This is a genomic window from Mucilaginibacter sp. UR6-1 (assembly GCF_020880975.1).
Lineage (GTDB): Bacteria > Bacteroidota > Bacteroidia > Sphingobacteriales > Sphingobacteriaceae > Mucilaginibacter.
On sequence record NZ_JAJIWP010000001.1, the window covers coordinates 1038085 to 1095755 of the forward strand.

At 44.8% G+C, this 57671-nt stretch carries 35 protein-coding genes (2 of these 35 only partly in view); 21 read left to right on the forward strand and 14 right to left on the reverse strand.

All coding sequences use genetic code 11. From position 1 onward, the window contains the following. The 9 genes from LJ707_RS04490 to LJ707_RS04530 all read left to right on the forward strand — a co-directional run. Positions 1–387, forward strand: the 3' portion of a protein-coding gene (locus LJ707_RS04490) for an RNA polymerase sigma factor (protein ID WP_228949597.1). 192 nt of this gene lie to the left of the window's left edge; the window shows 387 of its 579 coding nt (coding positions 193–579); its start codon lies off the left edge, out of view; its stop codon occupies positions 385–387. A gap of 137 nt (positions 388–524) precedes the next feature. Continuing rightward, complete coding sequence (locus LJ707_RS04495; protein WP_228949598.1) at positions 525–1688, forward strand: FecR family protein; 1164 nt, start codon at positions 525–527, stop codon at positions 1686–1688. A gap of 195 nt (positions 1689–1883) precedes the next feature. Continuing rightward, positions 1884–5309, forward strand: a complete 3426-nt coding sequence (locus LJ707_RS04500; protein ID WP_228949599.1) for a SusC/RagA family TonB-linked outer membrane protein — start codon at positions 1884–1886, stop codon at positions 5307–5309. A gap of 11 nt (positions 5310–5320) precedes the next feature. Next, positions 5321–6793 (forward strand): RagB/SusD family nutrient uptake outer membrane protein, encoded by a 1473-nt coding sequence (locus LJ707_RS04505; protein ID WP_228949600.1) that lies wholly within the window; start codon positions 5321–5323, stop codon positions 6791–6793. 10 nt (positions 6794–6803) lie between these two features. After that, a complete protein-coding gene (locus LJ707_RS04510) occupies positions 6804–7643 on the forward strand; it encodes a DUF4843 domain-containing protein (protein ID WP_228949601.1) in 840 nt (279 codons plus the stop codon). Positions 7644–7667: 24 nt separating this feature from the next. After that, complete coding sequence (locus LJ707_RS04515; protein ID WP_228949602.1) at positions 7668–9083, forward strand: PKD-like family lipoprotein; 1416 nt, start codon at positions 7668–7670, stop codon at positions 9081–9083. Between the two features lie 13 nt (positions 9084–9096). Further along, on the forward strand, positions 9097–10011 hold the full coding sequence (locus LJ707_RS04520; RefSeq protein WP_228949603.1) for a hypothetical protein: 915 nt from the start codon (positions 9097–9099) through the stop codon (positions 10009–10011). Between the two features lie 44 nt (positions 10012–10055). Then, complete coding sequence (locus LJ707_RS04525) at positions 10056–11192, forward strand: TlpA disulfide reductase family protein (RefSeq protein WP_228949604.1); 1137 nt, start codon at positions 10056–10058, stop codon at positions 11190–11192. A 74-nt stretch (positions 11193–11266) separates the two neighbouring features. After that, the gene (locus tag LJ707_RS04530) at positions 11267–12928 is read left to right on the forward strand and encodes a trypsin-like peptidase domain-containing protein (RefSeq protein ID WP_228949605.1); all 1662 of its coding nucleotides are present in this window, start codon (positions 11267–11269) and stop codon (positions 12926–12928) included. 23 nt (positions 12929–12951) lie between these two features. Here the strand turns inward: LJ707_RS04530 and topB are convergent, their stop codons facing one another. Then, positions 12952–14769 (reverse strand): DNA topoisomerase III, encoded by a 1818-nt coding sequence (gene topB / locus LJ707_RS04535; protein ID WP_228949606.1) that lies wholly within the window; start codon positions 14767–14769, stop codon positions 12952–12954. A gap of 262 nt (positions 14770–15031) precedes the next feature. Here topB and LJ707_RS04540 point away from each other — a divergent pair, with 262 nt between their 5' ends. Together LJ707_RS04540 and LJ707_RS04545 are read left to right on the forward strand one after the other, a co-directional pair. Next, the gene (locus tag LJ707_RS04540) at positions 15032–17527 is read left to right on the forward strand and encodes a TonB-dependent receptor (protein WP_228949607.1); all 2496 of its coding nucleotides are present in this window, start codon (positions 15032–15034) and stop codon (positions 17525–17527) included. 27 nt (positions 17528–17554) lie between these two features. After that, entirely contained in the window at positions 17555–18883 is a 1329-nt protein-coding gene (locus LJ707_RS04545; protein WP_228949608.1) for a PepSY domain-containing protein, read from the forward strand. A 72-nt stretch (positions 18884–18955) separates the two neighbouring features. Here the strand turns inward: LJ707_RS04545 and LJ707_RS04550 are convergent, their stop codons facing one another. The 3 genes from LJ707_RS04550 to LJ707_RS04560 all read right to left on the reverse strand — a co-directional run bounded on the left by LJ707_RS04550 (position 18956) and on the right by LJ707_RS04560 (position 21931). Continuing rightward, the gene (locus LJ707_RS04550) at positions 18956–19849 is read right to left on the reverse strand and encodes an AraC family transcriptional regulator (protein WP_228949609.1); all 894 of its coding nucleotides are present in this window, start codon (positions 19847–19849) and stop codon (positions 18956–18958) included. A gap of 83 nt (positions 19850–19932) precedes the next feature. After that, entirely contained in the window at positions 19933–20757 is an 825-nt protein-coding gene (locus tag LJ707_RS04555; RefSeq protein ID WP_228949610.1) for an SDR family NAD(P)-dependent oxidoreductase, read from the reverse strand. 217 nt (positions 20758–20974) lie between these two features. After that, complete coding sequence (locus LJ707_RS04560) at positions 20975–21931, reverse strand: manganese catalase family protein (protein WP_228949611.1); 957 nt, start codon at positions 21929–21931, stop codon at positions 20975–20977. Between the two features lie 252 nt (positions 21932–22183). Here LJ707_RS04560 and LJ707_RS04565 point away from each other — a divergent pair, with 252 nt between their 5' ends. Next, complete coding sequence (locus LJ707_RS04565) at positions 22184–24169, forward strand: HRDC domain-containing protein (protein WP_228949612.1); 1986 nt, start codon at positions 22184–22186, stop codon at positions 24167–24169. A gap of 11 nt (positions 24170–24180) precedes the next feature. Here the strand turns inward: LJ707_RS04565 and LJ707_RS04570 are convergent, their stop codons facing one another. Then, positions 24181–24444 (reverse strand): hypothetical protein, encoded by a 264-nt coding sequence (locus LJ707_RS04570; protein WP_228949613.1) that lies wholly within the window; start codon positions 24442–24444, stop codon positions 24181–24183. A gap of 150 nt (positions 24445–24594) precedes the next feature. On the opposite strand from LJ707_RS04570, the gene LJ707_RS04575 reads away from it, so the two are divergent. Both LJ707_RS04575 and LJ707_RS04580 read left to right on the forward strand, forming a co-directional pair. After that, positions 24595–26415 (forward strand): glycoside hydrolase family 2 protein, encoded by a 1821-nt coding sequence (locus LJ707_RS04575; protein WP_228949614.1) that lies wholly within the window; start codon positions 24595–24597, stop codon positions 26413–26415. Between the two features lie 100 nt (positions 26416–26515). After that, the gene (locus LJ707_RS04580) at positions 26516–27313 is read left to right on the forward strand and encodes a DUF1080 domain-containing protein (RefSeq protein WP_228949615.1); all 798 of its coding nucleotides are present in this window, start codon (positions 26516–26518) and stop codon (positions 27311–27313) included. 66 nt (positions 27314–27379) lie between these two features. Here the strand turns inward: LJ707_RS04580 and LJ707_RS04585 are convergent, their stop codons facing one another. Genes LJ707_RS04585 through LJ707_RS04600 form a run of 4 tightly spaced genes read right to left on the reverse strand, consistent with a single transcriptional unit; the run spans position 27380 to position 34241 of the window. Next, positions 27380–28534: a glycoside hydrolase family 130 protein gene (locus LJ707_RS04585; RefSeq protein ID WP_228949616.1), complete on the reverse strand. Its 1155-nt coding sequence runs from the start codon at positions 28532–28534 to the stop codon at positions 27380–27382. A gap of 20 nt (positions 28535–28554) precedes the next feature. Then, complete coding sequence (locus tag LJ707_RS04590; protein WP_228949617.1) at positions 28555–29610, reverse strand: LamG domain-containing protein; 1056 nt, start codon at positions 29608–29610, stop codon at positions 28555–28557. A gap of 11 nt (positions 29611–29621) precedes the next feature. Then, positions 29622–31124 (reverse strand): RagB/SusD family nutrient uptake outer membrane protein, encoded by a 1503-nt coding sequence (locus LJ707_RS04595; protein ID WP_228949618.1) that lies wholly within the window; start codon positions 31122–31124, stop codon positions 29622–29624. A gap of 18 nt (positions 31125–31142) precedes the next feature. Further along, positions 31143–34241 (reverse strand): TonB-dependent receptor, encoded by a 3099-nt coding sequence (locus tag LJ707_RS04600; RefSeq protein WP_228949619.1) that lies wholly within the window; start codon positions 34239–34241, stop codon positions 31143–31145. 288 nt (positions 34242–34529) lie between these two features. On the opposite strand from LJ707_RS04600, the gene LJ707_RS04605 reads away from it, so the two are divergent. The 7 genes from LJ707_RS04605 (at position 34530) to LJ707_RS04635 (ending at position 47607) form a co-directional block, all read left to right on the forward strand. Beyond that, a complete protein-coding gene (locus LJ707_RS04605) occupies positions 34530–35555 on the forward strand; it encodes a LacI family DNA-binding transcriptional regulator (protein WP_228949620.1) in 1026 nt (341 codons plus the stop codon). 141 nt (positions 35556–35696) lie between these two features. Then, positions 35697–38462, forward strand: coding sequence for a substrate-binding domain-containing protein (locus tag LJ707_RS04610; protein WP_228949621.1), 2766 nt, complete (start codon positions 35697–35699; stop codon positions 38460–38462). Between the two features lie 355 nt (positions 38463–38817). Then, positions 38818–40143, forward strand: a complete 1326-nt coding sequence (locus LJ707_RS04615) for a sugar porter family MFS transporter (RefSeq protein WP_228949622.1) — start codon at positions 38818–38820, stop codon at positions 40141–40143. A gap of 9 nt (positions 40144–40152) precedes the next feature. Next, the gene (locus LJ707_RS04620; protein ID WP_228949623.1) at positions 40153–41055 is read left to right on the forward strand and encodes a carbohydrate kinase; all 903 of its coding nucleotides are present in this window, start codon (positions 40153–40155) and stop codon (positions 41053–41055) included. Positions 41056–41079: 24 nt separating this feature from the next. Then, on the forward strand, positions 41080–44163 hold the full coding sequence (locus LJ707_RS04625; protein ID WP_228949624.1) for a TonB-dependent receptor: 3084 nt from the start codon (positions 41080–41082) through the stop codon (positions 44161–44163). A gap of 16 nt (positions 44164–44179) precedes the next feature. Then, complete coding sequence (locus LJ707_RS04630) at positions 44180–45895, forward strand: RagB/SusD family nutrient uptake outer membrane protein (protein ID WP_228949625.1); 1716 nt, start codon at positions 44180–44182, stop codon at positions 45893–45895. Between the two features lie 62 nt (positions 45896–45957). Then, positions 45958–47607 (forward strand): glycoside hydrolase family 32 protein, encoded by a 1650-nt coding sequence (locus tag LJ707_RS04635; RefSeq protein WP_228949626.1) that lies wholly within the window; start codon positions 45958–45960, stop codon positions 47605–47607. A 106-nt stretch (positions 47608–47713) separates the two neighbouring features. On the opposite strand, the gene LJ707_RS04640 is transcribed toward LJ707_RS04635, so the two are convergent. From LJ707_RS04640 to LJ707_RS04660, 5 genes are all read right to left on the reverse strand, one after another. Then, positions 47714–50959, reverse strand: a complete 3246-nt coding sequence (locus LJ707_RS04640; protein ID WP_228949627.1) for a GH92 family glycosyl hydrolase — start codon at positions 50957–50959, stop codon at positions 47714–47716. 5 nt (positions 50960–50964) lie between these two features. Then, the gene (locus tag LJ707_RS04645; RefSeq protein ID WP_228949628.1) at positions 50965–52095 is read right to left on the reverse strand and encodes an acyltransferase family protein; all 1131 of its coding nucleotides are present in this window, start codon (positions 52093–52095) and stop codon (positions 50965–50967) included. A gap of 22 nt (positions 52096–52117) precedes the next feature. Further along, a complete protein-coding gene (locus LJ707_RS04650) occupies positions 52118–54313 on the reverse strand; it encodes an alpha-N-acetylglucosaminidase (RefSeq protein WP_228949629.1) in 2196 nt (731 codons plus the stop codon). Between the two features lie 88 nt (positions 54314–54401). Then, positions 54402–55880 (reverse strand): RagB/SusD family nutrient uptake outer membrane protein, encoded by a 1479-nt coding sequence (locus tag LJ707_RS04655; protein WP_228949630.1) that lies wholly within the window; start codon positions 55878–55880, stop codon positions 54402–54404. A 5-nt stretch (positions 55881–55885) separates the two neighbouring features. After that, positions 55886–57671, reverse strand: the 3' portion of a protein-coding gene (locus tag LJ707_RS04660; RefSeq protein WP_228949631.1) for a TonB-dependent receptor. The gene runs 1484 nt beyond the window's last position; 1786 of the gene's 3270 nt are visible here — the last part of the coding sequence; the start codon falls outside the window, past its right edge; the stop codon is at positions 55886–55888.

The window sequence follows — 57671 nt, forward strand, 5'->3', positions numbered from 1 at the left end:
AGGGCCAGCAAAGCACCTATTGATAATTTGCCTGCTTATTTGGCTGTCGCGGCGCGCAACGGTGTATTTAAGCATATGGAAAAACAAAGCCGCTTTGCCGACCTGCCCGACGCACCTGTACACATTGAAGGCATTGATAAAGCTGACGAACGGTTGCTTTTCAGCGAATTTCATAAAGCCTTTTACCAATTAATAGAAACTTTACCTACGCAACAGCGTATCATCTTCAAAATGCGCTTTGAAGATGACCTCACGAGTGCAGAAATTGCGGAAGCACTGCAAATTTCACCTAAAACTGTGCGCAATCAAATAGGGAAAGCTCTTACCACTATTAAATCATCATTACTTGTTATTCAGTTAATGGTATATTTTTATCAGCAGCGTTAAAATAACATCAGCCATACTCTTTATTTTTACAATTACATCAAGTAATGTTATCTCACTTTGAATTTTTTGTAAAAAAATTCAAAACTGCGTGGGCTATTTTCAAATTTTCGACTCATATCATTATAAAATCATTTTTAATGAACGATCTGGAAAAACGATACTTTACTGATCTGCTCAAAAAATACCGCACAGGTAAGGCAACCGAGGAGGAAACAAACTTTTTGATAGCCTACTATAACGTATTTGAGATAAGTGAAGATATTGTTGATGACAACAACGATGAAGATTACATCCCGGTTAAGCAACTTATTAAAAACAGGGTTGATAAACAAATAGGCTTTAAGGATAAAAACCATTTTAAATCGGTATGGTTGAGGTATGCCGCCGCGGCTGTTATTTTAATCGGTATAACAGTTGGCGGCTATGCCTTGCTGCAAAACAAAGCTCAAAAACAAATTGCCGGTGTTGTACACGATGCGGCCCCCGGTAGTAACAAAGCAGTACTTACTCTGGCCAACGGGCAGCGTATAGTACTTGATGATAGCGGCAAGGGCGAAATTGCCAAACAACCCGGCATCAGCATAACAAAAACTGCCGACGGGCAAATTGTTTACCAGGTAACCAACGCACAGGCAAACGCTGGCGAACAAGCTGTACAAAACACCTTCAGTACCCCAAAGGGCGGCCAATACAATATTATACTGCCCGATGGAACGCGTGTATTTTTAAACGCGGCATCAACCCTTACATATCCATCATATTTTTCGGGGAGTGAGCGGTTAGTGAGTCTTACCGGCGAAGCTTACTTTGAAGTTGCAAAAAATAAGAGTATGCCTTTCAGGGTTCGTTCTCAAGGTCAAACTGTTGAAGTATTAGGCACGCACTTTAATATAAACGCTTATGCTGATGAGCAAAGCATCAAAACCACTTTGCTTGAGGGTGCCGTAAAGGTTTTAAACAATACTTCATCAGTAACAATTACGCCGGGGCAGCAGGCTGTAGTTACCGGCAATACCATTACACGGCATGATGTTGATACCGGCGAGGAAACAGCCTGGAAAGATGGCGTGTTCGCATTTGAAGATGCTGATCTGCGATCGGTAATGCGGCAAATATCACGTTGGTACGATGTAGATGTAGTTTATGATGATAATTTGCCTGATGATAAATTTTACGGCGAAATATCACGCAACAGCAAACTATCAGAAGTATTTAAGATACTGGAACTTAACAATTTTAAATTCAGGATAAACGGCAAAACGGTAACCGTATCGTACGCCGGTAAAGGCCTGGCAAACTAAACCCTATACTAATTTAGCTAACTGATTTTTAACCCTTAACAATTACTGAATGATTAAACTGCTACGTAAGCGACAATAACTCCCCCGACATGACATAAAAAAAGCCGGAAGCCTCTCACCGCTCCCGGCTATAAAAAGGTCAGCAGCAATAGTTTACGCAATGCTGCTTTTATTAACCCAATTCTATTCAAAAGTATGAAATTAAAATTTCTTTACAACGCCGTATTGCCCATACGGCGGGTAAAGTACAAACTATTATTAGTGATGAAACTCACTACAATATTGCTGCTTATTGGAACTTTACACCTGTCGGCGGCATCGTATTCGCAAACGGTTAGCATTTCGAGGCAAAACGCCACGCTCGAAACCGTATTTAAGGATATTAAAAAACAAACCGGCTATTTGTTTTTCTATAACGGAAAAATAAATACCAAAAGCCCGCGGCTTAATGTTGACCTTAAAAATGTAACACTTGATGAGGCACTGAATTTTTGCCTGTCGCGCTATAACCTTACTTATACTATAGTAGATAAAACCATAGTGGTGCGCAACAAAGCGCCCGAGGCCGGTGAAACAGTTGCAACCGCACCTAAAGCAAAGTTTCAGCTATCAGGCAAGGTAATTGCCGCTGATAGTAAAGAGGCTTTACCGGGTGTTAACATCGCGGTTAAAGGGAACAGCGCCGCATGGGCGCAAACCAATAACAAAGGCGAATTTAAATTAATGGTTGATGCAGGCGATGTATTAACCTTCAGCTTTATTGGCTTTAAAACCAAAGAAGTAACCGTTACCGATGGTAAACCGATAACCGTATCGCTCGAAACACAGGTAAACACCGTAAGCGATGTGGTTGTAACCGGCTATCAAACCTTAAAAAAGGATACTTACACCGGTAACGCCATCACCATTACCGGCGACGATCTGCGCAAGTTCAATTCACAGAACATTTTAAAGGGTGTGGCGGCGTCTGATCCTTCATTCAGGATACTGGAAAACAATTTGGCCGGATCAAACCCGAACAATTTGCCGAGGATAAACATTCGCGGCGCTACGGCACTGCCATCAATAACTGACCAGATAGACCGCAACAACCTTTCAAGCACTTATAACCTGCCAACTTTTATTTTAGATGGGTTTGAAGTTTCGCTGCAAAAGGTGACCGACCTTGACATTAACCGCATTGAAAGCGTAACCCTGTTAAAGGATGCCGCAGCTACGGCCATATACGGATCGCGCGCTGCCAATGGTGTAATGGTAATTACTACCAAAGCACCTGTACCGGGCAGATTACAATTGACCTATAATTATGAGCTTAACGCTACCGCCCCCGACCTGAGCGGCTATCATGTACTTAACGCATCCGAAAAACTGCACTACGAAGAGCTCGCGGGTTTATATGTAAGCGGCGGCATCTCCGGCGGATCGCAGGATGAACTGACCAATCAATACTACAATAAACTTAAAAACGTGGTGAGTGGCGTTGATACTTATTGGCTATCGCAACCTTTACGTAATACTTATGGCCAAAAGCACGGCATTTACGCACAGGGCGGCGACTCCACCTTCAGGTACGGTGTTGACCTTCGCTATCAAACCAATCCGGGTGTAATGAAGGGTTCAAACCGCGACCGTTACAGTGGCGGCATGAGCTTCACTTACAACCCTTCAAAAAAACTGATATTCCGTAATGACCTGACCATAACACAGGTAAATGCCCAAAATTCAAAATACGGCGACTTTTCAACCTACGTATACATGAACCCTTACTACCCTATTTATGGTGATAACGGGCAAATGATACGTGAACTGGCTAACTGGAACGTGAATACAGGCGGGCAAGGGGCCGATCAGTATCAAAACCGTCCGGTTTATAACCCATTGTTTGAATCTACTTTGGGCAATTTTGATAAATCGTCTTACCTTGAGATCATCGATGCCATGTCGGTAGACTGGTTCATCAGCAAATCACTCCGTTTAAAGGGTTTGGTTAGCCTTAACAAAACAAAAAGTACCGCCGACAAATTTGCTTCGCCGCTTAATAACGAGTTTTATGAGCAACCGATCAGCGAAATAAAAGATCGCGGCAGATACAACTATTCAAGCAATGATCTGCTGGGTATTGATGGTAACGTAAGGTTGTTATACAACAAGCTGATGGGCGACCACGCCATAAACTTTAACCTGGGTGTAAACGTAACATCTGATGATTATGACAACAAGAGCTTTGAGGCCCGCGGCTTTACAAACGACAGGTTTACTAACATAGGTTTTGCGCGTACGTACACACCTAACTCGGCGCCGTTCGGCAGCATATCAACCAGCAGGCTTATCGGCTCGTTCGCATCGTTAAATTACTCGTACAAAAACAAATACCTGCTTGATGCCAGCTACCGCCTGGATGGCTCATCCGCCTTTGGTAGCGAGCGACGTTTCGCCCCTTTCTGGAGCGCCGGCTTAGGCTGGAACATACACCGCGAAAGCTTTTTAGAAGGCAGCGTTATATCACGGTTAAAAGTTACCGGTAGCGCCGGTATGACAGGTTCGGTTGAGTTTCCGCCGTACCTTTCAAAATCCATATACAGCTACCAAAGCTCAAATTGGTACTCAACAGGCATAGGTGCCATTGTTAACGGTTACGGCAATGAAGGCCTTGAATGGCAACGTACCAATGAATACCAGGCACGCCTTGAGTTAGGGCTATTTAACGACAAGCTGGTAATTACACCGATATATTACTACAAGCTTACCAAAGGCTTATTAACCGATATTAACCTTGCACCATCAACCGGTTTTAGCACTTATAAAGAGAACCTGGGCAACATGGCTAACGAGGGCTACGAGGTGTATTTAACCATGAACGCCTATAAAACCAAGGATTGGAATGTGAACGTGGTAGGTAACCTTGCGCACAATACCAACAAGATTGTAAAAATTGCCAACTCGTTAAAGGCCTATAACCAGTCTATTGACGATTTTCAGCAAAACCCGGCTAACAAGCTGCAAGGCACGCCATTGCTGCGTTACAACGAAGGGCAATCACTCAATACCATTTACGCTGTAAAATCATTAGGTATTGACCCGGAGAACGGCAAGGAGATCTATGTAAAAAAGGATGGCTCGCTTACCTATATTTATGATGTTAAGGACACCCAGCCTGTAGCCAACGCTACGCCAACCGTATCGGGCAATTTTGGCGGCAACATTACATACAAGCAATTTCAATTAAGCTTTAGCCTGTATTATACGCTTGGCGGGCAGATATATAACCAAACATTGGTTGACCGTGTAGAGAATGCCGATCCACGCTTTAATGTTGACCGCCGCGCGCTTGAACAGCGCTGGGTTAAACCGGGCGATGTTACGTTTTACAAAAACATTGCCGACCATAGCGTAACCCAGGCATCATCCCGCTTTATACAAAAGGAAAATCGTATCGAGCTGCAATCGGTATATCTATCATACGATATGAAGAAGGAGGTTGCCCGCAAAATAGGCATGCAAACTTTGCGCCCGTCCATCACCATGAATGATATTTTCCGGGCATCATCTATCGAGATTGAACGTGGTATAAGCTACCCTTTTGCACGTAACATCACATTTGCATTACTGGCCACATTTTAAATGATGAGTAAATGAAAAAATTGATCTATATACTAACCCTGCTCGCCCTTACATCGTGCAACAAATTCCTGGATGTAAAGCCGGAATCGCAAATTGATAAGGACGAGCTTTTTACCACCGAAGAAGGTTATAAGGAAGCGCTGAACGGCGTGTATACCTTTTGCTCGTCGCAATCATTATACGGCGAAAACCTTACATACGGCAACCTTGACATACTGGCGCAAAACTATGAGTTTACTGACCTTAGCTTACGCCGTATAGCCAATTTTGATTATGAATATCCGGCTATGGTTGGATTTCGTAACACGGTGTGGGCTAACACCTACCGCGCCATTGCCAACTGTAACTATATCCTTGAAAATATTGATGCCCGCAGATCACTTTTCAGCGGTAACAACTACCAGTTAATTAAGGGCGAAACACTGTTGCTGCGCGCTTACCTGCATTTTGATATGCTGCGCCTGTTCGCGCCATCGTATAAAAGCAACCCGGCAGCCAGGGGTATACCTTATGTAACAAAGGTATCAACCCAAAGCACGCCCTTTTCAACCGTTGCTGAATCTGTTGACAAGGTAATAGCTGAACTTAACGAAGCTAAGGCTTTGCTTAAAGATGTTGACCCGATCGTATCGGGCTACCAGGTAGGTTACCCATCTGATCTGGGCTCGCCCGAGGTTAATAACCCTGATCTTTTTATGCAAAACAGGCGGCACCGCATGAATTATTTTACCGCCTGCGGTGAACTGGCCCGTGCATATTTGTATAAAAACGATATGGCAAATGCCCTTGTTAACACACGTATCATTATCAATTCAAACCGTTTCCCGTGGACTGCTGAGGCAGACTTTTTTGAACAGGATGTTACCAAACGCGACCGTATATTTTACAAAGAACTCATAAGCGCATGGTATGTAAACGATAATAAAGGTATAAGGGACAGGCTTATCGATATTTTCTCAGACAAGAACCCTACCTACGCGCCTACCTCGGCATTGATAGATGACATATACGAGCGCGCGCAATCAGGCGCTGATGACTGGCGGTACAAGCAATGGTATTTCAGAACAACCATCGAATCGGGCAGCTCTGAGCGTTCGTTACTTCAAAAATATATTTCGAACACTACGCCTACGCCAAACAGGCACCCGCTGGTAATGCCAACATTGCGCCTGAGCGAAATTTATTACATAGCCGCAGAGGCAAGCTTTGATACTAACCCTACCGAAGCTGTAGAATATTTTAATGCCTTACGCCGCCACAGGGGTATTGGCGAAGCGGTTAGCGCGCAAATTACCAAGGAAGATTTTATAAGTAAACTGGTGGTTGATGCCCGTAAGGAGTTTTATGGAGAAAGCCAGATATTTTATATGTATAAACGCCTTAACCGCGCAGTTAAGGTATCGGCAACGATAAACATCCCACCGTCTGACAGGATATTCGTGCTGCCACTACCTACCGATGAGGAAGCTTACCGCAATAACTAATTTAACGATGATGAAAAAGAACTTACTGTTAATATTATTTGCCTGCGTTGCGTTTGTTGCCTGTAAAAAGGACGAAAAATTAACTTACAATTCGCCTGATAATATATATCTGAATTATAAATCTACCGATCCGGATACGATCACCTACTCCTTTGCCTACGTGCAGGGGGTTGACCGGGATACGGTGTGGATACCTGTAATTATATCAGGCCAGCGCGTAAACCATGATCGCCGCTTTGTACTTAATGTTGTTGATACCGCTACAACAGCAGTACCATCATTACATTACGAACCACTTAAAGACGCCTATACCATGCCTGCCGATTCGGGTATGATACATGTGCCGGTTATCATTAAAAATACAGATAAGGAGTTGGAGAACAAATCGGTTACGCTTACGGTACGAGTATCCGGCGGGCAGGATTTTGGCACTAACCTGCCCGATACCATCCGCAAAAAAACCATCATGTTCTCGAACAGGCTGGAGCGGCCGCAATGGTGGAACTTTTGGGAAGGTGAGCTTAAAACCTATAGTCGCACTAAGCACCAGCTATTCCTGATCACATCGGGCACCCGTGATATGGTTGACCTTAGCACACCCGATTTTTACCTGTATATACCACGCTGCCTTTACTATATCGAAAATACACGCACATTTTTAAAGTATCCTTTTGATTGGATAAGGCAGCATCCGGATGCCGGGTATGTACTCACCAAAAGAAACGATAGCAGCGGCGATTATGATTTTTACAGCGTTAACGCGCCTGATAAAAAGTTCCTGCTCAAATACTTCAGCAGTGTGGATCAATATAAATTTATTGATGAGAACAACAAGGAAATAACCATGTAATCAACCCCTTACTGATCAGTAACCATGAAATTTAAATACATTATATATACACTTGCCCTAACAGTACTTGCTGCCTGCAAAAAGGATTTGGGTAATTATAATTACTCGCCCCCTTCAGAGCCGATACTGGTTAATTTTACCGACCGCACGTTCGATGCGCTGGTGGGTGATTCGCTGATACTGCAACCTTACGTAGAGCTGGACAAAGCCGATCTCTACAAAGACCTGATATTTGACTGGGAGATATTTGTTGACGAGGAAGCACGAAGCGACAAATACACCGGTTATCCGCTTAAAATAGTTTATAACCTAAGCCCTAAAACGCGTACGGCAAAGCTTACCGTTACTGATAAGCGCAACCAGATGAAATACTTTTTCCCCTTTAAAATTGCGGGCAATACCCAATTCACTAAAGGGATGACCGTATTGAGCGTTGATGCGGGCGTGACTAAACTATCATTTGTAAAGCCTGATAGCGTAAGCATACTAAGCAACCTTTACTATTCGCTGCATAACGAAAACCTGCCCGCCAATCCTGTACAATTATTCGCCAAACCGTATGCTTACCAACCCGGCACTGCTGAAGATTATTGGGTGATTGCAAAAGACGGCGAAAAAAGCAGCGTTATTATTGATGGCAATACCATGCTGCGTAAGCGGTATTTCCCGGAGCAGTTTTTTAGTCCGCCGGCAAATATAGTTACCGAGCGTTTTGAGGCCTCAAAAGGTTTTGCAACCGGTATAATTAATGGTAAATTATACCTGAGCGTTACCACTACAGCGCCTTTCGCGCCGGATTGGGGTAAGTTTGCCAGTCCGCAATCAGGAGATTATACACTATCGCCATACTTTGGCAACACCAATAATTTTTACTTCGGGTTTGATACCAAAACCAAGGCATTTGTATCATTTAGCAGTACGGGCAGCTACTCGGGCACCGAATACCAGGTAAGCGGCAGCGCTTTTAACCCTAAAAGTATCGGCATGAGCAATTTGCTTTTTATGCAACCTGTACCGGGTACAACTTATGCCTTCTTTAAAGATGACGCGGGCGAAGTGTATGAGCTGTCGTTCAGTATCGATATGGATAATTACTTTTCAAGCCGTATCATAAAACCATACACAAAAAAAGTTTTCAAGGGCTCAGCATTGGTTAATGCTGATACCAAGTGGCAACGTTCAGGCACGGATGTGTTTTACTTCAGCTCAAACGATAAGATATACCGCTATAATCCGCTAAACGAGGAGTTAAGGCTACTGGATGCCAACCTGTCGGGCAAAAAGATCAGTATGCTTAAACTAAGTGGCAATACCCTTACCGCAGGTATTGATGGCGCGCTGGTGTTTTTGGATGTAAGCGTTGGCAGCAACGGCAAGCATATTAAAACCATTGAGGGCATACCCGGTGCACCGGTTGATTTTGTTTCAAAAAACCTTTAAACCTAAACGTAACATGAAATTTATAAAGCATATAGCTACATCCTTTGCCATTATTATGGTTATTGGCGCGGCATCATGTAAAAAATCTGCAGTTAATAGTGAACCTAAACCTGACCCTGAAGGTGCTCCTCCAAAAACTTGGAAGGAGCACTGGGGGTATCACCACCAATTGCTTAACCGTGTTTATTTTGATGACCACTTGGCCGTTTATTATGATAACCTGATGGATCCGTCGGTAACCTGGCTTAACAAGGCCATGTCAGACTCGTGGGCTTATGTAAAAAAGACCTATGGCGATTTTGGGCCCGATCAGCGTTTGTTTGTAATTTGCCATCGTACTGTTGATACCACCAATAATTTAGGAGGCGGTCACCCTGCATCATGGCATGACGATACACATGATAACCGTAACGTGATAGACAATGGCCTTGGTAGCTGGACCTACCCTACCGGCGAGCAGATAGGCCTGCCCATACACGAGATTGGCCATATAGTAGCCAATGCATCGCACGGGCGCAGCCATGAGGACGGTAACCTTTGGGGTGACAGCAAATTCGCGGAGATATTTGTTTATGATGTACTCTTGAACATTGGCCGCCAGGATGAAGCATCAAGGGTATATTATGACCTGCAGAATGTAACGGATGATTTTCCGCGTGCGGGCAGCCATTGGTTTAAAAACTGGTTCTACCCTATCTACAGCAAGTATGGCAAAGGACAGGTGCTGAGCAAATATTTCGAGTTAAAGGGCAAATATGAAACACAGAACCGTGATATTAACTGGGGCGAATTTGTACATTTTTGGAGCGGTGCCGCGGGCGTTAACCTTAAAGAGCAGGCAACCATAGCTTTTGGCTGGCCTGATGAATGGGAACAACAGTTTAAAAAAGCGCAAAAGGACTTTCCGGAAGTAAAATACCCTTACTGATCAATTAAAATTAAACATCTAAACAGACATTATATCCTTAAAAAATGAAAAAAATATTACTGATAGCTGCCCTGCTGCCTGCCATCGCATCGGCACAAAGCACAAAGTTTTCCATTACCGGTAAAATAGGCAACCTGAACAAGCCTGCCAAGGTTTACTTTGATTATATGGACAGCAGCGGCAGCGGGCATGAGGATTCGGCCGCGGTTGTAAACGGGCAGTTCACCTTTACAGGCCCGCTTACGGGCATTGGCAATACCCGTATGTCGCTTGATCATACCGGCGAGGGTAAACCCCACTCCATTTACGCGCCGGGTGCCGATGTTATTTATTTTTATTTTGGTAAAGAGAACATCGTGATCAGCTCGAAAGACTCATTAAGCAATGCCAAATTTACCGGTTCAAAAACCTATGATGAGTTTCAGGCTTACAATAAACAAATTGGCGGTACCATTATGGACCTGACCAAAGCGGCCAACCTTGCCTTTTCAAAAGCCACACCTGAGCAACAAAAGGACAGCATTTTTATGGCAGGGCTTAACGCCAGTTTCAGGAAGAATATTGACACCCGTTCTGAAAAACAATATCAATTCGCAAAAAACAATCCTAAATCTTACTTCGCGCTGGTTGGCCTGTCAGAGTCGGCCGGTACCAAGGTTGATGTGAAAAAAATTCAGCCGGTATTTGCTTCCCTCGATCCTAAATTAAAACAAACGGATATGGGCAAGGAATTACTGCAGCGCATTGAGGCCGCCGGGTTAACCTCTATTGGCTCAGCAGCACCAGCATTCACACAAAATGATGCAAATGGCAAGCCGGTATCGCTGGCTGACTTTAAAGGCAAAGTAGTGTTAGTTGAGTTTTGGGCAAGCTGGTGTGTACCCTGCCGTGCCGAAAACCCTAACCTTGTTGAGCAATATAAATTATACAAAGACAAGGGTTTTGAGATACTATCAGTATCGTTAGATAATAATAAAGCGGCCTGGCTTGCCGCTATTGAAAAGGACGGACTGCCATGGACACAGGTATCTGACCTGAAGGGCTGGAACAATGCCGTTGGCCGTTTATACGGTGTAAGGGCCGTACCGCAAAGCTTTTTGGTTGACCGTGATGGCAAGGTAATAGGCAACACCCTGCGCGGCGAAACGCTTAATAAAAAGCTGGCCGAATTAATGAACTAAGCACCAATTAGAATATACTATACCTGCACCACCCGTTAATGGATAACGCCATATGGGTGGTGCTTTTTTATGTTATGAAGAAGATAATAATCGCTTGTTACTTATTGTTGCTTTCGGTAACGGTATCGGCACAAAAGGTGGATGTAAAAAAACTGGAAAGCACATTGCAAAAAGCCATCAGCAGCGCATACCTGCCCAGTGTACGCATGTGGGGGTATGATACCGCCGCCCGCCAGCAAATGAGCGCCCAGTTTAGCGGCGTGGTGGTAAGTGCCGGCGGCTATATATTAACGGCCGCGCACGTAACCATACCCGGTAAAACTTACAAGGTAATGTTTGCCGATGGCAGGGAAGCTATAGCCATGGCCCTTGGTAAAATTGAGTTAGCTACTGACCGTGCCATACCGGATGTGGCCCTGATGCAGATAATTACTCCCGGCAAGTGGCCTTACGCGCCCATGGCCACATCATCGGCCATTAAAGTGAATGAACCATGCCTGAGCATTGCCTACCCCGAAACACTGAACCAACCCAAACCGACCATACGTTTTGGCAGGATAACCGTGGTAAAGAATGACCGGGGATTTATTCAATCTACCTGCAAAATGGAACCGGGAGACTCCGGCGGGCCATTGTTTGATTATTTGGGCAGGGTAATAGGTATACACAGCGCCATTAATACCGATGAGGATACCAACTACGAAATACCTGTTGACCTTTACCATAAATATTGGCAGGCATTGCAAAAACAGCAGATTTACACCACTATGCCCGCCGATAGCCAGGCAATAGCTAAGGATGAGATTAAGGATATACTCACCATACCCGGCCTGGCCAATATGCAGGTAACAGCAACTGATCTCACAAAAAAACTTAAGCTTGAGCAGTATTTAGTGAATATTATTAGTGTTGTTGATACCCCCGATACAAGAATTTACGGGACACTTGTAAACGTTAATAATGGAGTATATATAATCAGTAAAAGTTCAATGGTGGGTGATAAACCGGTAGCCATGTTAAATGGTAAAGCTATCCCGGTAAAAGTGATTGCCCGCGACAGGCAAAATGATGTTGTACTGCTGCAAATAAATGGCACTACACCTAAAGGTTTAAAGTTACCCACAACCGATGCCAACCCGCCTGCAATAGGGCGTATATTGGTAACCCCTTTGCAAAACAAACAAGGTATGGTAAGTATAAGCGGCAGTACCGATATTACATTACCAAGGTTTTGGAGCCTGGGCTATCTTGGTGCGGCCGTAGGTTATAATGGCGCTACGCCTGAGCTTACTTTTGTACAACCCAACTCACCCGCCGCTAAAAGCGACCTACAGGTTGAAGATCAGGTATTGATGATAAACAATACTGAAATAAAAAAGAACGAAGATTTTGGCCCGGTAATGCAACAGTACTGGCCGGGCGACACCTTAAACTTCAAAATTTTACGCAAGGGTCAACAGTATAACAAAACAGTTGTTTTAGGCAAAAAACAACCCGGCATGGCAAAGCACCCGGCCGAAATGTTTAAAGGCGGCAAAAGTGGCCGCAGAGATGGATTTAGCCAGGTGTTCACCCATGATGCTGCTTTACTACCTGAGCAATGCGGAAGCCCCGTGTTTGATGCGCAGGGAAACTTTGCAGGTATCAACATAGCCAGGTTTAGCCGCACTACTACCCTGGCATTGCCGGTAAAAATTATTCAGGACTTTTTAGCCCGCGCCATACCTGTAAAGTAAAAACGATAAATATAACCGGCGATCTACCGGGCAGGTATGCCAGCCTTCAGCAGTTCGCCGGTTATTTGCCTTGTGTAGGCATTAATTTCTTCACGAAAGGCCGTAACCGAGGCACCACCACGTATTTCCTCAAGCCGTTTTTCCCAGGTACCTGTAAGTTCGGCCTGTGCTATACGGCGGTGCTTTACCACCTCGTAAACAGACAGCCCAGTAGATGTAGGCACAAGGTTCTTTTTTTCCCGGATAATATATTGCCGTTTAATTAGCGTTTCAATAATGGCAGCACGTGTGGCCGGGGTACCTAAACCGCTATCTTTCATGGCTTCGCGTAATTCTTCATCATCAATATCTTTGCCCGCTGTTTCAAGCGCCTTTAGTAAACTGGCTTCGTTATACAAGGGTTTGGGCTTGGTTTGCTTATCTAACACGGCTTTTTGCAATATGGGCAGGTTTTCGCCTGGTTTTACTTTTGGCAGCGTAGCGTTCTCTTCATCCTTCTTATCTTCATCCTTATCATTAAAAACCGCACGCCAACCGGCAGTGTTTATCACCGTACCGCTTGCCGTAAACCTTTCGCCGCTTTGTATTATTATTTTGGTGATCTCTTTGATACAATCCTGGTGAAATGCCTCCAGCATACGGCCTGCTACCATATTATATACCGCTTGCTGGTCGGGTGTTAAATTACGGGGTGTTTCGCCGGTAGGCAGTATAGCATGGTGGTCAGTAACCTTTTTGGCGTTAACACTACGCTTGCTCAGTTTGGCGCCGGTTAACAACGTGGCCTGTTTACCAAATCCATCATGGTCCTGAAACCTGGCTATCAAGTCGGGCACACCGGCAAATACATCATCACCAATATACCTGCTACCTGTACGCGGATAAGTTACCAGCTTGCCCTCGTACAAATTTTGCAGTATACTGAGTGTTTGATCGGCGGTAAAGCCTTTGCATTTGTTAGCCTCCTGCTGTAAACTGCTCAGGTCATGCAGCAAAGGCGGCGGTTCTTTACGCGGCCTGGCTTCTACGCTTAACACATTACCGCCGTTTGTAAAGCCGGAAGCCACATCCTGTACTGTGTTCAAGGCCTCCTGCGCCTCCTCTTTTGTTTTAAAGCGTTTTTCGGATATGGCACGAAAGCTTATTCCATCCTTATCAGGCTGTATGGCCAGTTGGTAATACAACTCAGGTACAAAATTTTTATTTTCGAGATAGCGGGCACATATCATGGCTAAGGTAGGCGTTTGCACACGCCCAAGTGATAATACTGCCCGGTTACCCGAAGCCAGGCTGAGCGCCTGCGTGGCGTTCATACCCACCAGCCAGTCAGATTGTGAGCGGCAATGTGCCGAATAAAAAAGCGTATCATAATCAGTACCGGGTTTAAGGTTACGAAAACCCTCTTTTATGGCAGCATCAGTTTGTGATGATATCCAAAGCCTTTTAAATGGCTTTTTACATTTGAGGTGATAATAGATATATCTAAAAATAAGCTCACCCTCACGCCCTGCATCGGTGGCTACAATTATCTCTGCTGCCTCATCAAAAAGCTTTTTTATCACATCCAGTTGTTTCTTCACCGCCGGATCATCAACCATACCCTCCTTGCTTTTTACCTTACGTATTGATAGCTTAAACTTTTGCGGCAGCATGGGCAGGTTTTGTACGTTCCACCCGTAATAGCCATACTCCTGCGGTGGGGCAAGCTGCAGTAAGTGCCCAAATGCCCAGGTAAAGGTGTACCCCTTCCCTTCAATATATCCCTCCCGCTTGGTATTAGCACCAAATACCCTCGCAATTTCTCGGGCTACTGATGGTTTTTCTGCAATGATGACTTTCATAGATCCGGCCGAAACTACTTAAATGCTTCCGTTGCGGCAGAGCATGTTGAAAAACTATCTTATAAATTATATGCTTTAAAATTGACAATTATAATTTATGCTGATGGCGAGATTAATCGTTTTATAACGCTTTTTCGCAATAAATGCATCCTTATTTGTATTTATTCTAAATAAATATAACTTTGCAAAAAAATGCCACACGGTTTCGGACCCGTGTGGCTAACCGGACAAACCGGCTCACCTTTAATGTGGATTAAAAGTAATGCAAGTTAAAAAATTTTTGCTTTGGGGAGCACTCTGCTCCAACGCGTTCATTGTTAACGCCGCCCCGCGAAATGTAGTATCGGGACCTGTTTTTAAAGCCTATGAAAAAACTTTATATCTGAAATCAAAAGCCGACGAAGAGCAGCATGGCTCAGTTCGCGGCCGTGTAACTACTGCCGATGGTAATGTGGCCATGGCCGTTACCGTATCATTAAAAGGCACCAAATATGGCACCATTACTAATGAGGATGGCGAATACCAGCTTAAACGTGTGCCGGTTGGTGAGTATACACTTGTAGTATCGGGCATTGGGTTAATTACTAAAGAAAAACCAATCCAGGTAACTAAGGGCACCATCATCGTCGACTTTTCATTACAGGAAAACCTGGCACAGTTAGACGAAGTGCAGATAAATACCCGTAAAAACAAATTTAAAACTGATAAGGTATCCCCTTCACTCAGGTTGCAATCTCCGTTGATCGAGGTACCTCAAAATATACAGGTAGTTAACAGCCAGTTACTGGCCGATCAGTTAACCTTTGATATTGTTGATGGTGTAACCCGCAATGTAAGCGGTGCTACCCGCACCGGCCACTGGGATGCACAATATGCCAACATTTTTATGCGTGGCACCAACATACCGGCTTTTCGTAACGGCATGAACCAGAAAATGCCCTGGGGGCCGCTGGCTGATGATGCCGCCACAATTGACCGTATTGAGTTTGTTAAAGGCCCCTCAGGCTTTATGATGGCCAATGGCGAACCGGGTGGTATTTACAATGTTGTAACCAAAAAGCCAACAGGCCAAAACCGCAGCTCGGTAACCCTTAGCGGTGGCGGTTACAATCTGGGCCGTGCAGCAATTGACCTGGATGGAAAATTATCTAAAGATGGTAAATTATTGTTCCGTTTAAACCTGGCGGCACAAACCAAAGGCAGCTACAATAAATATAACTATACCGACAAATACATAATTGCACCGGTAATAAGCTACCAGGTTGACAGCAATACGTTGATCACGGCTGAATACACCACACAACATGTTGAAGCACAGGCCCTGGGTACTTACGGATTTTCGCCTAAAGGTTTTGGCGATACTGATCCAAGCTTTTTTATTGGCGACCCTGCGCTTGACCCTAACAAGCTGAATGACCATAATGTTACCTTTTACCTGAACCACAGGCTAAACAGCAAATGGAAACTGAACGGGCAGGTGGCCTATGTAAGATACGGCTTAGAAGGTGGTACACCATGGCCATCAACCATTGCGCCTAACGGCGATATGCGCAGGTACCTGAACATAAGCGAAGAGCTGGCCATCAACAAAAACGCGCAGCTAAGCATTATGGGCGATATTGTTGCCGGGCCGGTAATTCACCGTATATTAACCGGTGTTGATATGGGTAACCTTAAAACCTGGGGCGATTTTTCGAGTGTACAACAGCCTGATCTTCAATTAGCAGGTAATGCTACCTTTAACATATACAACCCAACTTATGGTATACCATTTGCCAATATACCATTCTTTGATCGTTCACGAAGCATTCAAACCCGTTCAGGATCAAACACCTATGCTACTAACTTAACTTATACCGGCGCTTATTTGCAGGATGAGATACGTATGCTGGATGAAAAACTACGCCTTACCCTTGCAGGCCGTTTTACCCACGCGGTAACTGTTGGTAAAACCAACAAGACGCAAATATCTAACGATGTATTTAGTCCGCGTGCTGGTTTAAGCTATTCAATAACCAATGATTTCAGCGCTTATACGTTATATGACCAAAGCTTTCTTCCGGTAGCCGGTCAGGACTTTTTTGGCGAAGCATTTAAACCTATCAGAGGCAATAACATTGAAGTGGGCTTGAAAAAAGACTGGTTTAAAGGCCGCTGGAATACTACTGTGGCTGCATACCGTATCACTAAAAAAAATGTACTTACCGCCGACTTAGACCCTACCCATATAGCGGCTAACCCGAATGCACAGGTACAATTAGGCCAAATTGAATCAAAGGGTATTGAGCTTGATATTACCGGCGAGATCGTTCAGAACCTGAACCTGGTATTAAACTATGCTTATACTGATGCAACCGTAAATAAAGATAACAATGCGGCGCTTGTAGGCAATCCTGTTCCTAACTCGGCCAAACACATCACTAACGGCTGGCTGTCATACCGTTTCCGTAAACAAGGTTCTATCTTGAAAGGATTTGGTGTAAGTGGTGGCTACCAAATTCAGTTAGACAGAAATTCAGGCTCAACATCAATACCGTTACGACTGCCTAACTACTACCGTTTTGATGCCGGTGTATCTTACGAGAAAGGCCGTATCACAGTATCAGGATTGGTAAATAACCTGTTCGACCGCCGTTTACTTACCCAAGGCTCATATACTAAACTTGCTACAGAAACTCCAACATCGGTATCATACTACACTTACATATACGAGGTACCAAGAACCGGCAGATTAAGCATCACTTACAGGTTTAAATAACATCAGATAAAGCATAACATCAGCATAATGACATCAATTAACAAAGCATCAGCAAAAGGCAAACAAAAGGATTCGCGTTTTAAGCGGATCAATAACTGGCTGCATTTATGGCTTGGCCTTATTTCAGGTGTCATTGTGCTGATTGTTTGTATTACCGGGTGCATTTGGGTTTTTAACGAGGAAATTACCGGGCTGCTTGAACCCGAAACCAATATTGAATGGCAAAATAAACCGGTGCTGAAACCATCACAGTTAGCAGCGATAGCTACAAAGCAAAACCCCGATAAGGTGGCATCGTACGCTAATTATCAGCAGGGCCGTGCCATTAACCTTACCTTGCGCCCGGCAGATGCCAAAGCGTTTGATCGCCGCAGTGGTTATACGCTTTTAAAGATCAATCCCTATACCGGCAAGGTAATCTCACAGGAAGAGCACAAACCGGGTGAGGCAGATTTTTTCAGAACGATATTGAACGGGCACCGCTTTTTGTGGCTGCCATCAGAAATCGGCCGCCCGATTGTTAATTATGGTACGCTGGTTTTTGTTATACTGCTAATTACAGGATTAATTTGGTGGTACCCTAAAAAATGGAATAAATCAACCCGCGAGAAAAGTTTTACCATAAAATGGGGTGCATCATTTAAACGGGTTAACCTTGACCTGCATAACGTATTAGGATTTTATTCTCTGCTGTTTTTAGCAGCCATTGCGCTTACAGGTATGGTATACGGCATAAAATGGTATAGCGAAAGCTTATATTGGGTAACAACAGGCGGCGAAACACTGGCTGAATTCAGGAGGCTTGAGTCGGACTCATTGCAAAAAGGTAAAGGTTACGCAGCCGATAAGGTGATGGACATGGCCTGGAACAAGGTGATTACCAGGCATCCTAAATCAATGGGATTTTATTACAGCTACCCGGATACCGCTAATGCTAAAGCTGCCATTTATATTACCGTATATCCAAACAAAGGGCAGTTTTACAACAGCCAGGGATATACATTTGACCAGCATACGCTGAAGGAAATAAAACGGACAGACGCTTATTCGGTACCTTATGATCAGGCATCATTCGGGCAAAAGCTACGTAAAATGAATTATGACATTCACGTAGGCAGTATATTAGGTTTTCCGGGCAAGGTACTTGCTTTTTTGGCAGCGCTTATTGGCGCAAGCCTGCCTGTTACAGGCTTTTTGGTGTGGTATGGCCGCAAATTCAAAAAGAAAAGCAAACGCGGCAATCAAAAAAGCGATACGTTGGGTACAGACATACCTAAACGCAGCACTATAAAAAAGTATCCTGTTATTACAGACAAACAACCAGTATTAACAGCCAATATTACCGCTAAACCATAGGTGGATCAACCTTACAGCAAAAAGTCCTGGCAAATACTTGTCAGGACTTTTTTTTGCGGATACTATTCCAGATCAGTTTAACTGAAGGTTTTTTCTGTACTCCAGCGGCTTCATTCCGGTTTGTTTTTTAAACAAGCGGGTGAAATAGGAAGTATTTTCAAAACCAAGGTGGTAAGCCACCTCTGCAACTCCCCTGTCTGCTGTTTTTAATAGGTTCTTTGCTTCAGATATTATAGAAAGGTGGATCAGTTCCAGGGCGGTTTTACCGGTTTCCTGCTTGAGCAGATCACTCAGGTAACGCGATGATATGAACAACTGATCGGCCATGTAATGTACCGATGGAAGTCCTTTTTGCTGCAAGCCGCCCTGCTTCATATAAAGCTGTAAAGCGTTATTGAATTTAGTTACCATTTTGCCCGACATATCCGTACGGTTTATAAACTGCCGTTTGTAAAAACGCTGCGAATACATCAGGATGGATGCAACATGGCCGAGCATGATATCACGGCTGTATTCATCCTGGTTGGTTTCATACTCGGCTATGATCTTTTCACGCAGTTCCCATATCGTTGCTTCCTCCCTTGGTGATAAGTGCAGCGCCTCGTTAACCTCGTAATCAAAAAAACCATATTTCTGGATGGTATTGAACAGTTCGTGCCCGTTCAAATAATCCTCATGGATGAATATCATAAAGCCGGCATCCTCAAACTCCAACCCGCGCATCTGGATGATCTGGCGGGGTTTCATAAAATACATGGAGCCGTTGGTATTATCATAAGGTGTACGCCCATACATTATAACGCCGGCTTTAAGCTTTTTAAAAGCTATTACATAAGCATCAGCGGTAAACTCACGATCGCCCAGCGGACAAGACTGCTGGCAGCTAACCAAACTGAACATCGGATTTTCGGGCACTGGCCAGCCATTACCCTCATGCAGTTCGGTCAAAGTTTTAAAATGTTTCATTTATAGTAAATTTAAACAAATAAAGCCATAAAAACAGGTGACGGCGCTTTGCTAATTTTTTATTACAATGGTTTAATAATTGATCAATATCCGTGAGCGTTTATGCTCACCTCTTTCCACTGTTCTACATCCTTGAGGCGTTGTGTATACACCTGTACAATACCATTATATGCTATTTTGCCAAGCAATAATCTTTGCGGAGGGTTGGCGCTATCAACCACTTGTAAAATAGGTTGTATAGTAGCCTCGGGCTTACCCCAGGTGTCAGGGTTATCACCGGCTTCGGCAAAGGCGGCACGCACGGGTGCATAATCTTCAATCTCGGCACTTGTTTGTGTGGCTGATGCACCGGCCCAGTCAGTAGCGTAACCATTTGGCTCTATCAATGTGGTTTTAATACCCAGGTGGGCAACCTCTGATGATATGGTTTCTATCAAACCTTCCACGGCAAATTTTGAGGCATTATACAAGCCCAGTAAAGGCAAGGTGGTTAAGCCCAAAAAGCTTGAAACCTGTATTATGTGACCGCTTTTTTGTTTACGCATTACGGGTAATATAGCCTGTGCCACCCAAAGTGATCCAAAAAAGTTAGTTTCCATTTGCTCCCTGGCCTGTGCTTCAGATGTTTCTTCGGTTGTACCAAAAAGGCCGAAACCTGCGTTGTTGATAAGCACATCAATACGCCCAAAGTGTTGTTCTGCTTCGTTTACAACACTAAATACTTCCTGGCGGTTATTTACGTCAAGTTTTAACGGCAGTATATTATCGCCGTATGCGGTTACTAAATCATTTAATAAGGTAATGTTGCGTGCGGTAGCAGCTACTTTATCGCCGCGTTTTAAAAAGGCCTCAGCCCATAATTTTCCAAATCCTTTTGAAGCTCCGGTAATGAAAATGATCTTGCTCATGTCTGTATATATTTTTGTTGTTTTAACTTATTGACAATACAAATGTAGATGAGCCCGAGCCGGAGAAATAGCCCGTTTGAGCGGAAGAATAGCACAGAACAACGAAACACTACATAACCCAAAGTGGTATAAAAAAAACCGTGGCATCATTACGCCGCGGCTACAAAAAAAGTGTCGCTAAAATAGTTGTAGCGACACTTTAAAAATTACAACCTGCTTATTTTGACTTGCGCGGATTTGGGCCCGCCTTGTCTGTCATATCTTTTACTGTTTTTTCTTTAAATTCAGTAAATGCGTCTGCCAGTTGCTGCAATTCAGGATCAAGGCCGGGCGCAAATTCTTCCGGTCTTTCAGGTGCACCCGGATTTGGGTATGAATTTTTAGGCTCTTTCAATGTAACCAGTTCGGTACCATCATTAGCCGGAGCGCTGCCACGGAATATCTTGTCCATTTCTGAACCATCCAGCCTGAAGTGATATTGCTCGCGGTTAATACCGGCATCTATCAGTTTTTTTACTTCCGGATATTGAGATGCATCAAACTTAGGTATAGGCAATGCCTTGGCCCAGTCTATACCCAATGTTTCCAGCGCTTTTGCAAAGGCCATTTCATGAGCCTCGTCACGCGCGATCAGGAAAGCTACCGTAGCCCTGAGCGTTTTGTTTTCGGACATTTGGTATATACGGCATTTTTGCAGCCTGCCTGTTGATTCTAATACCAGGTTATCCATCAGATCGAGCACCAGGTTACCGTGATTATGTACATATGATCCACTCCACGGGTTACCGGCAGCGTCAACCGGCAAAGCACCTTGTGCCCCTACAATAAAATGATGCGGATTTTTTTGCTCTTTGGCCATGTCCATTGTGGCTTTACCGCCTTCTCCAGGTGTATCAAATTTATTGCCGTGATATTCGGGCGCGCCATCCAGTAAACGCGATATAGTTTTGGTGATTAGCTCAACGTGGCTGATCTCCTCAATGCCCACGCCCTGTATCAGATCGAGGTATGGTATACCATTACCTCGAAAATTAAAACTTTGAAACAGGTACTGCATCATGGTACGCATTTCGCCAAACTGGCCACCAAGACCCTCCTGTAGCGCATTAGCGGCCGATGGATCCGGTTGATCATCAACAATTGGATTTATCAGATTTTGAACATGGTAAAACATAGGATCTCTTGATTAATTACCACGTTTAATTACGTAAAATATCAACCAATCCCGTAATGTTTTGTTTTAATAATTAATTAAATATTTTCTATAAAATTAATTAATTGTATTTAAATTATACACACAGAAAATAATACTCATCTGATAATAGTATTTACACAATTGGTTAATTAAGTACCTGTTTACATTATAAAATCCCTTTATTCACAACATTTGTTTTGGTAGCCGTTCGGTGATACCTTTGCCAGGCTGATGAATAATCCATTACTTGAGCTGGCGCAAGCCTATACCGATAATACCAATACCATCGTTTTTTTAACCGGTAAGGCCGGAACCGGCAAAACCACCTTTTTACGGCAGCTTAAGCAGCACAGCCAAAAAAGGATGGTTATTGTTGCGCCCACAGGTGTTGCCGCCATTAACGCGGGCGGCATGACCATCCATTCGCTTTTTCAACTGCCCTTTGGGCCGCTTTTACCCGGCAATGAAGGCCCGGAACTGCATTACAATCCTGAAAAGCGCGAACTGCTGCAAAATTTGGAACTCCTTGTAATTGATGAGATCAGCATGGTGCGGCCGGATGTGCTCGATCAGCTTGATGCCATTTTGCGCAGCCTGCGGGGTAACACCCATGCCTTTGGCGGGGTACAGCTTTTACTCATCGGCGATCTTGCCCAGCTTAGCCCCATCATTCGTGACGAGGAATGGGCGCTGCTACGGCCTTATTATGCAACCCCTTATTTTTTCAGCAGCCAGGTAATGCAGCGCAGCGCGTATGTACGTATCGAGCTTGAAACGGTATACCGGCAAAGCGACCCGGTATTTGTAGCTATTCTTAACGGAATGCGCGACCAATCTCTTACCCCCGAACAGCTTGCACAATTGAACGAGCGTTATGTGCCCAACTTTGTACCTGCCCGGGATGAAGCATTTATTACGCTTACAACGCATAATAAAATAGCCCAGCAAATAAACAGCGAACGGCTGGATGCACTTAGCGAAGAGGCAATGGAATATAAAGCTACCATCCGTGGAGAATTCCCGGCGGATGCTTATCCTACCGAGATAAGCCTGCAGCTCAAGGTTGGTGCGCAGGTTATGTTCGTAAAAAACGATTCGTCGGCAGAAAAGCGATATTACAATGGCAAGATAGGCACTGTGGTTAACCTGGAAGCTGACACAGTACATGTGCTAACCCCTGAAGGCCTGAAGATAGCGGTACAGGCGCTGGAATGGTCAAACGTAAAATACCAGATGGATGGCGAGCAGGTTGCCGAAAGCAATGCCGGTAGCTTTGCACAGGTACCCCTGCGCCTTGCCTGGGCCATCACTATTCATAAAAGCCAGGGGCTAACATTTGAGCAGGCTGTAATTGATGTAAGCGGCGCTTTCGCGCATGGGCAGGCTTATGTGGCACTTAGCCGTTGCCGTTCGCTGCAAGGCCTGGTATTACGGCATCCTGTAAGTAATCAAAACATCATTGGTGACCCACAGGTTCGCCGCTTTAACCAGGAAGCGGTTAAACACCGCCCGGATCAGGCTATGCTGCATCAGCATCAAACCGCATATCGTAATTACCTGTTAAGTGAACTATTTAATCTTAGCGCATTACAGGAATTTAGCAACAAACTGGAAAGCCTGCTCCCCGATCTTGAAAAAGACATTCTATCTGTCGCCATAAAAATGCAGGCTCACCTGGCTACTTATACTGATGATCGCGTACAAAAAGCGGCAGATTATTTTCACAATAAGCTCGAAGGTATAATTAACGCTTTACATAGCCAGCTTGGTAGCTTTATAGGTAACTCCAAAGAGCTGGCAGGCCGTGCCGATAAATTGCTGCGCTGGCTTATATCACGTATCAGCTTTTTAGATACTTTTAGGAAAGCGCCGTTTAACACACAGGCATTTTTAGAGCTGCGCCGTAAACCACAGCCTGCGTTAAGCCACTCCTATCTAAAAACACTTAATGCAAAACCAAACGAAGAATTATTGGACAGCTTATTAGCATGGCGCAACCAAACCGCAAAAGCAGAGGGCGTACTTGCAAGTATGCTGTTTAGTGAACAAGCACTCGCTGCTGTTGCTGCCAAACTACCCGGTACACTTAAAAGCTTAAGCGGAATAAAAGGCATAGGCTCCGAAAAAACCAAGCGTTATGGTGCCGCCATACTCACCCTTATACGCGCCTTTGAGCATCAAAACTCAGGAATTGCCGATCAGGCCAGTTTGTTCTGAATTAATTATTGCTATATATCATCACTGGTATACTGACGTTGAATTGCTCCGGCTATCTGTTTTTGATCATCACTATTTAGGTTGCCGGTGTAACTCCATTGCTTAAAATCCTTATCGAAAGTAATAGTTCCTAATTCTTCAATACCCTCATTTAATTTGAAAGTGTTAAGTAACCCGGTATCGCTTTCATTCGAGCCTAAAGTTTCTTGTATCACCATCACCTGGCGCTGTGTGCCATCCCCGTTATCAAGGCCGATAAAATATGCTGAATCCATATAATCACTACAATTGCTCAAGGGTTATAGTTTCATTACACAACTGTTTAATATTAAAATGATGCCATGTAAGGCTTTTTGTTTCCATATATCGCTTTTTGATAAATAACTGTATATTTTAGTGGCAGCCAATACTATTTATTTTAAACTATGAGAAACTTGAAAAACCTATACATTGCATTATTTACAGTATTAACTTATACCACCGCCTTTGCACAAACCCCACTGTTACCTACAAAATGGACAAACGCTGCCATACAGAGCGATGTGCCCCTGGCTGAGTACCCCAGGCCGCAATTGCAACGCGATGAATGGCTGTGCCTGAATGGCAAATGGGATTATCTTGGAGGTAAGGATGCACCACCTGCACTGCATGCTAAACAGCCCGTATCATTTAATTCCTCAAAAGAAAAAATCAGGGTACCCTACTGCCCCGAGGCTTACTTATCGGGCATTAACCGTAAGCAGGAGATCAATATGTGGTATCGCAGAACGATAGAGATACCTGCAAAATGGTCGGGCAAGCAGGTGCTTATACATTTTGACGCGGTTGACCATGATGCTACTTTGTTTGTTAACGATAAAAAAGTGGGTGAACATGCCGGCGGATACGATTCATTTAGCTTTGATATCACCCCATTCCTGAAAAAGGGGCTTAACACGCTTGTTGTTGCCGCGCACGACCCTAATGATGGCCGCACGCCATCCGGAAAAAACGGCCCGCGCGGCGATTACGCCTTTACATCCGGCATATGGCAAACAGTTTGGCTCGAACCGGTTAATAAAACGCATATCGCATCTATCCGTTTAATACCTGACCTGGCAGGCAAAAAGCTCAAAGTACTTGTTAACAGTACTGCTGGCGGTAAGGTAAAAGCGGTAGCCCTTAATGGTAAAAAAGCGGTAAACCAGGTTAACGGCATTGCAGGCACATACTTTGATCTGCCTATTGAAAACCCGCTTACCTGGTCGCCGGATGAGCCTTTTCTATATGATCTTCAGCTTACCCTATACAACGCCAATGGGGCTGTTACCGATGAAGTAAAGAGCTACTTTGGCATGCGCGATGTTAAGCTTGGCAAAGTAAATGGCGTGGTAAGGCCGCTGTTAAACAACAAGTTTGTTATGCAGGTGGGTTTGCTTGACCAGGGTTACTGGCCTGATGGTGTGCTAACGGCGCCCACAGAAGAAGCGTTGAAATTTGATGTAGAGTTCACCAAAAAAGCGGGCTATAACCTTATTCGCAAACACATGAAAACCGAACCCCAGCGCTTTTATTATTGGGCTGATAAACTGGGGCTGCTGGTTTGGCAGGATATGCCGGCCATCTGGTACCAAAATGAGGATACAACGGTAGCACATAAAACATTCCGTAAAGAATGGAAGGCAATTATGGATGATCACTTTAATTCGCCGTCCATCATTACATGGGTACCTTTTAATGAAAACTGGGGCGCGTTTGATGTAAAAAGCATTACCAACTGGACCAAACAGTATGATCCGTCGCGCCTGGTAAATGGCAATTCGGGCTTTAATAATAACCCCGGTTATCAAAAGGCCTACGGCGACCCGGGTAACGGTGATTTTGTGGATACGCATATTTATGTTGGCCCCTATGATGCCTCGGTACCTGATGATAAACGGGCGGCATCATTGGGCGAGTTTGGGGGCATAGGCCTGTTTACACGCGGGCATATGTGGCCGGTAGAAAATAATGCTTATGATTACGCGGCTACAACCCAGGCGCTAACCGACAGGTATGTACTGCTAATGCAGCAGGTAACACAGCTAATGCTATATAAAGGGCTCAGCGTGGCAATTTATACGCAAACAACCGATGTTGAGCATGAAGTTAACGGCGTGTTGACCTATGACAGGGCTGTAGAAAAAATGCAGACAGACAGAATTAAGGAGGCCAATCAGGCTGTAATAGCTGATGGCGATCAACTTAACCACAAAGGCGGTAAGTGATTTTATACTAATGCCAGATCATTCTGATACAAACTACTATATTTAAGTTTATAAATATTGCAGATACTAAACGTACCCCTTTAATAATTCAACTAATTACATGAAGAAGATATACTATGCAGCCGTATTATGTAGTGCTATTTTTTGGGGATGCTCGGGTAGCACTAAAATAACGGGCAGCGATCACGGCTGGAAAACTTTATTTAACGGTAAGGACATTGATGACTGGATAGTTAAGATACACCACCACGATGTTAACGTAAATTATGGCAATACCTTTAGGGTTGAAGATGGTATAATCAAAATAAGGTACGACCAGTATGGCGACTTTAATGATCAGTTTGGCCACCTGTATTATAAAACACCTTTTTCACACTATCACCTGCGATTTGAATACCGTTTTGTTGGCAAGCTGCAAAAAGGCGCGCCTGATTATACCTTACTTAACAGCGGTGTGATGTTTCACTCGCAGGACCCCAGAACTATCCTGAAAGAACAGGACTGGCCAATATCAATTGAAATGCAGTTGTTAGGCGGCTTGGGAGATGGAAAATCACGACCGACCGGTAACATGTGTTCGCCGGGCACTGATGTGGTTTATAAAGGAGCCGTATCCCAGGATCATTGCATCAGCTCAAGCTCAAAAACTTATGACGGCGATCAGTGGGTTAAGGGCGAGCTGATAGTAAATGGCAATAAGCAAATAACGCATATCATCAACGGCGATACTGTGTTGCAATATTCACACCCTACCATTGGCGGCGGCGTTGCCACCGGATTCAACCCTAAATTTAAGCAAGATGGCAAGGCATTAACTGATGGCTTTATTGCCCTGCAAAGCGAAGGCCAGCCTGTTGATTTCAGGAATATAGAAATAAAGGAATTACCCGCCCAATAATAGTGTGTACAATAACAAGGTTCCATAAATGCCCCGTATTAACTATACGGGGCATTTGTAATTTAACTATTCTATCGGATCAGGCAATGATGGTTTAACCGGATCATAAACTGCTACGCATACCCGCGAATCTGCCGCACCGTAATAGAGGTACCATTTCCTTTTAAAATACACCAGCCCTTCCAGAAACACAGTACCCGCGGGGTACTGACCGCTTTTTTCAAACGAAGCCATGGGGCGCATAAACGGCACGTCCAACCTTTCCTTAAAATTTAAAGGATCATTTTTATCAAATAAAGCCTGACCGGCGCAGTAGCTATTCAGCGTAAAGCGGGAATCTCCATCGCCGTTACTTTTGTTTTTGCCATTATAAAGCAGCACAATGCCCTTATCTGTTAATACAGCAGGCGGGCCGCATTCCGTAAGTTCACTATCAAAGTAGCCTTTACGTGGCGAAAAAAGTGCTTTTAGTGTTCCATCACTGTTAACTACTGGTGTCCAGTCAACAAGGTTGGTAGAGGTAGCTGCATATACACTCAATTCGCCCCAATACATCCAGTACTTGCCTTTTATTTTGGCAACTACCTGTTTACCATTAACCAGTTTGGTAATTATTGATGCTGACTTATGCGGTATGTTTACAAATTTACCTTTATAGGCATCCTCAAATATAGGCCCGTGCTTAGTCCACTTTTTCAGATCTTTTGAGGTTGCTACGCCAAGCCTCGGCGTATGCCGGTTCCATTGCGTATAAAACACAACGTATGTACCGTTTGCCGTTACTGCAACCCGCGGATCTTCGCAGCCGCCCGGCCATTCATACTTCTTTTGGCTGTCATTAGCCGGATAAAATACCGGCACTTTGCTGCGTTTAAAATGCAAGCCATCGGTACTGGCCGCATAACCAAGGCGCGAAGTACGGTACCCGATACCTACACCTGATTTATCTTCGGAACGATAGAGTACCACGATCTTTCCGTTGTGTACCGCAGCCCCCGGGTTAAAGGTATCGTTAGACTCCCACCCTACCTGTTTCTTTAAAACAGGATCGAAAAACCGGGTAGTGGTGTCCGGCGAAATGATGGGGTTTGTATTTTCGGGCCGGGCAAAGCCGCCCAAAGCCCAATCAGGCAATCGGCTTACGGTTTGCTGTGCAAAAGCACAGCTACCGGCCAGCAATAATAAAATAGCGACGTTTAATTTTATAAGATTGTTTTTCATTTACTAAATAATTTTAGATGTTAATCAGGTTTTTCCATGGTATAAACGGATAACACTTCAGCATCTGACAAGGCTTTGTTATAAAAACGTATATCATCCAGATCACCTTTGAAATATGCCGGCCCCCAATAGTAAAACGGACTGCTCTGATCGTTAAAATTTAAGATGCCTTTAGGCAGGCTTTGACCTATTACCAAGTTAACCGGCGTAGTAAGCGTTACCGGTGTACCGGTTACCTGTGCTGTTTTTACCAGTTTATCGTTAACATAAAACTTCATGGTGCCGTTGGTGTAGGATACTGTAGCAAACGTCCAAACATCCTGTGGTATAACGCCCGGGTTACTATCTACATCTTTATAACCGTTATCGGCGTGTATGGTCAGAAACAGGAAGTTGTTTCCTTGCAACTGAAATTTAAATCCGTTGTAAGTATTTAACGAGAATATATAGTTATCATTAAAAGTCACCCTTCTCCTGATCCATAAGCTGATAGTAAACGCTTTTGGATTAAGATCAGCCGTGTACGGCACCTCAACATAGGCGCCATTATCAAACTCAAGGGCACTGTTTGGCTCGTTAAAACGGTCGGCAATCAATTTCGGCAGTGTTTTACCATCAACCGGAGCTGTGCCCGGCCCAATAATACCGGTCATTAACGTACCATCATGGCCATTACCTGATATATCATCGGCATTGCCGGTAAAACGCCATTGCGCTATCAGGTTTTCGGCCGATACATCCTGTATAAGGCGCGACTGAAAGGCTGTCATGGCGCGGTTAAGGTTAGCCGCCGCGTTATCTATCTCACGTTGTGTATAGGTACCGGCATTTTTAACCGCCGTTGCCATATCTATCGATTTTTTAAATTCGGCTTTTGAGCCAACGGCATAGTTGCCTGCCATTTTACCTTCAACCGCACTGTTGTAAAGTTCGGTAGCTGATGCTATAACTTCGGTAACGGTATTTACATTGCCGGGTGTACTATCCTGCTTTTCATCCTTTTTACAGCCTGATATAGTTACCAGCGCAGCCAATATCCAAATGGCTAAACTTAGTTTGTTTTTTAATGCTCTCATGGCTTTTCAATTTATCTGCCTAATAATTTATTGGTTTGACGCTCGCTTTCAGGTATCGGGAAAAACTTATGCTGCTCATAATTAAAGTTAGAAACATCCCTTAAAGCGTTGGTAGCATAAGCACTGCCATAGCGTATTATGTCAAAGAAACGACCGAATTCGAGCGCGAGTTCTGAACGGCGTTCACGGCGGATGACAGCCCTTAGATCCGACTGATCCGTAGTGGTAACATCAGGAAGCAAACCAGCCGGTATAGTGGTACTGCCCAAAGTGCTATCAAACAAATAGCTTTCGCGGGCACGTTTACGCACCTTGTTTAACGGCACCAATGCCTGCGCACTTTTTCCGGATTCATTTAACGCTTCTGCCTTGATCAGCAGCACATCGGCAAAACGCAGCACCTCGGTGTTAAGGTCGGCATCGCCTTTTGTAGCTACAGGAATTTCGGATAGCGGCTGGATTTGCTTTTTGGTAAGGTATCCGGTAGCTGTCCAGCTTGGGTCAAACGTCGAATCAAAATATGGATGCCCTTCTCTGGCCACAGTATAATCCAACCGCGGATCAGCAACGCCATCCGGAGAGCGCTCAAAATTATCTACCAAACTTTGTGTTGGCTGAAAAAAGCCATAACCATTTAGCGCGCCGCGCGGTGCAAAAGCCTGGTTTAAGCCATTGCCCTGCTTTGGGCTCAAACCGGCAACATGTTGTACAGCGAAGATCACCTCGGTATTATTCTCTGTTTTAGCGTTAAAATTGTCGGTAAATTTTGGTGTTAACTGGTAGCCAAGTGCCTCAACCTGCTCGGCAGCGGTTACTGCCGCGTCATACTTCTTTTCAAACAGGTAAGTTTTGGCTAATAATGCCAGCGCTGCCCCCTTGGTTGCACGGCCCAGATCGGCACCTGTCCAACTGTTTGGCAAAGCCTGCGCGGCCTCCTGGCAATCCTTCTCTATCTGGGCAAATATTTGTGCCTGAGCAACGGCAGGTGCCTGCAAATTATCTGCTGTAGCAACCTCTAATCTTAACGGAATATCGCCGTAGCTGTTGGTAAGTATAAAGTAGTAATAGGCCCTTAAAAATTTGGCCTGCCCCACTATGGTCGCTTTGTCGGCATCGGGTACCGCCGCGTTATCAGCGGTAAGCCCCTGTATAACAAAGTTCGCTTTTGATACCCCATCATAATAACGGCTCCAAACACCCTCAACCGCGGCGTTGCTGGTTAAGATATTAAAGTTGTTGATGTTATCAATATCAGCCTGATCACCTGCCAAACCACCTTTCACGGCATCGTCTGACGCGACATCGCCCAAAACCCATAACTGGTTTGCAAATGCATCGCCAAAGTTTAACGGCACATAGGCCGCGTTCACGGCAGCCTTAGCGTTACCTACTGAATTAAAATATTTACCGGCCTCGTACGTGCCCAAAATAGGCTGATCGAGCGCTTTATTGCACCCTGCGGCAGGCAACAATAACCCACCCGCCAAGGCTATATATATGTATTTTTTAAACATGACTATGTTTGTTATTGGTTAAAAATTAGCGTTTATACCCACTGTAAAGGTGCGTGCTGACGGATAAGTACCCCAATCAATACCCACTGCCCTTACACCATCGCCCTGTGAATTGCTGTTGGTATATATTTCCGGGTCGATACCAGTGTATTTGGTGATCGTAAATACGTTTTGCGCGCTTACGAACAGCCTTACAGATGATAACCTGATGCTTTTCAGCACACGATCATTAAAGGAGTAGCCTAACTGCACATTTTTTAAACGCAGGTATGAGCCGCTCTCTAAAAACCGGGTTGAGGGGCGCTTGTTATTGGTAGCGCCATCCCAGGACAGTCGGGGAAATTCATTGGTTGAACCTTCGCCGTTCCAGCTTTGTGTAGCTATACGCTCGGTAATATTAAAAGCGCGGTAAAAGCCTTCAATATCAGTATTCACCTGGTTGTACAGCTTGTTGCCTTGTACCCCCTGAAAAAATAAACTTACATCAAAACCACTGTATGACAGATTTGCCGTTAAGCCGTAAGTAAACTTAGGTATCGGGCTGCCTGCATAAGTACGGTCATACTCATCTATCACCCCATCAGGTGTGCCATCGGGCCCACTAACATCTTTAAACTTTACATCGCCCGGCTTAATGCCCGGGCCCTGGTAAGCGTGGGTAAATACCTCCTGCTCGTTTTGAAAAATGCCATCCTGCTCTAACAGATAAAATGAACCTACCGGATGCCCGACAGCGGTGCGCGTAGCATAATAATTATTATCAATACGGCCACCAACCAGCGGCGAACCACCTGCCAGCGAGGTTACCTCGTTTTTATTGATGGTAAAGTTACCTATCAGCTCATACTTAAACTTTTTCTTAACCGGGCTACGGTAGTTAAGCTCAAACTCAAAACCCTGGTTGCGCATTTTGCCCGCGTTAACAAAGGCACTTGCAGCACCGCCCGCGCTGGTGGGTTGTGCCGGTTGCAAAAGCATACCCGAGGTATTTTTGATATAATAATCGGCCGTAATATTTAAGGCGTCCTCAAATAACCCTAAATCAAGGCCAACATCGGTTTGCGTGCTGGTTTCCCAACGTACGTTGGGATTGCCTAATGTATTTATGGAATAGCCCGCATTACTGGTGCCGTTAAACGGATAATAACCCGATGTATTAACCAGGGTAGCATAACTAAAGTTACCTATCTCCTGGTTGCCCAACTGGCCAATACCGGCCCTTAATTTTAAGGCACTTATTGGCCCGGCATTTTTCATAAATTCTTCCTGATCTATACGCCAGCCTAATGATCCGCCATAGAAATTTCCGTAGCGGTTTGATGGGTCAAGTCTTGACGATCCATCACGACGGAAATTAAATGTAGCCAGGTACTTATTGTTATAGGTATAGTTTACCCTTCCAAATAATGATGCTAATGCCCAGTGTGTTTGGTTACCACCATTTTGCTGTATACCAAGGCCATTGTCCAGATACTGGAAAGTTTCGCCCTGATCAGTAAACAGGGTGCGCGAAGCACCCATTACCCGTGTATCACTTTTAACCAGCTCGGTACCGGCTAAAAAGTTAAATACGTGCTTATCAAGTGTAAGATCATATGTAGCAGTATTTGTCCAGTTATAATCAAACTGGTTGGTATTTGATTGTGCCAAACTGTTGGGTGTATTCAAAAAGCGATCGACACCCCAGGTGGCAAAAAATTGTTTGTAATCGGTTATCAGGAAATTGGTACCGAAGTCAGTGCGAAGTTTCAGATTTTTAACCGGCCTAACTTCCAAAAAAACATTCCCTAATACCGAGTAATCATAAAAATTACGGTTATAGTTATCAGCAAAACCAACCGGGTTAAGGCCATCGCCAAAAAACTCCGGATTTTCAGGTATATCAACAAACTGGCCATCGGCACGGTAAACCGGTGTGGCCGGTGTACGAAAGAGCGCATATCGTAAAACGCTTGCACCCGGATTACCCGCGCCAAAACCATCGCCCGAAGTACCCACTTGCCGGTTTTTAGAATAACCCAGGTTTATGTTAGTACCCACCGTTACATAGTTTGATAAGGTGCTGTTGATACTGGTACGCAGGTTAAGGCGATCAAACGATGAGTTTTTGATCAGGCCTTTTTGCGTAAAATAATTGGCTGATACAATATAGGTAGTGTTATCGCTGCCACCGCTTATTGATGCCTGTACGTTACTTATAGGTGCCGGCCTCAGTACTTCCTTTTGCCAGTCAACATCAGGCAGGCCGCCATCAATAATACTTTGCGGAATGGGAGTTCGGCCATCTGCCGCGGCCGCGGTATTGTAAGCTGCAACATACTGGCTGGTATTAGCCATTTTAATTAAATGCTGCGAAGTTTGCACCCCTGTATAGGCATTAACATTTACTTTTGGCTTGCCGCTTTTACCCTTTTTGGTGGTAACTATCACCACACCATTTGATGCCCTTGCCCCATAAATGGCGGCTGATGATGCATCCTTTAGTACGCTTATGGATTCAATATCATTGGGTGAGATCTGGTTAATACCATCCTTGGTAGGTATACCATCAATAACATACAATGGGCTGTTATCATTAATAGTACCTATACCACGTATACGTACGTTGATACCATCACCCGGCGCACCGGTAGATTGGGTAACGGTTACACCCGCGGCTTTACCCTGCAATATCTGATCGGCACCACCTACAGGCAAATTGGCAATATCGCTGCTTTTAATGCTTGATACCGCCCCTGTAAGGTCGGCCTTTTTTTGCGTGGCATAGCCTACAACCAATACCTCAGTAAGCGCGCTGCTTGTTGGTTGCAGCTTTACGGTTAAGGCCTGGGCTGTAGTAGCCGTAATGGTTTGTGTAGTGTAACCAATACTTTTAACCTCGAGCACGGCCCCGGCCGTAACAGACAGCCTGAACTTTCCGTCAATATCAGTAGCAACACCTGTGGTGGTGCCCTTAACCTGTACGGTTGCACCAACCAGGGTTTCGTTAGTATTGGCATCGGTTACTGTACCTGTAACCAATACATTTTGTGCGTAACCGGGCAGGTATACGCATAGCAGCAGGAACATGCTACATAATGCCGCCCTCCAGCTAAGAGTTTTTGTAAAATTCATCATAATAGGTAAATAATTTTTGTTGGTTTAAAATGGCATGTTGTTATACCGCCTGATTGCAGATACATAGAAGAACATCTTTTTCATAGGCAAAAATGTTAAAGCGTAAATAATTGATAATGAAATAAAAGCAATACGATTACCTGACGAATGATAGATCAGGCAAAAGATTGGTTTACGTTGGTTAATCAAACCTAAGAATACTAAACGGGTTTAGCAAATTATTTTTTATATTTTGATAGCTACTACATTATATTTGTAACCAATGCTCAACTATCAACCTACGGTGTTATGAGGAAAAAAATATCTATGGATGATATTGCCAGGGACCTTAATATCTCTAAATCAACCATTTCATTTATTATAAATGGCAAGGCAAAGGAGATGCGTATCAGCGAAACCCTCACCAGCCGGGTACTTGACTATGTAAAGGAAAAAAATTACAACCGCAATACGCTGGCCCAAAGCCTTCGCACCGGAAAATCAAATATTATAGGATTAATTGTAGAGGATATAGCCGATGCTTTTTTTTCGAGCGTAGCACGGCTTATTGAGGAGCGTGCTTATAAAAAAGGATACAAGATAATTTACTGCAGCACGGAGGACGATCCTGCAAAAACAGCCGAGCTGATCAATATGTTTAAAAGCCGCCATGTGGATGGCTATATAATTACCGCACCCAAAGGCATTGATAACGAAGTTGCTTTGCTGTTAAACGAAGAAACACCCTTTGTACTTTTTGACCGCTATTTGCCTGAAATACCTACAGATTATGTGGGCATAGATAATTTTTGGGGCGCAAAAATAGCCGTTGAACACCTTGCCAGTCAGGGTTTTAAACATATTGCATTTGTTACGTTGGATTCAGAACAAACGCAGATGACCGACCGGTTAAACGGTTACAACACCGCTATCATCGATGCTTCCCTCCTGCCCCATGTGCTTAAAATACCCTTTTCATTAACGCCGGCTCAGGTAGTGCAGCGAATAAGGAAATTCATTAAAGATGAACCACATACCGATGCTATACTATTTGCAACTAATTACCTGGCCTTGCAGGGTTTTGAGGCACTGCATAAATTAAAGCTGCGTATTCCGGAAGATGTGGCCGTGATCGGGTTTGACGACCATGCTTTTTTTAAGGTGTTTAACCCGCCTGTTACCGCGGTTGCACAACCAATGAAGGCCCTTTCTGAAAAACTGATCAGCGTGCTGTTTAAACGCATGAACGATGAAGACCGTAAACGCACAAAGCACTTTCGTGAAATACTTAAACCGGAACTGATCATACGGGAATCATCTAAAAAACCGGCTTAAACAGCTCACGCTACACGATCGTGTATTTGCACCGGGCGCTGAAAATGATGGCTTAGTGATTTTTACAACATTTTGTTTAATTTAGTACCTATACCCGGCCTGCCCTTATGCAAGCGCCAATTATAACCTGCAACTATACGCATGAAAAACATCTGTAAAACTCTGTTATCTACGGCTTTGCTATTGCCCTTTATTTTGCTTTCGGGATGCCGGAAAAGCAAGGAGCATTCGGTATACCGTATAGGTTTTTCGCAGTGTGTTGGTACTGATCTTTGGCGCAAAACCATGCTCGATGAAATGAAGATAGAGCTATCGCTGCATCCGGGTACAAAGTTTATATATACCGACGCGCAAAACAGCAGCAGCAAGCAGATAGCCCAGGTACGGAGAATGCTTCGGGAGGGCATTGACCTGCTGATCATCTCTCCCAATGAAGCCCAACCACTTACCGAAATTGTTGAGGAGGTTTATAACAAAGGCATACCTGTCATCATTATCGATCGCAAAACATCATCGGCACTGTATACCGCCTATGTTGGCGCCGATAATTACCAATTGGGTAAAATGGCCGGTGAGTATATTGGCTCTACTTTAAAAGGCAAGGCTTCTGTTTTAGAAGTGATGGGGCTGCCCGGCTCATCGCCCGCTATTGAACGCGACAGGGGTTTTACGGACGGGTTAAAGCAATTTCCGGATGTACATATCGCCACAAAGGTGTACGGCGACTGGCTAAAACCTAACACGCACAGGCAACTGGCCCACATAAAAGACGAGCTACCGGCTATTGATGCCGTTTTTGCCCATAATGATGTTATGGCATCGGGCGTGAGTGAATCGTTACAAGCGCTGCAAACCGCATCGGCAGCACGTATTGTAGGGGTCGACGCGTTGCCCGGTCAGGGTGGCGGCCTGCAAATGATAGCCGGTAAAGTAATTGATGCCAGCGTACTGTACCCTACCGGTGGTAAAGAAGCTATTGCTACCGCTTTTAAGATACTTAACAAAGAACCTTTCTCGCGCGAGAACATCCTTAAATCGCTGGTGATAGACTCGGCCAACGTACAACTAATGAATTTGCAGTGGGATAAGGTGCAAAGCCAGCAAAAGGATATTGAGCACCAGCAATTACTGATAGCTGAGCAGCAAAACATCTACAACAACCAGCAAATAGTACTTGATATTATTGTTATCGCTCTTGTACTTACCGTAATATTCGGGGGTCTGGCCTTTTATTCGCTTAATGAGAACCGCAAGATCAACAAAAGCCTGAATGCCAAAAACGAGGAGATACTACTTCAGCGTAACCAATTGCTCGAAATGTCGGCCAAAGCTGAGGTGGCAACCGAAGCTAAGCTCAACTTCTTTACCAACGTATCGCATGAATTTCGTACGCCGTTGACGCTGATATTATCGCCCTTGCAGGATATGATGAACAACCAGAAACTGATGGCCATGGAAGGCAAGAGTATGCACCTGATACACCAGAACAGCCACCGCCTGCTGCGCATGGTTAACCAGATAATTGATTATCGAAAGATAGAGTACGACAAGCAAACCATCAAAACCGCCGAAGGTAACCTGGTTGCCTTTGTACGCGATGTAGTTGATAACTTTAGGATGCACGCGCAAAAGCAGCATATATCGCTCACCATCTCATCGGCCGAGAGTGATATAAAATGCTGGTTTGATGCCGCCATGCTCGAAAAGGTGTTTTTTAACCTGCTGGCCAACGCCATAAAATTTACCGGCGAAAAAGGGCGCATCAGGGTAAAAATAATCCGGCTTGATGATCTTGTAGAAGTTGAGGTACAGGATACTGGCATAGGTATGAGCACCGAAGAACTGAAACTGGTTTTTGATCATTTTTACCAGAGCGACCATATACCTTTAAATGGTTCGGGAATTGGCCTTTCGTTGTCAAAGGAGATCGTTGCGCTGCATCATGGCCACATTAACGTAACCAGCGAAAAATGGCATGGCAGCACATTTACCGTAAGTTTGCCATTAGGTAACGCACATTTAACTGATGATGAACGATCAGTACTGCCGGGCAATTGGGCCGGTATGGAAACACGATCGGCTATTTATAATGCCGACATTAAGGATACGGTAAAGGTTTTGGATAAAAGCCCGTTTGAGGAGCCAAAGCATCACTCCATACTTATAGTTGAAGATAATGCTGAACTACTGGACTATCTGGCCGATAAATTTTCGGAAAGCTATGAGGTGTTTACGGCCACCAGCGGCACCGATGCCATAACCAAGGCCTATGAACTGGTGCCTGATCTGATACTTTCTGATGTTGTTCTGCCCGAAATATCGGGCAAAACGCTTTGTGAAAAACTAAAATCGGATGTGCGCACATCGCATATACCTATAATACTACTTACCGCGCAGGGCAGCATGGAGCAGCAAATATCGGGCATCAATGCCATGGCCGATCTGTACATCACCAAACCATTTAACATAGAGCATTTACAAGCCAGCGTAAATAACCTGCTGCATAACCGCCGCTTACTTAAAAACAGGTTCACCAGCGATATTATGCCGCTTGAGCGCGCATCAGGCCCGAAACAGATAGACAAGAAGTTTCTGAATGATTTTGCCGGCATTGTGGAGCAGAACTTGTCTAACGATAAATTCAATGTTGATGATATATGCAAGGTGATAGGCGTATCGCGAATACAATTGTACCGTAAGGTTAAGGCCTTGCTGGGGTGCAGCATTACCGATTATATTTTAAACCGTCGACTAAAAAAAGCCACCTACCTGCTGCTAAATGAGGACATGACCATTGCCGAGATAACTTATGCCGTAGGCTTTTCAAACCCCAACTACTTCGCTACGGTATTTAAAGGCAAATACAACTGTACTCCAAGCGAGTACAAACGTAAAACACAGGTTTAATAACTGCTGAGTAAAACATGATCAGGGCCAGCTTGTACTGCCTTATTACTGTTTACTGTAATAACATAGTTGTACTGATCTTTTGTCGCTATTTTAAAAAAGCATCATAATTATCATTCCCGCACGCTAAGTGGTGTAATAAACACACTGTTTTTACTATGTAACCAAACCAAACATACATAGTAACAAAAATATAGATTGGCTTTGACCACTACCCGCCATAAAGCAACAAAACATTAACTATCAGCAACTTAAAAATTGTTAAATTTTTTATGGTTTTTGATATAGGATTGCAGCCCTACCCCTGCACTGTAATATAATTTGCGGCAGTAACCAATATTAAAACCATTCTTTTATGAACAAAAATTCTGTGCTGGCCTGGTCAATGGTCGTGGCGCTTGGCGGCTTCTTGTTTGGATTTGACACAGCCGTAATTTCAGGTGCCGAAAAGGCTATTCAAAAATTTTGGGAGCTTAGCGTATTTGAGCATGGCCTTACCATATCCATTGCCCTGATAGGCACAGTGATCGGCTCGTTGTTAGGTGCAAAACCATCGGACATGTTTGGCCGAAAAAATACGCTTTACTTTGTGGCTGCCGCCTACCTGCTATCATCATTAGGTACCGCGTTCGCCAATAACTGGACCGTTTTCCTGGTATTCAGGTTTCTGGGCGGGCTGGGCGTAGGCATATCATCAGTAACAGCCCCTATATATATTTCAGAAGTATCACCTGCCGACAGGCGGGGCAAACTGGTGGGGCTTTTCCAGTTTAACGTAGTGCTGGGTATCCTGCTTTCTTACCTCTCTAATTACCTCATAAGCCAAACAGGTGAGGATAGCTGGCGATTAATGCTTGGCGTACAGGCCATACCGTCATTATTATTCCTTATCCTGATCAGGTTTATTCCTGAAAGCCCGCGCTGGTTAATTCTGCACAGAAATGACCTGAGCGGGGCAAAATCGATTTTGGATATTATTGATCCCCTGAACAGCGAAAAGGAACTCCAAACTATACAGGCATCAGCCCAATCGAATACCGGCAAACAGGAAAGTTTATTTTCTGGGCATTACCGTACACCTATCTTATTAGCTGGCCTGTTCGCCTTTTTTAACCAAGTATCGGGCATCAACGCCATAATATATTACGCGCCGCGGATATTTGAAATGGCCGGGCTTGGCGCGCATACCTCGCTTCTATCAACCGTGGGCATAGGCGTTATCAACTTTGTGTTTACGCTGGCAGCTATTAATGTTATTGATAAAGTTGGCCGCCGTACGCTGATGCTGATCGGCTCTATCGGGCTCATCAGTTCGCTATTATTGGTTGCATTCTCGTTCAATAACGCTGCGCAAAGTGGCTTTTCCATCCCGGTGTATATCATGATATTCATCGCTTTCTTCGCCTTTTCGCAGGGGGCGGTCATCTGGGTATTTATCTCAGAGATCTTCCCTAATTCGGTACGCGCTAAAGGGCAAACCCTGGGCAGTTCAACCCACTGGGTAATGGCAGCGGCAATAGCCTTTTGCTTCCCCTATTTTGCCGAAAAACTGGGCGGCCAAACCACCTTCCTGTTCTTTGCTGTCATGATGGTGTGCCAGCTCATTTTTGTATGGAAGTTTATGCCCGAAACCAAGGGCCGCAGCCTTGAGCAAATTGAAACCAATCTTATCATCCATTAATTCAAAGCCATGTTACATCAACAAAATTTAGCTGTTTGTTACGGCGAAGTATTATGGGATATTTTACCCGATGGCCCCCAAGCCGGTGGCGCGCCGCTTAACGTTTGCTACCATTTAAATAAATTAGGATTACCAGCCGGAATAGTGAGCCGTATTGGAAATGATGAAAACGGCAGTGACCTAATAGCGCTGATCAGATCTGCCGGTATAGCTACCAACCTGATACAAACCGACAGCTTTTACAAAACCGGCGAAGTAATAGCCGAAATAAACGGTACCGAAGAGGTTAAATACACAATAGTTTCGCCTGTAGCGTGGGACTATATTGACTACCAGCAAGAACAAACAGAGGCGTTGGACGCTGCACGTTACCTGGTTTACGGCACCTTGGCCTCACGTAATTCTGCCTCGCGCGATACGCTTTTCAGGCTACTTGAAACGGATGCGATAAAAGTGTTTGATGTTAACCTACGGCCGCCGCACTTTACACCTACTTTGCTTCATGATTTGCTTTTAGCAACCGATATATTAAAATGTAACCAGGAAGAGATCAACATTATTTGCGAGCTGTTTGGTGCGCCGAATGACAACCACAGCCAGATACTTTTCCTGATAGAAAAGTTTGGATTAAAAGAAGTAATACTTACCCGCGGGCGCAACGGAGCGCTTTATTTTAATGGCGATGACGTTTTTAAGGCACATCCGCCGGTTATAAAAATGGCCGATACCATTGGCAGCGGTGATGCTTTCCTGGCAGCTTTTATTTACAATCACTATCATCAAAAACAGCCGCAAACCATTATTGACAATGCCGTAGCCATGGGCGCCTTTGTAGCCTCAAAAAAAGGCGGCTGCCCCGTTTATCAGCCTATTGAATTGTATGAGTTTTTGAATTACCACCTACAGTTATAAACCACAACCCAATTAAAACCAAACATGAGAAAACTATTACTTTTTTGCTGCCTGCTAACAGCACTGGCGCAAAGCGGGCTGGCGCAAACGCCAACCATTACCGGTACCGTTACCGATCAAAATTCGGCACCGCTTGAGGGTGTTACCGTTACGGTTATTGAAACACAAAAGGCCATGATTACTGATGCCAAGGGTAACTTTAGCTTGCAGGCAACCATAGGCCAAACACTGAATTTTAGCTACATGGGCGCGCAAAGTGTTACCCGCAAACTAAGCAGTACCGCCAAACTTACCGTGGCTATGGAGATAAGCAACACCAACCTGAACGAGGTGGTGGTTACCGGCTACCAAAAGGAACGAAAGAAGGATCTTACAGGCGCGGTATCTGTAGTAAACACAAAGGACATTAAGGATATACCTTTGGGCAACCCGGTAAAGGCATTACAAGGCAGGGTTGCCGGTGTTAACATTACTACCGATGGTAACCCCGGCGGCGGCGCAACGGTGCGCATACGTGGCATAGGTACGCTGGGCAACAATGACCCTTTGTATGTTATTGATGGTGTGCCCACTACCCGTGGTTTGCAGGAGCTTAATCCGGATGATGTGGAATCGATACAGGTACTGAAGGATGCCTCATCAGCCTCTATTTATGGTTCGCGGGCGGCAAATGGCGTAATCATTGTAACTACCAAGCGGGCTAAAAGCGGCCAGAGCCGTATCACCTTCAATGGCTCATCATCATGGCAGTTTTATAACTCTAAACTTGATGTGCTGAACACTAATGACAGAGGCCGGGCTTACTGGCAAGCCGCTGTTAATGACAGGCAAAACCCTAACCTTAACTCAACCTATCAGTACGACTGGAATAACAACTTTGATAACCCGGTACTGAACAGTGTGATATTGCCTGAATTTTTAGACGCAGCAAAAACCATGCGCCCGGCTGATACCCGCTGGTTTGATGAAATATCGCAAACATCACACATACAACAATATAACCTGGATGTATCAAACGGGACTGAAAAAAGCAACTCGCTGTTTTCAGTAAGTTATTATGACAATAAAGGTATCATCAAAGAAACCCGCAATCAAAAAATTACTGCCAGGTTCAACGCTGATTACAGCCTGTTTGGCGGGCGCTTAAAAATTGGCGAGAACTTTTCGGGTTCATACATACGTAACCCCATGCTACCGCTGGGTGATATAACTATTTTGTCGCTCATTGATTTTTCTATCATCCCGGTGCGTACTATTGATGGCGGCTGGGGAGGCCCATCTGCAGGTATGGCCGACAGGCAAAACCCGGTAAGACTTATTGAGGATAACAAACAGAACATCAACCACCTGGGCCGTATATTCGGTAACGCTTATGCCGATCTGGCTATACTGCCTAACCTTACACTATCAACCAATTACGGTATTGATTACGCTACCAATTTCAATCGCACGCTGCGCAAATCATACGTTTCAGGCTATTTGGTCGACCCATCAAATGCCGTTGCCAGTAACAGTTCGTACGATGGCAACCTGATCTGGAAAAACCAACTGACTTACAACCTTGCCTTTAACAAACACAAGATTGACATCCTTGCCGCGCATGAACAGATCAAAATCATGAACCGCAATTTGGGAGGCAGCAGGCAAGGTTACGCGCTCGAGAACATGAACTATGCCTATCTGAATGCCGGCTCAACCAACATAGCCAACTACGGCGGTGGATCAGGCAATTCACTGCTTTCTGTGTTCGGCCGCGTAAATTACTCATATAACGACAGGTATATCGCTTCAGTAACACTTCGTCGCGATGGTTCATCACGTTTTGGCAGCAACAACAGGTACGGCACCTTCCCAGCGGCATCATTGGGCTGGCGTGTGAGCGAGGAAGCATTCATAAAGGATCATTTCTCTTTTATTTCTGACCTGAAACTGCGTTACGGCTGGGGCCGCACCGGTAACCAGGAGATTGATAATTACGCCAATTACTCGTTATACACTCCTATATACGGCACCAACCCAACCGGTAACTTTGATGGTGGTACCGCTTATGATATTGGCGGTAATGGCACAGGCCAGCTACCATCGGGCTTTGTGCTGGTACAAACCGGCAACCCCGACATCAGGTGGGAAGAAAAAACAGAGAACAACTATGGTATCGACTTTGGTTTGTTCAACAACAGCATCACCGGTTCAATTGACTACTTTACCAAAAACACTACAGATATATTAATAAAGCCTGCTTATTTAGCTGTTAAAGGCAATGGCGGCGACCGTTTTGCCAACGGCGCATCAGTATACAATAAGGGTTTTGAAATGGTGCTCAACTACTCCTCATCATTCAATGATTGGAAGGTTGACCTTTCGGGTAATTTCTCAACCTATCGTAACCGTATAACCAAGCTACCGTCAGAGGTGCTGACCTCATACCCTGGCAACGGTACCGACAAAACCATTCTGGGCCGTTCAGTAAACTCTATGTTTGGTTATGTGGCTGATGGTATATTTCAAAACCAGGCCGAGGTTGATGGCTCGCCCGAGCAGCCGGGCAAAGGCATAGGCCGTATCCGTTACAAAGATCTGAATGGCGATAACATCATTAACGATCGCGACCGCGACTACATTGGACGCGGCGACCCCGATTTTCTTTATGGTTTCAATGCCAACATCAGCTACAAAAGTTTCGATCTGTCGTTCTTTTTACAAGGCGTTCAGGGTAATGATGTGAACAACACCTACAAAAACCTGACTGATTTTTCATCGCTTGCTCCCGGCGCTAACTGGGGCTCGCGCGTGTTGCAGGCATGGACGCCGCAAAACACATCATCAACCATACCCGCCCTTACTACTGTTGACAGGAATAACGAGGGTCGCTTTTCAACCTATTTTATCGAGAGCGGATCGTACCTTAAACTACGTAACATTCAGTTAGGCTATAACCTGAAGAACCTTTTAACTAAATACAAGGTACAGAACGCCCGCCTGTTTTTACAGGCCAGCAACCTTGTTACCATCAAATCGTCATCATACACAGCTCCTGACCCGGAAAACCCGGGCAACGGTTTCCCGATACCGGTTATAACTACAGTTGGGCTTAACGTTACTTTTTAACCAATTATAACACAACATGAAAAGATATATATTACCTGCACTGATGGTTTGCCTGCTGGCAACATCATGCAAAAAATTTTTAGACGAGCAGCCGCAGGGCACTGTATCCGGTAATGACCTGAACACGCCTGAAAACGTAGACAAGATGCTTATATCCGCCTATTCAGCTTTAGGTAATGATGCCTTTACGGCGCCTTACAGCAACCTATGGTCATACGGCAGTGTGCGAAGCGGCGATGCTTACAAAGGTGGCGATGGCCCCGGCGACGTGGGCGATTTTCACGCTTACGAAACCTTCGCCCTTAATCGTGTTGATCTGGGTGCTTCGGATGTTACCTGGTTCAGGCTATACGTTGGCGTTGGTCGCGCTAACGACGCGCTAACACGGATAAATGCCATGACAGAGGCAGACTATCCTAACAAAACGGCCCGCCAGGCCGAGGCTCGCTTTTTGCGCGGTCATTTTTATTTTTTGTTAAAGATCTTATATAAACATGTACCCTATATTGACGAAACCATTGATCGCGCAGCTTATGATACGGTATCAAACCGAGGCTATTCAAGCGATGCCTTATGGACCAAGATAGCCGGCGATTTCAGGTTCGCGGCCGAAAACCTGCCGACAACGCAGGCCGAAGTTGGGCGCCCTAATCAATACGCGGCCAAAGCATATCTGGCTAAAACCCTATTGTACCAGGCCTATACCCAGGATGAAAACAATAACGTTACCGGTAAAGACCAGGCAAAACTAACCGAGGTTAACGCGCTATGCGACGAAGTGATCGCAGGCCCATATTCCCTGTTCCCTGACTATGCGCAAAACTTTTTAACGCAATATGAGAACGGCTCCGAATCGGTGTTCGCCATACAATACTCCCTTGATGACAATACCCCGTTTGGCCGTATTGATAACGGGCATTCGCTAAACTACCCCATGAATAAGGAGTATGGCTGCTGCGGTTTCCATGTGCCAAGCTATAACCTTATCAATGCCTTTGTTACCAATAGCCAGGGACTGCCTGATTTTAGCACCTTTAACAATAACGAGATAGCTAAAGAAGGTGATTATGAATCGCATTCGTTTGACCCTCGGCTTGACCATACCGCTGCCATACCGGGGCACCCTTACAAGTATCGTCCATCATTCATCTACCAAACATCATGGTCGCGCGCGCCGCAAATTTACGGGCCCATGCTGAGCTTGAAAGAAACGGTATTGTTTGATGATCCATCGTTCAAGCGCTTCCCTCCTTTTATGTCGAGCTCAAAAAACTGGGCGATCATCAGGTTTGCTGATGTGATGCTGATGAAAGCTGAGGCGCTTATTGAACTGGGCCGCGAACAGGAAGCCCTGCCGCTGATCAACGCTATCCGCACCAGGGCCAAAAACAGTACCGGCCGTTTAAAAATGAGCGATGGTACATCTACCTCAAATTACCTGATCAACACCTATCAGCCCGGCGTAAACTGCACCTGGACCAATGATTACGCGCGCCAGGCCCTGCGTTATGAGCGCCGCATGGAGTTTGCTATGGAGGGTTACCGCTTTTTTGACCTGGTACGCTGGGGTATTGCGGCTGAATACATGAATACGTACTTTGCCAAAGAAAAAGGTCGTGTTACACATTTAAACGATGCCTCATTTAAAAAGAACCGTGACGAATATTTGCCTGTACCTCTAAACCAGATCAACTTTAGTAAAGGGCTTTACAAACAAAATACCGGATGGTAAACCAATACAGGGTAATTGATGCTTACCCTGCAATTATAACTTGTTAATATAAATACTGAACCATGAATACTACTTTTAAAGCAATGCTTACCTGTTGCCTTGCCGCTTACAGCGCTTTGCAGGTACAGGCGGCTGATCTGCCTATTAAAATTACCAAGCGATATTTAAACTTCCCCATATCGCAGGCACAACAAAGAGGAAACATGAAATTCTCTATCGGAGGTAAAAAGGAGCGTGAGTTTAAGATACGCCTGGCCAATGGCGAGCCTGAATACTGGGTGTTTTGCGATATGACGCAATATAAAGGCAAAACCATTACCATTAGTTATGATGGTGACGACGCAGGCCTGTCGAAAATTTACCAGGATGATAAGATAGCCGGGCAGGATTCAATGTATCATGAAAAAAACCGCCCGCAATTTCACTTTACTACCCGCCGTGGCTGGATAAACGACCCTAACGGATTGATATTTTATGAAGGCGAATACCACCTGTTTTACCAGCATAATCCATTTGAAAAGGAATGGGAAAACATGTCATGGGGGCATGCGGTAAGTAAGGATATGATACATTGGCAGGAATTGCCGGTAGCGCTTCATCCGGATGATATGGGCACGATGTTCTCAGGCTCGGCAGTAATTGATTACAACAACACCGCCGGTTTTAACAAAGGCAAAACCCCAGCCATGATAGCTACCTATACCGTTGACGGGCATGGCAAACAAGTACAATGCATGGCTTACAGCCTTGATAAAGGCCGTACCTGGACAAAGTACAAGGGCAATCCGCTGATTGATTCAAAAGAGAAATGGAACAGCCAGGATACGCGTGACCCGCGTGTATTTTGGTATGCACCGGGCAAACATTGGGTATTGGTATTAAATGAGCGCGACGGGCACTCCATCTATAACTCTGCTAATTTAAAGGATTGGGCCTACCAAAGCCATACCACCGGTTTTTGGGAATGCCCCGACTTATTTGAGCTGGCTGTTGATGGCGACAAAAGCAAAACCAAATGGGTGATGTACGGCGCGTCTAACACCTACATGATCGGCTCATTTGATGGTAAAAAATTCACCCCCGAGTCGGGCAAGCACTACTTCAGCACGGGTAGTATTTATGCTGCGCAAACTTTTACCAATATACCCGAAAGTGATGGCCGCAGGATACAGATTGGCTGGAGCCGCCTGTCGCACCCGGGTATGCCTTTTAACGGCATGATGCTATTACCTACTGAGCTTACGTTAAAAACAACCAGGAACGGCGTACGTCTGTTCAGCACGCCGATAAGAGAAACCGAACAATTGTTTGAAAAAGCCGGGCAGTGGACAAACCTTAAAGAGGGCGCGGCCAATGATCAGCTTAAAGCTTATAACAACAGCGATCGGCTACGCATAAAAGTAACCATTAAGCTCTCGCACGCCACAAGTGCCGGGCTTAACCTGTTTGGCCAGCATATTATTGATTATGACATGAACTACAACACGCTCAACGGTGTTTTTTACTCGCCTGAAGACATGACCAGTATGGAATTAAGCGCTGATATTTATATTGACCGCACATCGGTAGAAGTATTTATTGATAACGGCGCTTACTCCTACTCTTTTCAAAGAAAGCCGGATACTAAAAATACTGAAGGCTTCCATTTTTGGGGTACCAATATAGATGTAAAGAACCTGGAGGTTTATACAGTGAAATCTGTATGGGAGTAAAATAAAGATCAACAGATACAAGATAAAATACGCAACGCTACCAGGAATGCCATATTAATAATCCTGGTAGCGTGCGCATTTTAACTGAATGTTTGGCATTGCGCAATTATTTGCGCCTTTCCTGCTTGTATATGTTACTTATTTCAGCAGCAGTGAGCGGTGTTTTATAGATCTTAACTTTATCCATTTGTCCGTGAAAAATACGCTCACCCGGAAATTCCTCGTTTCGCCCTAAAACCCATTTGCTGGTGTTAGACAGATCAGCGCTTTCTTCCGTTTCAGCAGTACCCGATAATATGCCATCAATATAAAGTTCGAGTTTTTTTCCGCTGCAAACGCCGGCAATATGGTGCCAGTTATCCCTCCAGTCAGCCGGAAGGTTTACCGTACAATCGCCCCGCCCCCAGCCACCGGCAAAAAAGGTGAGTGTTTTTTGATCGGTAACCTGTAACACATGGCTATCTCCTTTAGTTATTATGTCAACCAGGCCCTTTTCATTACCGGTGGGATATACCCAACCCATCATGGTGAGCGTTTCGCCCATTTCATCCAGGCTTGCGGCATTGGGCACCTCAACATAGTTATCTTCATTAAATACAAAATGCCCGCTGCTGTTTTTATTGGCCAATATGATATGCCCGTTACTTCCAAACCCCGACGAATCAGGAATCATATCAGTCACCTTCACCCCACCCGGAGATAGCGACAGCAACAATGCCTCTGCTGGTTGCTGATAAACCTTATAACGTATTTGCAGGCCATTTACCGCAACCTGATGAAAACCGGAACCTGACGATACGAGCTTATGCTGTACATCTCTTTTCTCCCCGGCATCCAGCAAAATCGTATCAGTAAATATCAGTTTGTTGTCAAGGCTGATCGGTACATAAAAAGTACGTGCGCGCCCATCAACATTTTGTATAGTGTAGCTCAGTTTACCTTGCTCTTGTAAACTCACCATAGGCATAGTTTTGATACCTGTAATGCGCAACGCGTTTTCAGGTTTCAAGTTTGTAGAAATGACCTTAACATTTACCGGTTTAAAACCTTCCATACTTAAAGTGGTATTTTTTGCAGCATAGAGTTGCAGGCCAATTGAATCCTGTATGGTTTGCCCCTGTTCAACAAGGGCATTTTTATACGCATAGGGTTTTACATCTCTGAAAACGATCACTTTTTGCAGACCCGTACTACCGTTGTTAGTCAACTTGTAACGCATATAAAAAAGCTGACCGGGCGCTACTTTATTAGCCGATACTGATATATTACTTATTTGTATATCTGCCGGTTTTTGTGTTTCTGATAGCGCTGCTGGATCTTTATCATTTAGCCATTGTGATAGCTCGCTGCTCATCTCAAAAGCTATACTTCCGCCATTGGATAACAGGGTATGCGGTATAGTAAGCTGTTGCCACGGCTTTCCGTTTATACTTACCGAGCCTACATAACCACCCTGCTGATCGCTGCTGATGGTTAGCTTCCGATCATTAAGCAGGTTTAACGTTACCGTTTTAAACAGTGGCGTACCGATACTATACAAAGGTTTGCCGGGGCAGGTTGGGTAAAAACCCATCGCGCTGAAAATATACCAGCTTGAAGTTGAACCCAGATCATCATTACCCGGCAAGCCGCCAGGCGAGTTAGTAAAACGCCCGAGCATGATTTGCCTGCACCACTTTTGTGTTAAATCCGGTCTACCAGCCTGATTGAACAGATAGGGTACTTGGAATACGGTTTCATTATCAAAAACTATTACCTGGTTCTGCAAAACAGAATCCAGCCTTTCAGCAAACAACTTATCGCCACCACTAAGGTTAACCAAATCTTTAACATTTTGTGGCACAAAGTAACCATATACCCATTGGTCGCCCTCCTTATAGCCCGACATACCGGGCTGTAATTTAAACACATTGCCGTTTTTGGGTAAAAAGGTAACGGCATCCTTATTGAATAAATTACGGTAGTTATACCCCCTCCCCAATTCCAAATTCCACGTGCTGCTATCCGCTATTACATTTTTAGCGAACTGCGCCAAAGCCCAATCGTCATAAGCATATTCAACCGTACGGGTAACTGATTCGGCATAAGTAAAAGGCACATATCCGTTTTGATGATACGCCTCCATGTCCTTTTGCAAAAACGGACCGGTAACAAGGCTTTTCTTCATGGCCTCGTAAGCTTCCGCCTTGTCAAAACCTTGAATGCCTTTCAGATAACTGTCTACAATAATAGGGATTGCATGGTTACCCGTCATTGACTCAATGGGCAAATGCCCGTTTTGCCTATAAACATCAAGCATGGAAAGTATCACATCCTTTTGCTTATCAGGATACAATAACGTTAACAGCGGGTGCAGTGTGCGAAAGGTATCCCAAGGAGAAAACGCGCCGTATTGATCATGACCACTGCGTTGGTGAATTTTGCCATCGCCGCCGAGGTAACGGCCATCAGCATCATCAATAACCCAGGGTACCAGCAATGAATGATATAACGCGGTGTAAAAAACAGTTTTGCCCTGTACGTTATCATCAGCTACATCAATTACCGATAGTTTTTTTTGCCACGCTAAAACGGCCTGTTTCCGTATCTCGTCAAAGCCTGCCCTGCCTTGCTCCTTATTGATATTCTGCTTAGCCGCGGCATGGTCGATTGAGGATGTGCTCAACCTCACATTAAGTATTTTTGCTGATGATGATTTAGAAAAGCTAAACAGCCAGCCGCCTTTAACCCGTTTTTTTGCCTGGTAAGGCTCTGAAAAAAGTATTACAGCGTTTCGGCTGCCAACATGCAATTCCTGGTTGTATGGCGTGACCATCTCCCCTGCATCGGCCACAAAAAGCCGGGGAGCTACTTGATTGTTGAAGGTAATTTGAAAAATACCGGTTCTTGGTGTGGTTGTAGCTTCAACCGTGGTGCCACCATCAAATATAACTTTGTAATAGCCTGGCGATGCAGTTTCCTTCTCATGCGAAAATTTTCGCCTGTAATTCCCCGATGCGATATCAGCGTTGGCTGCCACAGGCATAATACCTAACTGGCCTGCCGAACCTTCGGGAAAGCCGCTCATATGACCGAAGCAAGTAAAATAATAGATAACCGAGTCGGTATAATTATATCCCCTGGCTCCTTTTAAACTGGTTTCGGGGCTTAGATGTATAAAGCCTGATGACGCAACCGCACCGGGATAGATACCTCCCGCGCTTCCCCAACGGGTAATTACATTACTTTTTGCGGTACCAATAAATGGGTTTACATATTGCAGGTAATTGTGAGCCTGCTGTGCATTAGCGCTGAAACTGATAGCCAGCAAAATGCAAAGGATAAGGCTTATTTGTATGGTTAACCTTTTCAAACGGCTTATATTTTTATGTAGATCTTCCGTTTATCCAGCACATAGGCCACCAGCCAGCATAACAGCATATAACATATCGCGAAAACCAGGGTGCCAAACGAGCCTGGGAAAATCTGCTGAAACAACACCCGGTTGATCCACTCGTAAATGCTTACACCGGGTTGTACCCATATAGTGACGATGATGGTAAAAAGCAACTCCGACAGTAAATAGATAGCCAGTGGGTTACGGCCAAACGTTAAAAAAAAGTTGGTGCCCAGGTTCAGGTTTTTGATCTCGATGGCATATAATAAAAAGCCCAATATGGCCATATCAATCCCAATGGTTAAGAGGGTAAAAGTACCTGTCCATAATTTTTTACCTATCGGGAAGAACTGGCCCCAAAACAAAGCAACGCAGATAAGCAATGTACCTAAGATGAACAGCTTTGCCACAGCTTCATAGTTTTTCCCTTTGCGTTGAATAAACGCGCCTGCAAGGTAACCGCCTATAACATTCACTATAGCTGGCAGCGTACTCAACAATCCTTCCGGATCGAAAGCTATTGGCCCACCTTTATCATGGTAAAGATGAGCGTTGCCCATTACAAAAATATCAAACCTTGTACCGGCATTGCCCAGCATGGTATACTCGGCACCGGCAGCGCCAAACACCATTAATAGTAACCAGTAACCCATTAACAGGATTACCGAAATAATAGCAGCCGTTTTAACCGAAAAATAATGAATGATTAACGCTCCGAAAAAATAACACAGCGCTATACGCTGCAACACGCCCATAATACGGGTATTGGCTAATGGATTGACCGCCCAGCCATCTCCTTCACGATGCACGAACGGGAACCAGTACATCAGGTAACCTAACAAAAAGATGACCAGTGTACGTTTTATCACCTTACCAAAAAACACGGCATCGGTTTCGTATCTCTTTTTTGAAAAGCTCAACGCGTTACCTACCGCGAACAGGAAGGATGGAAACACCAGGTCAGTTGGTGTAAAGCCGAACCATTGCGCATGATCAAGCGGCGACCATACCGGAGCTCCTGAACCGGGCGCGTTAACAATGATCATAAAACAGATGGTCATTCCGCGAAAAACATCAAGCGCGGTAAATCTTTGGCTGGTAGTAGCAGTCATTTTTTGTGTTTATGATAGTAGATCAATAAGCCGCTTTAATAATAGTATTGTATTTGGCATACAGGGATTTCGCCGTTTCAACCGGATCTCCTTTGGCTACATCGGTATAAGCGTTATCATGTTTGTTCACCCACTGCCATTCCCAATTCTTTACCTGTTTATCAAACGCAGCTTCATCAAGTGGCTTGCCTGCTGCCATCGCTTTACTTAACGCGGTAAAATATAGCTGCCAGCGTTGCTTATAATATCCTTTTATTAAGCCCGACCATTGCCTGTTCGAGTATTCGCGCAGGCCGCTTTCCTTATCGCCCCAAAGGGTTACCAGGTCGCGCGCGTTAAATTCATACAGATCCTTCTCACTGGCTGTGATGCCGTTTGCCCTTGCTTCGTTTATCCATTTACCCAATAAAAAATCCTTGCGGGTGGCAAGCAGTGCATCCATATCATCCATCAGTTGTAAAAAAGCGTTGCTATAGCGTTTAAATTCCTCTTTATTATTGTTTTTATAGGCCGATACCCATTGCTGCTGCAGCGGCGTGGCATAGTTGGCCAATACCTGTCGGGTAACATCAACCACATCGTACTGATAGCCATCACTTTGTTTCAGGCTGTCGCTCGCGTTGAGCAGTAATTCCCAGGCCTGTACCAGTTGCATAGGGTCATAATTGAGCTTGGTTAATACCCTGTCGATAGTTTTTTGCTGTGTTGGGCGTGCTACTATGATTGATTCAGGGCCTCCCTCGGTAAGGCCACCGCTATAAACAGAATTTAATAGCAGGTTCCACGCCTTATCAGCATTGGTATTTATGGCACCATAACGGCGCTGGGCATAGTTTTTTATCCATTCATCGGCATCAATGGGTGTATCTCGCCATACGTTCTCCAGCATCAGGGCAAATAGCGCCGGGTTTTGCTCTATCCCTTCGGGTGTAAGGCCGATACCGAGCATTTGCTTTGATTCCGGATCGTGCAGGGCAATAGCCGGATCAGCCGCCACATGGCGCATACGGCCGAACATGCTGATGTTGCCGCCAAAATTTTGCAACATATTCCATATCCATGGTTTGCCATAGTAAGCGTCGGTACGGTTCCATACCGGGTGCGATTCGCTGTACAGATCAAGCACGATCATATGCTCATCGGGCACTGCATTCAGCAGCGCCTTTATTTGTTGCTGCTGCCAAAATTTGCTGTTATAATGGAACATCCAGCCCTGCATAACCCATACGGCCTTTGGGTCGGCGGCGGTCATGGAGTGGAGTACCTTTTTGCTCATTCCGTCGAGATAGGTAGAGTCATTAGTTGGCGGTATGTTCTCATTAAAGGTATCTGCCGAGTAAAGGTGGTCGGTACCAAATTCTTTGGTTTGCGCCTCTATGTATTTTTTGCCGATCTGCTCAAACATGGCATCATCCGGGTCGAGTATGTACACATCAGGAAAACCGGCATCCCAATTGGTTTTTTTAACCCTGGCATTCGGGAATTTTTGCTTGAACGATGACGGCACATGCCCGGTAAATGACGACAGTACCGGTGTCATCCCGAAAGCACGCTCACGCTCCAGTATCTGCTTTTGCAATTGTTTGTGGCTATCCATCCAATGCTGCGGCAAAGGGCCACCCCAGGCATCAATATTACCCATCCAAAACCATGAAAAGTATGCCGGGCCGCTAAAAAAGGCATCAAGCTCCTTATCGGTAAAGCCCATATCTTTATATACCTGCTGCCATATAGCCTCCTCACCGGTTATAGCCAACGGCATGTTGATGCCGTTAAGTGCCATCCAGTCGATCTCCTTTTGCCAGCGTTTCCAATCCCACCAGGCCATGGTATAATTAAAGGTGCAATAGTTTAAGTAGTAGCGGTATTTGTAAGGTGTGGCTTTATGAATTTTATCGTTAACCACAGGCAATGTTGCAGGCAGGTTAAGGTTAGTACCGTTCCAGCCAATATCGGCAAAACAATAGTTTTTAAGGTAATAGTTTAACGCCGAAGCTACAGACAGGCCGTTGCTTCCGCGTAAAACGATCTTACCATCCCGGTTGTCCAACTCAAAAACATCCTTACCATTATCCTGCCGTACATCCTCAATTATAAATGAATTGCCCCTGCCCGGTATAACCCTCTCAATAAAAGCCTGTAAGGCCGGTTTGTTTACCTGCGCGTAAGTTTGAACACTAACTGCAAAAATTAAAAACGTAAGCAGACCTTTCTTCATCAGTATAATTTAGAATATGATGTTTGATATATTAAAAATACCGGCAGCCTGACGTAATGAGGCTGCCGGCATGTTGAACTTATTAAATTTAGAAATTAGGGTTTTGAATTAAAACGCCCTTACTTTTATCAATCTCTTCCTGCGGAATTGGATAATAGTAGTGTTTTGGCCTCACAAAAGTTACGGTTTTATTCCTGTCAATAGGCGCTTTTGATACAGCACGGTTATAAATGGCGGCAATATCAACAATATTCGCTTTATCCCAGCGCATTAAATCCTGATGGCGCTCGCCTTCACCGGCCAGTTCAACACGGCGTTCGTGTATTAGCTGTGCCATACCCGCGCCAACTACCAGCGGCAGCGATGTTGAAGCACGCCTGCGCACCTGATTGATCAGTGCGTCGCCCGCGCCCGCGCCTTGTGTGCGTATCAAGGCTTCGGCAACTAACAGGTAAATATCCGCCGAACGCATCAGTGGCACGGCATAGCTATGGTCAGGCCCGCCGCCATCAGCCTCAGTATTAAATACGGCGTATTTTTTAAAGCTGAAACCTGTTGATGAAAGGTCGGCAGTAAAAGTAGTTAATCCTTTACCATCACCCAGATCAACCTGGTCGCCTACACTTAACAGCGTGGCTGCCTTGCGCGGGTCGTTGGCCTCAAACTCATCAGCAAGGCCCTGCAATGGCTGACTAAAACCATACCCTCCCCATGGCCGCGGAATGTAATAAATGGTATAATCGTTCTGTATCACATTCTGCACCGCCTGTACGGCAAACAAAATTTCTTTACTGCTTTCGTTAGCGCGGGTAAAGTTATCGGCATAATTTGCGGCAAGCGCGTAATTGCTGTTGTTAACTACCTGCTGACCGGCGGCTATAGCTTCGGGGAATTTTTCCCAGTACATATACAACTTGGTTAGCAAACCCAATGCTGTACCCTTGCTCACGCGGCCACGATCAGCAGCACCATAGCTTTCAGGTAGCAGATCAACCGCTTTAAGCAGATCGGCTTCAATTTGCTTCCTCACCTCTTCAATGGTTGATTTTGGCTTGTTAAAATTCTGATTGGTGTAATCCTCATCAGTAATAATAGGCACATCGCCATAAATAACCATTAAGCGCCAGTAACCAAAGGCGCGCATAAAATAGGCTTCGCCCATGCTGCGGTTTTTAATGGCTTCGCTTATCGCTGTAATTTTAGGGATATTGATGATGCAGTTGGTTGAGCGGTTAACCGTTTCGTACTTCCATTTCCAGCTATAACGCACCTGCGCGTTGGAGGCATCGTAGGTTAAATTTTCAATTGCTTCATCCTCACTGTGGTCGCCGGAGCGCCAGTAATCATCAGATGCTACATCAAAAGTAGTTTCGGCGTGTGAGATGTAGTCTTCTCCCTCTAATAAACTGTAAATACCGGTTATGGCATTTACGGCATCAGCCTCGTTAAGGAAGTAGTTGTCAGTATTGTACACCCCTTTCTGATCCAGATCAAGGGCTTTTTTACAGGCAGGGGCAAAAGTTATACCCATCGCCATCATCATATATATTATATTTTTTGCTTTCATGGAGATTATAATTTAACTGTTGCACCAAATGTTATTGTACGTACTGCCGGGTATTGCGCCACGTCAACACCGCGTTGTAAGTTGCCGTTGGTATAACCCAGTTCAGGGGTGTATCCCTTATAACCGGTAATCATAAACACGTTTTGGCCAGAAGCATACAGGCGCACGCTGTTTAACGCTGCCTTTTTGCTCCACGCCTTTGGCAAGGTGTAGCCTATGGTTACGTTTTTAAGGCTGAAATAGCTGCCACTCTCTACAAACAGGTCAGAGGTGCGGTAGTTATCATTAGCCCTGTCAAGCGACATGCGTGGGATGGTATTGCTGGTTCCGGCGTCCGTCCAGCGGCCCAGGGTTTCACTGTACAGGTTGAACGGATAGGTTGGGTCGATACCCTGCATCCTGTCGGCATTGTAAAGGCTCACACCAAATACACCGGTAAAATTGGCGGCGAGGTCAAACCCTTTGTAGGATACACTGCCCTGCAAGCCTGCAGTAACGTTAGGGTTTGGATTACCCAGGTTAGTACGGTCATTACCATCTATCAAACCATCATTATTGAGGTCAAGAAAACGTACATCGCCGGGTTTTATGTTAGCTTTTCGCGAATCATTGGCCAAAGCCGGGTCGCTGTCAATTTCGGCCTGGGTTTGATAAAGTCCATTGGTTTTCCAACCATAAAATGACGCTATAGGTTGCCCCTCATAGGTACGTGATATTTCCTGGCTTGAACGGCCATAAACCGTTGAACCAATAAAAGTACCCGGCCCGTTAAGCGTAGTAACCTTGTTTTTGATGAACGATGCGTTGGCACCTACGGTATATTTAACCTCGCTGCCTCCCTGGTAGTTAATATCAACCTCAAAACCCTTATTGCTCATTTCACCAATGTTTTGAAAAGGAATGGTAACCAGGCCATAAGCACCCACTAATGATGGGGCTATAAGCATATCCTTAGTGGCCTTGTTAAAATAAGTAACCGTGGTATTTAATTGATTATTCAAGAACCCGGCCTCTAAGCTCACGTTGGTCATGGCGGTGCGTTCCCAATGTATATCGGGGTTGGCAATGGTTGTAATGGCCGAGCCACTTACCCCTGTACCGCCAAAGGCGTAACCACCATTACCGTAGGTATTATTGATACTGATGGTGCTCAGGTACTGAAACGGCGTAACGCTTTGGTTACCTAACTCACCCCAGCCGCCGGTCAGCTTTAAATTGCTGATCCAGTTTATATCTTTAATAAATTGCTCGTTTGATAAGCGCCAGCCTAATGAGAACGCCGGAAAGTATCCCCACCGGTTATTATCGGCAAAGCGCGATGAACCATCAGCACGGAATGTTACCGTTGCCAGGAAGCGCCCGTCGTAATCATAAAATGCCCTGGCAAAGCCTGATGCCAATGCCGATGGCGCATCGTAAGCACCGGTAGCGCTAAATAATGATGTACCGTTGTTTAACACACGCTGATTGGGATCGGTATCATCAAAACCTACACGGCCCGCGCCAAAATTGCTGCCTTTAAAGTTTTGGTATGATACACCACCGGTAAACGTTAAATGGCTTTTACCAAACTCCTTGTCGTAGGTCAAAAAGCCTTCTAACAATTGAGAGCTGATTTCATTTTCGCCCTGTGTAAGTGTTGAAACTGTGGTTTGCCTTGCCTGGTTAACATCAGCCAGTTGAAAGTTATAGGTACGGCCTATGGCACCATCAAAAGCATAATTTACACGAAATTTAAGTTCTTTAAGTATGGTAACCTCGGCAAAAGCATTGGCAAGCGCCCGGTATTTA

What these genes read in the sequence shown, in the direction of transcription:
- LJ707_RS04495 (WP_228949598.1), top strand. Translation starts at nt 525, where the DNA reads ATGAACGATCTGGAAAAACGATACTTTACTGATCTGCTCAAAAAATAC.
- LJ707_RS04500 (WP_228949599.1), top strand. Translation starts at nt 1,884, where the DNA reads ATGAAATTAAAATTTCTTTACAACGCCGTATTGCCCATACGGCGGGTA.
- LJ707_RS04505 (WP_228949600.1), top strand. Translation starts at nt 5,321, where the DNA reads ATGAAAAAATTGATCTATATACTAACCCTGCTCGCCCTTACATCGTGC.
- LJ707_RS04510 (WP_228949601.1), top strand. Translation starts at nt 6,804, where the DNA reads ATGAAAAAGAACTTACTGTTAATATTATTTGCCTGCGTTGCGTTTGTT.
- LJ707_RS04515 (WP_228949602.1), top strand. Translation starts at nt 7,668, where the DNA reads ATGAAATTTAAATACATTATATATACACTTGCCCTAACAGTACTTGCT.
- LJ707_RS04520 (WP_228949603.1), top strand. Translation starts at nt 9,097, where the DNA reads ATGAAATTTATAAAGCATATAGCTACATCCTTTGCCATTATTATGGTT.
- LJ707_RS04525 (WP_228949604.1), top strand. Translation starts at nt 10,056, where the DNA reads ATGAAAAAAATATTACTGATAGCTGCCCTGCTGCCTGCCATCGCATCG.
- LJ707_RS04530 (WP_228949605.1), top strand. Translation starts at nt 11,267, where the DNA reads ATGAAGAAGATAATAATCGCTTGTTACTTATTGTTGCTTTCGGTAACG.
- topB (WP_228949606.1), bottom strand. Translation starts at nt 14,769, where the DNA reads ATGAAAGTCATCATTGCAGAAAAACCATCAGTAGCCCGAGAAATTGCG.
- LJ707_RS04540 (WP_228949607.1), top strand. Translation starts at nt 15,032, where the DNA reads ATGCAAGTTAAAAAATTTTTGCTTTGGGGAGCACTCTGCTCCAACGCG.
- LJ707_RS04545 (WP_228949608.1), top strand. Translation starts at nt 17,555, where the DNA reads ATGACATCAATTAACAAAGCATCAGCAAAAGGCAAACAAAAGGATTCG.
- LJ707_RS04550 (WP_228949609.1), bottom strand. Translation starts at nt 19,849, where the DNA reads ATGAAACATTTTAAAACTTTGACCGAACTGCATGAGGGTAATGGCTGG.
- LJ707_RS04555 (WP_228949610.1), bottom strand. Translation starts at nt 20,757, where the DNA reads ATGAGCAAGATCATTTTCATTACCGGAGCTTCAAAAGGATTTGGAAAA.
- LJ707_RS04560 (WP_228949611.1), bottom strand. Translation starts at nt 21,931, where the DNA reads ATGTTTTACCATGTTCAAAATCTGATAAATCCAATTGTTGATGATCAA.
- LJ707_RS04565 (WP_228949612.1), top strand. Translation starts at nt 22,184, where the DNA reads ATGAATAATCCATTACTTGAGCTGGCGCAAGCCTATACCGATAATACC.
- LJ707_RS04570 (WP_228949613.1), bottom strand. Translation starts at nt 24,444, where the DNA reads ATGGATTCAGCATATTTTATCGGCCTTGATAACGGGGATGGCACACAG.
- LJ707_RS04575 (WP_228949614.1), top strand. Translation starts at nt 24,595, where the DNA reads ATGAGAAACTTGAAAAACCTATACATTGCATTATTTACAGTATTAACT.
- LJ707_RS04580 (WP_228949615.1), top strand. Translation starts at nt 26,516, where the DNA reads ATGAAGAAGATATACTATGCAGCCGTATTATGTAGTGCTATTTTTTGG.
- LJ707_RS04585 (WP_228949616.1), bottom strand. Translation starts at nt 28,534, where the DNA reads ATGAAAAACAATCTTATAAAATTAAACGTCGCTATTTTATTATTGCTG.
- LJ707_RS04590 (WP_228949617.1), bottom strand. Translation starts at nt 29,610, where the DNA reads ATGAGAGCATTAAAAAACAAACTAAGTTTAGCCATTTGGATATTGGCT.
- LJ707_RS04595 (WP_228949618.1), bottom strand. Translation starts at nt 31,124, where the DNA reads ATGTTTAAAAAATACATATATATAGCCTTGGCGGGTGGGTTATTGTTG.
- LJ707_RS04600 (WP_228949619.1), bottom strand. Translation starts at nt 34,241, where the DNA reads ATGATGAATTTTACAAAAACTCTTAGCTGGAGGGCGGCATTATGTAGC.
- LJ707_RS04605 (WP_228949620.1), top strand. Translation starts at nt 34,530, where the DNA reads ATGAGGAAAAAAATATCTATGGATGATATTGCCAGGGACCTTAATATC.
- LJ707_RS04610 (WP_228949621.1), top strand. Translation starts at nt 35,697, where the DNA reads ATGAAAAACATCTGTAAAACTCTGTTATCTACGGCTTTGCTATTGCCC.
- LJ707_RS04615 (WP_228949622.1), top strand. Translation starts at nt 38,818, where the DNA reads ATGAACAAAAATTCTGTGCTGGCCTGGTCAATGGTCGTGGCGCTTGGC.
- LJ707_RS04620 (WP_228949623.1), top strand. Translation starts at nt 40,153, where the DNA reads ATGTTACATCAACAAAATTTAGCTGTTTGTTACGGCGAAGTATTATGG.
- LJ707_RS04625 (WP_228949624.1), top strand. Translation starts at nt 41,080, where the DNA reads ATGAGAAAACTATTACTTTTTTGCTGCCTGCTAACAGCACTGGCGCAA.
- LJ707_RS04630 (WP_228949625.1), top strand. Translation starts at nt 44,180, where the DNA reads ATGAAAAGATATATATTACCTGCACTGATGGTTTGCCTGCTGGCAACA.
- LJ707_RS04635 (WP_228949626.1), top strand. Translation starts at nt 45,958, where the DNA reads ATGAATACTACTTTTAAAGCAATGCTTACCTGTTGCCTTGCCGCTTAC.
- LJ707_RS04645 (WP_228949628.1), bottom strand. Translation starts at nt 52,095, where the DNA reads ATGACTGCTACTACCAGCCAAAGATTTACCGCGCTTGATGTTTTTCGC.
- LJ707_RS04650 (WP_228949629.1), bottom strand. Translation starts at nt 54,313, where the DNA reads ATGAAGAAAGGTCTGCTTACGTTTTTAATTTTTGCAGTTAGTGTTCAA.
- LJ707_RS04655 (WP_228949630.1), bottom strand. Translation starts at nt 55,880, where the DNA reads ATGAAAGCAAAAAATATAATATATATGATGATGGCGATGGGTATAACT.